The sequence below is a fragment of the Mycobacterium neglectum genome, from assembly GCF_002591975.1.
GTDB lineage: Bacteria > Actinomycetota > Actinomycetes > Mycobacteriales > Mycobacteriaceae > Mycobacterium > Mycobacterium neglectum.
The window spans coordinates 1-56,756 of sequence record NZ_NVQE01000033.1 but is presented as its reverse complement, the minus strand read 5'-3'; the positions used below and the strand labels follow the sequence as shown (position 1 = coordinate 56,756).

General features: G+C 66.1%; 53 protein-coding genes and 2 pseudogenes (1 of these 55 running past the window's edge). 33 read left to right on the top strand and 22 right to left on the bottom strand.

Annotated features, from left to right (window positions below; all coding sequences use genetic code 11):
• On the top strand, positions 1 to 889 hold the 3' portion of the coding sequence (locus CSQ99_RS22410; RefSeq protein ID WP_176561152.1) for an MFS transporter. 512 nt of this gene lie to the left of the window's left edge; 889 of the gene's 1,401 nt are visible here — the last part of the coding sequence; its start codon lies off the left edge, out of view; its stop codon occupies positions 887 to 889.
• Here the strand turns inward: CSQ99_RS22410 and CSQ99_RS22405 are convergent.
• Genes CSQ99_RS22405 through CSQ99_RS22395 form a run of 3 tightly spaced genes read right to left on the bottom strand, consistent with a single transcriptional unit; the run spans position 849 to position 3,040 of the window.
• Positions 849 to 1,568, bottom strand: a complete 720-nt coding sequence (locus CSQ99_RS22405; protein WP_099041215.1) for a hypothetical protein — start codon at positions 1,566 to 1,568, stop codon at positions 849 to 851. The genes CSQ99_RS22410 and CSQ99_RS22405 overlap by 41 nt on opposite strands.
• Before the next feature lie 5 nt (positions 1,569 to 1,573).
• Positions 1,574 to 2,290, bottom strand: coding sequence for a 5'-methylthioadenosine/adenosylhomocysteine nucleosidase (locus CSQ99_RS22400; protein ID WP_099041199.1), 717 nt, complete (start codon positions 2,288 to 2,290; stop codon positions 1,574 to 1,576).
• A gap of 18 nt (positions 2,291 to 2,308) precedes the next feature.
• Positions 2,309 to 3,040, bottom strand: coding sequence for an MgtC/SapB family protein (locus CSQ99_RS22395; protein ID WP_099041198.1), 732 nt, complete (start codon positions 3,038 to 3,040; stop codon positions 2,309 to 2,311).
• Positions 3,041 to 3,130: 90 nt separating this feature from the next.
• On the opposite strand from CSQ99_RS22395, the gene CSQ99_RS22390 reads away from it, so the two are divergent.
• Entirely contained in the window at positions 3,131 to 3,562 is a 432-nt protein-coding gene (locus CSQ99_RS22390; protein ID WP_099041197.1) for a type II toxin-antitoxin system Rv0910 family toxin, read from the top strand.
• A gap of 229 nt (positions 3,563 to 3,791) precedes the next feature.
• Complete coding sequence (locus tag CSQ99_RS22385; protein ID WP_245909040.1) at positions 3,792 to 4,055, top strand: hypothetical protein; 264 nt, start codon at positions 3,792 to 3,794, stop codon at positions 4,053 to 4,055.
• Here the strand turns inward: CSQ99_RS22385 and CSQ99_RS22380 are convergent.
• Together CSQ99_RS22380 and CSQ99_RS22375 are read right to left on the bottom strand one after the other, a co-directional pair.
• Positions 4,052 to 4,912, bottom strand: coding sequence for an alpha/beta fold hydrolase (locus tag CSQ99_RS22380; protein WP_099041195.1), 861 nt, complete (start codon positions 4,910 to 4,912; stop codon positions 4,052 to 4,054). The two genes, CSQ99_RS22385 and CSQ99_RS22380, sit on opposite strands and share 4 nt — an antisense overlap.
• Before the next feature lie 15 nt (positions 4,913 to 4,927).
• A complete protein-coding gene (locus tag CSQ99_RS22375) occupies positions 4,928 to 5,575 on the bottom strand; it encodes a UdgX family uracil-DNA binding protein (RefSeq protein ID WP_099041194.1) in 648 nt (215 codons plus the stop codon).
• A 229-nt stretch (positions 5,576 to 5,804) separates the two neighbouring features.
• On the opposite strand from CSQ99_RS22375, the gene CSQ99_RS31520 reads away from it, so the two are divergent.
• Complete coding sequence (locus CSQ99_RS31520; RefSeq protein WP_099041193.1) at positions 5,805 to 6,251, top strand: universal stress protein; 447 nt, start codon at positions 5,805 to 5,807, stop codon at positions 6,249 to 6,251.
• On the opposite strand, the pseudogene lnt reads toward CSQ99_RS31520, so the two are convergent.
• The 3 genes and pseudogenes from lnt to CSQ99_RS22355 form a co-directional block, all read right to left on the bottom strand.
• Positions 6,217 to 7,674: pseudogene (lnt, locus tag CSQ99_RS22365) on the bottom strand (apolipoprotein N-acyltransferase); the annotation flags it as partial. The gene CSQ99_RS31520 and the pseudogene lnt sit on opposite strands and share 35 nt — an antisense overlap.
• Complete coding sequence (locus CSQ99_RS22360; protein WP_099041192.1) at positions 7,652 to 8,536, bottom strand: fructose bisphosphate aldolase; 885 nt, start codon at positions 8,534 to 8,536, stop codon at positions 7,652 to 7,654. The pseudogene lnt and the gene CSQ99_RS22360, both read right to left, overlap by 23 nt.
• A 74-nt stretch (positions 8,537 to 8,610) precedes the next feature.
• Positions 8,611 to 9,282, bottom strand: a complete 672-nt coding sequence (locus CSQ99_RS22355; RefSeq protein ID WP_099041191.1) for an MBL fold metallo-hydrolase — start codon at positions 9,280 to 9,282, stop codon at positions 8,611 to 8,613.
• A 102-nt stretch (positions 9,283 to 9,384) separates the two neighbouring features.
• On the opposite strand from CSQ99_RS22355, the gene uvrA reads away from it, so the two are divergent.
• Together uvrA and CSQ99_RS22345 are read left to right on the top strand one after the other, a co-directional pair.
• Positions 9,385 to 12,288 carry an excinuclease ABC subunit UvrA gene (uvrA, locus tag CSQ99_RS22350; RefSeq protein WP_099041190.1) on the top strand — a complete coding sequence of 968 codons (2,904 nt, stop codon included), beginning with the start codon at positions 9,385 to 9,387 and terminating at the stop codon, positions 12,286 to 12,288.
• Between the two features lie 236 nt (positions 12,289 to 12,524).
• Positions 12,525 to 12,803, top strand: a complete 279-nt coding sequence (locus tag CSQ99_RS22345; protein ID WP_099041189.1) for a DUF7427 family protein — start codon at positions 12,525 to 12,527, stop codon at positions 12,801 to 12,803.
• Here the strand turns inward: CSQ99_RS22345 and CSQ99_RS22340 are convergent.
• Positions 12,786 to 13,952, bottom strand: coding sequence for a winged helix DNA-binding domain-containing protein (locus CSQ99_RS22340; RefSeq protein WP_099041188.1), 1,167 nt, complete (start codon positions 13,950 to 13,952; stop codon positions 12,786 to 12,788). The genes CSQ99_RS22345 and CSQ99_RS22340 overlap by 18 nt on opposite strands.
• A 116-nt stretch (positions 13,953 to 14,068) precedes the next feature.
• Here CSQ99_RS22340 and CSQ99_RS22335 point away from each other — a divergent pair, with 116 nt between their 5' ends.
• The 3 genes from CSQ99_RS22335 (at position 14,069) to CSQ99_RS22325 (ending at position 17,447) form a co-directional block, all read left to right on the top strand.
• Positions 14,069 to 14,542, top strand: a complete 474-nt coding sequence (locus CSQ99_RS22335) for a lipoprotein LpqH (protein WP_099041187.1) — start codon at positions 14,069 to 14,071, stop codon at positions 14,540 to 14,542.
• Between the two features lie 62 nt (positions 14,543 to 14,604).
• Positions 14,605 to 16,227 (top strand): hypothetical protein, encoded by a 1,623-nt coding sequence (locus tag CSQ99_RS22330; protein ID WP_099041186.1) that lies wholly within the window; start codon positions 14,605 to 14,607, stop codon positions 16,225 to 16,227.
• Complete coding sequence (locus tag CSQ99_RS22325) at positions 16,209 to 17,447, top strand: CHAT domain-containing protein (protein ID WP_099041185.1); 1,239 nt, start codon at positions 16,209 to 16,211, stop codon at positions 17,445 to 17,447. Before CSQ99_RS22330 ends, CSQ99_RS22325 begins: the two co-directional genes overlap by 19 nt.
• On the opposite strand, the gene CSQ99_RS22320 is transcribed toward CSQ99_RS22325, so the two are convergent.
• Entirely contained in the window at positions 17,448 to 17,921 is a 474-nt protein-coding gene (locus CSQ99_RS22320) for a hypothetical protein (protein WP_099041184.1), read from the bottom strand.
• Between the two features lie 73 nt (positions 17,922 to 17,994).
• On the opposite strand from CSQ99_RS22320, the gene CSQ99_RS22315 reads away from it, so the two are divergent.
• Both CSQ99_RS22315 and CSQ99_RS22310 read left to right on the top strand, forming a co-directional pair.
• Positions 17,995 to 19,305, top strand: a complete 1,311-nt coding sequence (locus CSQ99_RS22315; protein ID WP_099041183.1) for a hypothetical protein — start codon at positions 17,995 to 17,997, stop codon at positions 19,303 to 19,305.
• Positions 19,302 to 20,390, top strand: coding sequence for a hypothetical protein (locus CSQ99_RS22310; RefSeq protein WP_099041182.1), 1,089 nt, complete (start codon positions 19,302 to 19,304; stop codon positions 20,388 to 20,390). Before CSQ99_RS22315 ends, CSQ99_RS22310 begins: the two co-directional genes overlap by 4 nt.
• Here CSQ99_RS22310 and CSQ99_RS22305 read toward each other — a convergent pair.
• The 4 genes from CSQ99_RS22305 to CSQ99_RS22290 all read right to left on the bottom strand — a co-directional run bounded on the left by CSQ99_RS22305 (position 20,384) and on the right by CSQ99_RS22290 (position 25,857).
• Positions 20,384 to 20,701 (bottom strand): hypothetical protein, encoded by a 318-nt coding sequence (locus tag CSQ99_RS22305; protein ID WP_176561151.1) that lies wholly within the window; start codon positions 20,699 to 20,701, stop codon positions 20,384 to 20,386. The genes CSQ99_RS22310 and CSQ99_RS22305 overlap by 7 nt on opposite strands.
• A 17-nt stretch (positions 20,702 to 20,718) precedes the next feature.
• Positions 20,719 to 22,053, bottom strand: coding sequence for an alpha/beta hydrolase (locus tag CSQ99_RS22300; RefSeq protein ID WP_099041213.1), 1,335 nt, complete (start codon positions 22,051 to 22,053; stop codon positions 20,719 to 20,721).
• A gap of 63 nt (positions 22,054 to 22,116) precedes the next feature.
• Positions 22,117 to 25,449: a bifunctional lysylphosphatidylglycerol synthetase/lysine--tRNA ligase LysX gene (gene lysX / locus CSQ99_RS22295; RefSeq protein ID WP_099041181.1), complete on the bottom strand. Its 3,333-nt coding sequence runs from the start codon at positions 25,447 to 25,449 to the stop codon at positions 22,117 to 22,119.
• Between the two features lie 45 nt (positions 25,450 to 25,494).
• The gene (locus tag CSQ99_RS22290) at positions 25,495 to 25,857 is read right to left on the bottom strand and encodes a DUF1844 domain-containing protein (RefSeq protein WP_099041212.1); all 363 of its coding nucleotides are present in this window, start codon (positions 25,855 to 25,857) and stop codon (positions 25,495 to 25,497) included.
• A 214-nt stretch (positions 25,858 to 26,071) separates the two neighbouring features.
• Between CSQ99_RS22290 and infC the strand changes: the two genes are divergently transcribed.
• Genes infC through CSQ99_RS22270 form a run of 4 tightly spaced genes read left to right on the top strand, consistent with a single transcriptional unit; the run spans position 26,072 to position 28,098 of the window.
• Complete coding sequence (infC, locus tag CSQ99_RS22285) at positions 26,072 to 26,680, top strand: translation initiation factor IF-3 (RefSeq protein WP_176561154.1); 609 nt, start codon at positions 26,072 to 26,074, stop codon at positions 26,678 to 26,680.
• An 11-nt stretch (positions 26,681 to 26,691) separates the two neighbouring features.
• Positions 26,692 to 26,886: a 50S ribosomal protein L35 gene (gene rpmI, locus CSQ99_RS22280; RefSeq protein WP_099041179.1), complete on the top strand. Its 195-nt coding sequence runs from the start codon at positions 26,692 to 26,694 to the stop codon at positions 26,884 to 26,886.
• Positions 26,887 to 26,941: 55 nt separating this feature from the next.
• Positions 26,942 to 27,331 (top strand): 50S ribosomal protein L20, encoded by a 390-nt coding sequence (gene rplT / locus CSQ99_RS22275; protein ID WP_099041178.1) that lies wholly within the window; start codon positions 26,942 to 26,944, stop codon positions 27,329 to 27,331.
• A gap of 23 nt (positions 27,332 to 27,354) precedes the next feature.
• Positions 27,355 to 28,098, top strand: coding sequence for a TrmH family RNA methyltransferase (locus CSQ99_RS22270; RefSeq protein WP_099041177.1), 744 nt, complete (start codon positions 27,355 to 27,357; stop codon positions 28,096 to 28,098).
• On the opposite strand, the gene CSQ99_RS22265 is transcribed toward CSQ99_RS22270, so the two are convergent.
• On the bottom strand, positions 28,095 to 28,874 hold the full coding sequence (locus tag CSQ99_RS22265) for an SDR family NAD(P)-dependent oxidoreductase (protein ID WP_099041176.1): 780 nt from the start codon (positions 28,872 to 28,874) through the stop codon (positions 28,095 to 28,097). The two genes, CSQ99_RS22270 and CSQ99_RS22265, sit on opposite strands and share 4 nt — an antisense overlap.
• Positions 28,875 to 29,004: 130 nt before the next feature.
• On the opposite strand from CSQ99_RS22265, the gene CSQ99_RS22260 reads away from it, so the two are divergent.
• Positions 29,005 to 29,337 carry a hypothetical protein gene (locus CSQ99_RS22260; RefSeq protein ID WP_099041175.1) on the top strand — a complete coding sequence of 111 codons (333 nt, stop codon included), beginning with the start codon at positions 29,005 to 29,007 and terminating at the stop codon, positions 29,335 to 29,337.
• On the opposite strand, the gene CSQ99_RS22255 is transcribed toward CSQ99_RS22260, so the two are convergent.
• A complete protein-coding gene (locus CSQ99_RS22255; RefSeq protein WP_099041174.1) occupies positions 29,334 to 30,581 on the bottom strand; it encodes an acyl-CoA dehydrogenase family protein in 1,248 nt (415 codons plus the stop codon). The two genes, CSQ99_RS22260 and CSQ99_RS22255, sit on opposite strands and share 4 nt — an antisense overlap.
• Positions 30,582 to 30,586: 5 nt before the next feature.
• Positions 30,587 to 31,647: pseudogene (locus CSQ99_RS22250) on the bottom strand (oxygenase MpaB family protein).
• Between the two features lie 172 nt (positions 31,648 to 31,819).
• Between CSQ99_RS22250 and CSQ99_RS22245 the strand changes: the two are divergent.
• From CSQ99_RS22245 to CSQ99_RS22230, 4 genes are read left to right on the top strand one after another with little or no spacing between them, the layout of a single operon-like run.
• Positions 31,820 to 32,692 (top strand): adenylate/guanylate cyclase domain-containing protein, encoded by an 873-nt coding sequence (locus CSQ99_RS22245; RefSeq protein WP_099041173.1) that lies wholly within the window; start codon positions 31,820 to 31,822, stop codon positions 32,690 to 32,692.
• A gap of 27 nt (positions 32,693 to 32,719) precedes the next feature.
• Positions 32,720 to 33,793, top strand: coding sequence for a phenylalanine--tRNA ligase subunit alpha (gene pheS, locus CSQ99_RS22240; protein ID WP_099041172.1), 1,074 nt, complete (start codon positions 32,720 to 32,722; stop codon positions 33,791 to 33,793).
• Positions 33,793 to 36,279: a phenylalanine--tRNA ligase subunit beta gene (pheT, locus tag CSQ99_RS22235; protein ID WP_099041171.1), complete on the top strand. Its 2,487-nt coding sequence runs from the start codon at positions 33,793 to 33,795 to the stop codon at positions 36,277 to 36,279. Before pheS ends, pheT begins: the two co-directional genes overlap by 1 nt.
• Positions 36,276 to 37,169, top strand: a complete 894-nt coding sequence (locus CSQ99_RS22230; RefSeq protein WP_141562714.1) for a hypothetical protein — start codon at positions 36,276 to 36,278, stop codon at positions 37,167 to 37,169. The genes pheT and CSQ99_RS22230 overlap by 4 nt, the downstream gene beginning before the upstream one ends.
• A 36-nt stretch (positions 37,170 to 37,205) precedes the next feature.
• On the opposite strand, the gene CSQ99_RS22225 is transcribed toward CSQ99_RS22230, so the two are convergent.
• A complete protein-coding gene (locus CSQ99_RS22225; protein WP_099041169.1) occupies positions 37,206 to 37,772 on the bottom strand; it encodes a DUF6512 family protein in 567 nt (188 codons plus the stop codon).
• A 69-nt stretch (positions 37,773 to 37,841) separates the two neighbouring features.
• On the opposite strand from CSQ99_RS22225, the gene argC reads away from it, so the two are divergent.
• The 8 genes from argC (at position 37,842) to argH (ending at position 46,284) form a co-directional block, all read left to right on the top strand.
• Complete coding sequence (gene argC, locus CSQ99_RS22220) at positions 37,842 to 38,876, top strand: N-acetyl-gamma-glutamyl-phosphate reductase (protein ID WP_099041168.1); 1,035 nt, start codon at positions 37,842 to 37,844, stop codon at positions 38,874 to 38,876.
• The gene (gene argJ, locus CSQ99_RS22215) at positions 38,873 to 40,087 is read left to right on the top strand and encodes a bifunctional glutamate N-acetyltransferase/amino-acid acetyltransferase ArgJ (protein ID WP_099041167.1); all 1,215 of its coding nucleotides are present in this window, start codon (positions 38,873 to 38,875) and stop codon (positions 40,085 to 40,087) included. Before argC ends, argJ begins: the two co-directional genes overlap by 4 nt.
• Positions 40,084 to 40,956 (top strand): acetylglutamate kinase, encoded by an 873-nt coding sequence (argB, locus tag CSQ99_RS22210; protein ID WP_099041166.1) that lies wholly within the window; start codon positions 40,084 to 40,086, stop codon positions 40,954 to 40,956. Before argJ ends, argB begins: the two co-directional genes overlap by 4 nt.
• Positions 40,957 to 41,018: 62 nt before the next feature.
• Positions 41,019 to 42,218, top strand: a complete 1,200-nt coding sequence (locus CSQ99_RS22205; RefSeq protein ID WP_099041165.1) for an acetylornithine transaminase — start codon at positions 41,019 to 41,021, stop codon at positions 42,216 to 42,218.
• On the top strand, positions 42,215 to 43,141 hold the full coding sequence (gene argF, locus CSQ99_RS22200) for an ornithine carbamoyltransferase (protein ID WP_099041164.1): 927 nt from the start codon (positions 42,215 to 42,217) through the stop codon (positions 43,139 to 43,141). The genes CSQ99_RS22205 and argF overlap by 4 nt, the downstream gene beginning before the upstream one ends.
• Complete coding sequence (locus tag CSQ99_RS22195; protein ID WP_099041163.1) at positions 43,138 to 43,632, top strand: arginine repressor; 495 nt, start codon at positions 43,138 to 43,140, stop codon at positions 43,630 to 43,632. Before argF ends, CSQ99_RS22195 begins: the two co-directional genes overlap by 4 nt.
• The gene (locus tag CSQ99_RS22190) at positions 43,632 to 44,831 is read left to right on the top strand and encodes an argininosuccinate synthase (RefSeq protein ID WP_099041162.1); all 1,200 of its coding nucleotides are present in this window, start codon (positions 43,632 to 43,634) and stop codon (positions 44,829 to 44,831) included. The genes CSQ99_RS22195 and CSQ99_RS22190 overlap by 1 nt, the downstream gene beginning before the upstream one ends.
• A 40-nt stretch (positions 44,832 to 44,871) precedes the next feature.
• Positions 44,872 to 46,284 (top strand): argininosuccinate lyase, encoded by a 1,413-nt coding sequence (gene argH / locus CSQ99_RS22185; RefSeq protein ID WP_099041161.1) that lies wholly within the window; start codon positions 44,872 to 44,874, stop codon positions 46,282 to 46,284.
• A 68-nt stretch (positions 46,285 to 46,352) separates the two neighbouring features.
• On the opposite strand, the gene CSQ99_RS22180 is transcribed toward argH, so the two are convergent.
• Positions 46,353 to 48,104 carry an ABC-F family ATP-binding cassette domain-containing protein gene (locus CSQ99_RS22180; protein ID WP_099041160.1) on the bottom strand — a complete coding sequence of 584 codons (1,752 nt, stop codon included), beginning with the start codon at positions 48,102 to 48,104 and terminating at the stop codon, positions 46,353 to 46,355.
• Positions 48,105 to 48,239: 135 nt separating this feature from the next.
• On the opposite strand from CSQ99_RS22180, the gene CSQ99_RS22175 reads away from it, so the two are divergent.
• The 3 genes from CSQ99_RS22175 (at position 48,240) to CSQ99_RS22165 (ending at position 52,150) form a co-directional block, all read left to right on the top strand.
• The gene (locus CSQ99_RS22175; protein ID WP_176561150.1) at positions 48,240 to 51,203 is read left to right on the top strand and encodes an acyl-CoA synthetase; all 2,964 of its coding nucleotides are present in this window, start codon (positions 48,240 to 48,242) and stop codon (positions 51,201 to 51,203) included.
• Positions 51,204 to 51,305: 102 nt separating this feature from the next.
• A complete protein-coding gene (locus tag CSQ99_RS22170) occupies positions 51,306 to 51,920 on the top strand; it encodes a hypothetical protein (protein WP_099041158.1) in 615 nt (204 codons plus the stop codon).
• A 14-nt stretch (positions 51,921 to 51,934) separates the two neighbouring features.
• A complete protein-coding gene (locus tag CSQ99_RS22165) occupies positions 51,935 to 52,150 on the top strand; it encodes a Trm112 family protein (RefSeq protein ID WP_099041157.1) in 216 nt (71 codons plus the stop codon).
• Here the strand turns inward: CSQ99_RS22165 and CSQ99_RS22160 are convergent.
• Genes CSQ99_RS22160 through CSQ99_RS22150 form a run of 3 tightly spaced genes read right to left on the bottom strand, consistent with a single transcriptional unit; the run spans position 52,133 to position 54,278 of the window.
• On the bottom strand, positions 52,133 to 52,747 hold the full coding sequence (locus CSQ99_RS22160) for a TetR/AcrR family transcriptional regulator (protein ID WP_176561149.1): 615 nt from the start codon (positions 52,745 to 52,747) through the stop codon (positions 52,133 to 52,135). The genes CSQ99_RS22165 and CSQ99_RS22160 overlap by 18 nt on opposite strands.
• Before the next feature lie 5 nt (positions 52,748 to 52,752).
• Positions 52,753 to 53,580: an ABC transporter permease gene (locus tag CSQ99_RS22155; protein WP_245909037.1), complete on the bottom strand. Its 828-nt coding sequence runs from the start codon at positions 53,578 to 53,580 to the stop codon at positions 52,753 to 52,755.
• Positions 53,523 to 54,278, bottom strand: coding sequence for an ABC transporter ATP-binding protein (locus CSQ99_RS22150; protein ID WP_099041156.1), 756 nt, complete (start codon positions 54,276 to 54,278; stop codon positions 53,523 to 53,525). The genes CSQ99_RS22155 and CSQ99_RS22150 overlap by 58 nt, the downstream gene beginning before the upstream one ends.
• A gap of 10 nt (positions 54,279 to 54,288) precedes the next feature.
• Between CSQ99_RS22150 and CSQ99_RS22145 the strand changes: the two genes are divergently transcribed.
• A complete protein-coding gene (locus tag CSQ99_RS22145; protein WP_425437851.1) occupies positions 54,289 to 54,948 on the top strand; it encodes a DNA-3-methyladenine glycosylase in 660 nt (219 codons plus the stop codon).
• An 18-nt stretch (positions 54,949 to 54,966) separates the two neighbouring features.
• A complete protein-coding gene (tyrS, locus tag CSQ99_RS22140) occupies positions 54,967 to 56,250 on the top strand; it encodes a tyrosine--tRNA ligase (protein ID WP_099041155.1) in 1,284 nt (427 codons plus the stop codon).
• Positions 56,251 to 56,756: the final 506 nt, after the last annotated feature.

Below are 56,756 nucleotides of genomic sequence, written 5' to 3'. Positions count from 1 at the left end.
CGGTTCATGGCGGTGGGCATTCGGCGTGCTCGTCGTATTGGCCGCGGCAATCGCTGTGCTGGTGCCGTTCGCGCTACCCGGCAGGACAGATGTCCCACCGCGCGACCCGATCCCGGTGTGGTCGCTGCTGCTGCTCGGTGCGGCGGCGCTTTCGGTCAGCGTCGCGGGGGTTCCGCGAAACGTGGTGTGGACCATCGCTCTGGTCGCGGTGGGTGCGGTTCTGGTGGGTGTGTTCCTGATGGTCGATCGCCGTGCGAGCGCGGCGGTGTTGCCTGCGACGGCTTTTCGACCCGGCCCGCTCAAGTGGATCTATCTCACCCTCGGCATGCTGATGGCCGCGACGATGGTCGACCTGTACGTGCCGTTCTTCGGCCAGCGGCTCGCGCACCTCACACCCGTGGCGGCCGGCTTCCTCGGCGTGGCACTGGCGATCGGATGGACGATGAGCGAGATCGCGAGCGCATCGGTGACCAGGACCAAGGTGGTTGTCCGGATCGTCGCCGTTGCGCCGCTGGTGATCGCCGCAGGTCTGACGCTGGCGGCGGTCAGTCAGTTCGAGGATGCGTCGGGCCGGGTAATCGCGATCTGGGTGGCGGCGCTGGCACTGACGGGTGTGGGAGTCGGCATGGCGTGGCCACATCTGTCGGCGTGGGCGATGGGCTCGGTCGACGATGCGAGTGAGGGTGGCCGCGCGGCGGCCGCGATCAACACCGTGCAGCTGATCTTCGGAGCTTTCGGGGCCGGGCTGGCGGGCATCGTGGTCAACGCCACCGATCGCGGGGATGCGACGGCCGCGCGTGCGATGTTCGCAACGTTCGCCGTGCTGGCGGCGGTCGGCCTCGTTGCGTCTACGAGAAGTGGTAGTCGGACAAGTCGATCGACACCATGAGCTGGTCGAACATCGGTCGGCCGTCGCCACCGCACCGATAGGCCCGTCGTGTGGTCGGCATCATGATGCCGTCGGCTTCGACGTAGTCCGAAATATATTGAATTGCCGAGAAACTGCCCGCGATGTCCACGCGGTAGTCGTGGCGCGCGAGCAGCAGGTCGGGCCCGAAGTAGAACTCCTGCAGTGCGCTGTGGCTGAAGAAGCCGGCGGGAATCGTGAACTGCAGGCCGGTCAGTGTTCGTCCGTCGTCGTCAATCGGGTCGAGCTCGCGCACCACAAACCCCGGCAGCGACAACAGGAACGGGCTCGTCAGGTACGTCCATAGTGCGTAGCCGTTGAAGTAGGCCCGCTGCAACGGATTCCACGGAGTGTGCAGGTCGTCGCCTTCGAATGACGCCTCTGGGTCCATCAGCTCGGCGACCACCGCTCCGTCGAGCTTTTCGATCGCTATCCGGTCAGGTGTGAAATCGGTCTTCTGGTCGTCGGCGCCGAAGGGGCGTACCGAACCCCATTCACGTTGCAGCGTCACGGCCATCCGGCGAGGTGTCGGATCCTGCGGCTGGCCCTTCATCTCGAACATCAGTCCGCCGCTGACGATCGTCGCCTCGACGCGGGTGAATTGCCGCCAGTTGTCCAGTCCGCCATGCGCGTCGAGCACCCTGGCCAGCAGGTCCGCCATGTGCGTCACAGTACGGGCAGTAGCCGCCTCAGGATAGTGGCCGATGTGGCCGATGCCTGTTCGACGAACGCGGTGAAGTCGAAGAGCGCATTTCCGCCCGCGAGGTCGGACAGGGCGCGGATGACCAACCAGGGCAGGCCGAAGGCCTCGCAGACCTGTGCGACCGCACCGCCCTCCATCTCGATCGCCGTGCCGTCCAGTTCCGATAGCAGCCGCGCGCGGGTGGAGTCGCAGTTCAGGTACTGATCGCCGGTAAGGACTGTGCCATAGACGAGTTGACCCGGAAGGGGCATGCCTTCCAGTCGGTCCTTGACCCTGGCGAGCAGTTCGGGGTCAACCGGGTAACCGAGTCGATCGGTGGGGTTGATGATCGGCGCGTGGCCCGGCTGGTAGGTGCGTACCCTCTCGTTCTCGAGGACACCGGCGTCGTGCTGGACGATCCGGTCGGCCACAACGACGTCGCCGATCGACAGCGCCGGATCAAGTCCGCCCGCCACGCCGGAGAAAACGATTGTGCGGCAACCGAACCGATCAGCCAGCAGTGTCGCGACGATGGCGGCGTTGACCTTGCCCATCCCGGATCCGGCGAGCACCACGTCGTGGCCGTCGAGAACACCGGTGACGAATCGGGTATGCGCCACCGCATCGGTGTGAGTCTCGGCGAGGGCACTCTGCAGTGTGGCGAGCTCCTGCGGGATGGCGCAGATCAGTCCGATGGTCACAAGACATTATGCGGCGGTTCAGTCGGGGTCGTCGTCGAGCTGGTGGATTCCGATCACGCCGTCGATACCCGCCAGCACCATCGGTGCGTTCACGATCCCCTTGCCGCCGAGCGTCAACAACACACCGGCCTGTCCTGCGCCCGTGGCCAGTTCCGCGGTGTCGTTCGCGATATCGGTGAGTTGCCATTGGCGCCGTTCGCATGCCTGCAGAAGGCGTGTCATCACGCCCTGGCCTTGCAGGTAGCTGACGTGCATGGTGACCGATCCGCTCAACCGGGATGTGAGCCACCGTGCCAGCGGAATGAACCCAACGACGACGAGGAAGTGCATCGCCGTCACGGTGACGGCGAGCAGCAGCAGACCGGACCCCGCGGCCATGCCGATGGCCGCGGACTCCCACACCGCGGCCGCCGTGGTCAGTCCGTGGACCGAGCCGCGCCGGAAGATGATGATGCCCGCTCCGAGAAACCCGATACCCGTGACGATCTGAGCGGCGACCCGCGAGGGGTCGACGACGACGAGCCCATCCTGCAGGACGTCGTTGAAGCCGTACTTGCTGACCAGCAGGATCAGCGCCGCGGCGGTGCCGACGATCGTCTGGGTTCTTACCCCGGCGCTCTTACCCTGGAGCTCGCGCTCGAGGCCGATCAGCGCGGTGAGCCCGAACGCGACGAACAGCTCGATGATCTGGCGGGTGCCCTGTCCAGGTCCGCCGAAGAACGGCGGATCCGCAGCCAACAAGACGTCCATGCGGACAAATTAACCCTCGGACCAGCGCGCTGACGCTCGGCGCGCCGTCGTTCGCATCACTCGCGCGCATGCCCGCCTAGGATCTTGGGCGTGGCCAAACTGGAGCTGTCCCGCGACCTGTCGTTGAGCCCCGAGGATGCGTGGACACACGTTTCGGATCTGTCAACGCTCGGCGACTGGCTGCAGATGCACGAGGGCTGGCGCAGTGAGTTGCCGTCAGAACTGACGGTGGGAACGACGATCGTCGGCGTGGCCGGGGCGAAGGGGATGCGCAACCGCGTCACGTGGACCATCCGTGAGCTGGATCCGCCGCGGCTGATCGGCATCACCGGTGACGGTGTCGGCGGGACGAAGTACGCGCTGAAGATGACCGTGAAGCCGAAGAAGGAGGGATGCTCCTTCACGTTGAAACTCGAACTGGGCGGTGCGCCGCTGTTCGGGCCGATCGGGGCCGTCGCCGCACGGACGGTGAAGGGTGACATCGAACGCTCGATCCGCACGTTCGAGTCGTTGTACGCCTGAGCGTCCGGAACTTTGCGGTGGGCATGACGAGCTGACCTCACCCGCAAACCAATTGAGTCAATACTCCTGCAGCAGAACCCCGTTCAGCGCACTCGACGGCGCTCCACGGTTCGCTTTGCTGAATCTTTCGGCGGGTGCATACCGCGGGGCCGACCCCACGGCCGACTGATCATCGGGCTAAAGTTGGGTCGGGTCGGATAGCTGATTTTGCAGAGGTTTGATCGTGAATATGAAGAAGTTTGGCGCGGTTGTGGCGTTCGTGGGGGCACTGGGCTTCACGACCGCTGGGCTGAGCGCGGGTGTCGCCAGTGCCGAACCGGCAGTGGCGAATTCGCCGGGTGTGACGTGGAAGCTGGACAAGCCGCGCTGGCATGACCGGCATGATCACGACCGCGACTGGCGTGAAGCCAGGTGGGACGGACCGCGATACTACGGGCCATGCGGGTGGGTGCCACCGAACGTGTCCGGGTGGGTGCCGCCGGCCGTCTGCTAGCGGCGCAGCGCGTCGAAAATCTCGCGGTAGTGCAGATGCGCGACGAAGTGTCCGCCGTCGCGAATGTTCAACGTGGCATTCGGGATTCGTGACGCGAGCCGGTGCGGCCAGCTCGCGTCGACCAATTGGTCATCGGCGCCTGCCCAGACGTCGACGGGAACGTCGAGGTCTTCGGGGGCAAAGCCCCACGGACGCATCCACGCGCGGTACTCCTCGACGGCACCCGCCGGCTGGCGCATCGCTTCGCGGGACATCCGCGCGAACGTGCGGAATCCTTCGCCGCGGATCACGGCGGCATCGGCCGGCCCCAGGTCGCGGGCGGCGAGACGGCCGTACGTCACCGGGGCGAGTCGTGGCGCAAGTCCCATCATGTGGAACCACTGCTGCGCCAGCCACGGTGCACGCTCGGACATGCGGGTGAAGTACCGATCCATCGCGGGCAGCTGATCGAACACCCCGGATTCGGTCAGCGGAAGCGCCCCGGCGACGACCGCCACCCGTGTCACCCGGTGGCCAAGGGCGTGCCCCACCGCCGCCGCGTACTGTCCGCCCATCGACCAGCCCATCACGGCGAACCGCTCGACCCCGATCCGGTCGAGCAACTCCTCGACATCGTGGGCCCAGCGCAATGTCGTGCGCCCGGGATCGGGATCTGAGCGCCCGACGCCGGGCCGGTCGGGTGAGATCAGCCGAACGCCGGCCACGGCCGCGACCTCGTCGGCCGCTGCGACATCGAGACGACAGGCCAACCCACCGTGCGCGTTGACGATCACAAAGCCGTTCGGAGCTCCGTATTCGGCGTAGGCCATCGATCGGCCGTCCCGCAACCTGACGAGATGGTCAACCGTGACCTCCATGCACCCGATGATGTCCTACGAGGACAGCAGCCCGGCCGCTAATCGCAGATCCGAGACCAGCGCGTCGAAGGCCTCGTCGCGGTCCTCCGGGCGTCCGCGCAGCACGGATGAGGGGTGTGCGGTCACGACAATCTGTGGATCGAACGTGAGATCGTCGCACTCCGGCAGGTGCAGCACCTCGCCGCGATGAGCCGTGATCCGAAATGCGCTGCCCATCATCGACTTTGCCGCCGTGGCGCCGAGGAGCATCACCACATCCGGCTGTACGGCCATCAACTCGGCGAACAGCCATGGCAGACAGGCCACCACTTCGGTGCGACTGGGCGTCTTGTGGATGCGGCGCTTGCCGCGCTCCGGAAGTGTGAACTTGAAATGTTTCACCGCGTTGGTGACGTACACGCGGTCTCTGTCCACATGTGCCGCCAAGAGCGCTTTGTCGAGCAGCCTGCCTGCAGGCCCGACGAACGGTGCGCCCGCCTTGTCCTCGTGATCGCCGGGTTGTTCGCCGACCAACACGAGACCGGCTGTGGCCGAACCCGCGCCGAGCACCGCCTGAGTCGCGTCCAGGTACAGGTCGCAGCCCTTACAGCTGTGTGCGGCCGCCGCGAGTTCGTCGATATCCAGGGTGTCCGGGACGAATTCGGCCGCGGATTGCGCTGCCATGGCACGCGATTACCCGGCAACCGGTACCGCTACCCCAAACCTGTCCACCTGCGATTCCGACCAGGGCATGTAGGCGGGGTCACGTCGGAAGGACTTCAGTGATGTTGATAGAGCAAGAACGGCGAAAGACCAGGCTGATGCCATTCATGTGTGGTGATTCGCACCCATGTTCGCCGGAGAACGGGTTACTGTCTCGGGTGGCGCTGCAACCTACATTGGGAGGGCACGAATGAGCGGCTACACGACCATCTTGGTCGGCACGGACGGTTCGGATTCGTCGCTGCGCGCGGTGGAGAAAGCCGGCCAGATCGCCGCCGGGTCCGGCGCGACGGTGATCGTCGCGACGGCGTACTTCCCCCAGAGCGAAGATCAGCGCGCAGCCGACGTCCTCAAGGACGAGGGCTACAAGATGGCGGGCAACGCCCCTATCTACGCGATTCTGCGTGAGGCCAAGGAACGTGCGCAGCAGGCGGGCGCCAAGAAGGTTGAGGAGAAGGCGATCGTCGGCGCACCCGTCGACGCCCTGGTCGACCTCGCTGAGGAGGTCAAGGCGGACCTTCTCGTGGTCGGCAACGTAGGCCTGTCCACGATCGCGAGCCGCCTGCTCGGCTCCGTACCCGCCAACGTCGCGCGCCGGTCCAAGACCGACGTCCTGATTGTGCACACCACGCCGTAAGGACCAACAGCGACAACAGGATCGGCCAATCGCCGAGCCGGTCGTAGACGGTGACGCGAGACGCCAGCGGCACATCGATCACCAGCACACCTTCGTCCGACGCGGGCAGCCGGCCGAGTTCGCGACCGCGGGCGTCGAACGCCGAACTGACACCTGATGTCCCGGCGTGCACAGCGGGATGGCCGGTCTCGGCGGCGTGGACCGCGGCCATGCTCGCCAATTGTGGTTGCGCCCAGCTGCCTTGATAGCTCGACGTCGAACTCTGGTACGCCAGCATCTCGGCCCCAAGGCGCACCACGCGCCGCGGCAGATCCGAGAACGTGGTCTCGAAGCTGATCAGCGGTCCGATGGCCAGGGATCCCGTGTTCAGCACGACCGGTCCTTCCCCGCGTCGGCGGTCCTCGCCGGCCGCCTTGGTGTGACGCGTGGCCCAACCCAGCAGCGGCCGCAGCGGCACGTACTCGCCGAACGGCACCAGCCGCGTCTTCGCATACGAGCCGCGTGGCCCGTCGGCGCCGATGAGTACCGACGATTTGTAGATCCCGCCGTTGCGGGCCGGTGCGTCGACATTGACCAACACGTCCGCCCCGACCCGTCGGCGCAATTCGACCAGGCGAGCCAGCGCGTCCGGATGGTCCGCCAGATCGACGCCCACGCTGCTCTCACCCCACACCACGAGGTCGATCCCTTCGCCCGCCAAACCTTCGGTGAGAGATTCGCTGGCCCGCTGACGCGCCGCCGCGTCGTCGATGTCGCCGGGCTGAACCAGCGCCACGCGCACCGATGATCCCGGCACGGGTGCCGGACCCCACCAGAACCACACCGGACCGAGGACCGCGAGGACGACCGCCGGCGCCACCGCGCGCCACGAGCGCAACAGGATCGCCCCGACCAACGCAGTGTTGACGGCGACCACCAGGAAGCCGACGAGCCAGACGCCGCCCACCGAGGCGGGCGCAAGCGTCGCCGGCTGATTCCATTGCGAGCCGCCGAGCAGCGCCCACGGTCCGCCGAGGCGGTGCCACGAGCGCACGCCCTCGGCGAGCACCCAGGCCGAAGGGAGTACGGCGACCGCGATGAGGATCTGGCGGGCCGTCGGCTTGCCGGCGAGCAGTCGATGTGCCGCCCACCCCCATGGAAACCAGAGCACGCCGATGCCGACCGCGAACACGGCCAGCAGCGGTCCGCTACTCGGAAACAGCCAATATTGGTTCGCCAGCAGGAAACCGGCCATACCCATCCAGGCACGTCCGCCACCCTGCGCCGCGGTCGGCGCCGCGCGGACCACGAACAGCAGTGGAATGAGCCCGACCCACGCCAGCCACCACCACGAGGGAGCGGGAAAGGCCAGAGCAGGCAGGGCGCCGGCGACCAGTGCCGCCGCGGCCCCGCGAATCAGCTCAGCTGGCTGAGGCCTTGGCAATGCTTGCGATCGCTTGATCCAACGTGGCGTTGAATTCCTCGTCGCTCTGCTGTGCCGTCAGCCCCTCGGTCAGCGCACGCGAGAAGCTCGCGATGACGCCGGTGTTGCGGGCCAGTTTCTCGCAGGCCTCGTCGCGGGCGTAACCGCCGGACAGGGCCACCACCCGCAGCACCTTCGGGTGATCGACGAGTTCTTTGTAAAGGTTGTCGGTGTCGGGCAGTGTCAGCTTGAGCATGACCTTCTGGTCGTCGCCGAGCGCGTTGACCCCGGCCAGCAACGCGGCGTTGAGCTGGTCCTCGGCCTCCGCCTTCTTGGGGCTCTTGATGTCGACTTCGGGCTCGATGATCGGCACCAGACCCTTCGCGAGGACCTGCTGACCCACCTCGAACTGCTGGGCGACGACGGCGTCGAGGCCCGAACCCGGCAACTTGATGACCGAGCGCTCTTTGGTGCCGAAGACGCCGTTGGCCACTGCCCGGTCGAGGAGATCGTCGAGCCCCGGCATCGGCTTCATGGTCTGCGAGCCGTCCTGTTCGTCGTTCAGACCCTTGTCGATCTTGAGGAACGGAACGATGTTCTTGACGTTCCACAGGTAGTCGGCGGTCGGGCGGCCCTCGACCTGGCGGTCCATCGTCATCTCGAACAGGATCGCGCCCATGATGCGGTCGCCGTTGAAGGCCGGGCTGGTGATGATGCGGGTCCGCATCTCGTGCACCAGGTCGAACATCTGCTCGTCGCCGGAGTAGGCGTCCTCGGAAATGCCGTAGAGCTTCAGCGCCTTGGGAGTGCTGCCGCCGCTCTGGTCAAGTGCGGCGATGAAACCGGCACCGCTTTGAGCCTTCTTCAACTGATCCTGGTTCACCCGATCTCCTGCAGTCTCCTCGACGAGTTCTGCGCATCAGCGTAGGACAGCGGATTCACAGCGTGGCCGGGCCCTCACCAACCGCGTTGCTTCCACTCGCCGAGGTGTGGGCGCTCGGTGCCAAGCGTCGTGTCATCGCCGTGGCCCGGGTAGACGACCGTCGAGTCGCCGTAGACGTCGAAGACCTTGCTGGTCACGTCGGTGAGCAGCTTCTCGAAGTCGCCCTCCTGCCACGTCTTGCCGACGCCGCCGGGAAACAGGCAGTCGCCGGTGAACAGGTGGGTTTTGTCGTCGGCGCCGACGAGCGCCAGCGCCACCGATCCGGGGGTGTGACCCTGAAGGTGGATGACGTCGAAGGTCAGGTCACCGATCTTCACGGTGTCGCCCTGAGCGAGGATCCGATCTGGCGTGACCGGCAGTGCCTCGGCGTCGAGTTGATGCGCCGCTGTCGGTGCGCCGGTGGACTTGGCGACCTGTTCGAGGGCCTGCACGTGATCGAAGTGCTGGTGGCTGGTGACGATCAGCGACAATTTCGGCGCGAAGCGCTCGATCAGTTCGAGCAGAATCTCGGGGTCGTTGGCCGCGTCGATGAGTAGCGCCTCGCCGGTCTGGGAACACGTCACCAGGTACGCGTTGTTATCCATCGGGCCCACTGAAACCTTGACGATCGACGCACCAGGAAGGGTGCGGCGGGCGGCGGTCTGCGCTTCGGTGTGGCCGGTGTAGTTGTCGTCGACGACGGTCATGTCCTCACGGTATCTGGCTTGCCTGGGGAGTTGTCGGTGGCGGCACATAGCATGGGTTTCAACTATGTCTTCGGAGGTCTTCGTCGTTGAAAGAGAGCGCGTGTGGCTGATCGCCTGATTGTCAAGGGTGCGCGCGAACACAACCTGCAAAGCGTCGATCTCGACCTGCCTCGCGACGCCCTGATCGTCTTCACCGGCCTGTCCGGTTCGGGCAAGTCGTCGCTGGCCTTCGACACGATTTTCGCGGAGGGCCAGCGCCGCTACGTCGAGTCGCTGTCCGCGTACGCGCGCCAGTTCCTCGGCCAGATGGACAAGCCCGACGTCGACTTCATCGAGGGCCTTTCGCCTGCGGTGTCCATCGACCAGAAGTCGACCAACCGCAACCCTCGGTCGACTGTGGGCACCATCACCGAGGTGTACGACTACCTGCGTCTGCTCTACGCCCGCGCCGGAACCCCGCACTGCCCGGTGTGCGGTGAGCGCATCGCTCGCCAGACGCCGCAGCAGATCGTCGACCAGGTCCTCGCGATGGACGAGGGTCTGCGCTTCCAGGTGCTCGCACCGGTGGTGCGCACCCGCAAGGGCGAGTTCGTCGACCTGTTCGACAAGCTGAACACGCAGGGCTACAGCCGGGTGCGCGTCGACGGCGTGGTGTATCCGCTGACCGAGCCGCCCACGCTGAAGAAGCAGGAGAAACACGACATCGAGGTCGTCGTCGACCGGTTGACGGTCAAGTCCACCGCCAAGCAGCGGCTGACCGACTCGGTGGAGACGGCCCTGAATCTGGCCGACGGCATCGTCGTGCTGGAGTTCGTCGACCGCGAGGACGACCACCCGCACCGCGAGCAGCGGTTCTCCGAGAAGCTGGCATGCCCCAACGGGCACCCGCTCGCCGTCGACGACCTCGAGCCGCGGTCGTTCTCCTTCAACTCGCCATACGGTGCCTGCCCGGAATGCGTCGGCCTGGGCATTCGCAAGGAGGTCGACCCCGAACTCGTCATCCCGGACCCGGACCTGACGCTCGCCGAAGGCGCCATCGCGCCGTGGTCCATGGGGCAGACCGCCGAGTACTTCACCCGGATGTTGTCGGGGCTCGGCGACGCGCTCGGGTTCGACGTGGACACACCGTGGAAGAAGTTGCCCGCGAAGGCGCGCAAGGCCATTCTCGAAGGCTGCGACGAGCAGGTGCACGTGCGGTACAAGAACCGCTACGGCCGAACCCGTTCGTACTACGCCGATTTCGAGGGCGTGATGGCGTTCCTGCAGCGTCGCATGGAGCAGACCGACTCCGAGCAGATGAAAGAGCGCTACGAGGGATTCATGCGTGACGTGCCGTGCCCCGAGTGCGAGGGCACCAGGCTCAAGCCCGAGATCCTGGCGGTGACGATGACGGCGGGGGAGTACGGCGCCAAGTCGATCGCCGAGGTGGCCGAACTGTCGATCGCCGATTGCTCGCAGTTCCTCAACGCGTTGACCCTCGGATCGCGCGAACAGGCCATCGCCGGCCAGGTGCTCAAGGAGATCCAGTCGCGGCTCGGGTTCCTGCTCGACGTCGGACTCGACTATCTGTCGTTGTCGCGGGCGGCAGGCACGCTGTCCGGCGGTGAGGCGCAACGCATTCGGTTGGCCACCCAGATCGGCTCCGGGCTCGTCGGGGTGCTCTACGTACTCGACGAACCATCGATCGGACTACATCAGCGCGACAACAGGCGGCTCATCGAAACGCTGATCCGGTTGCGGGACCTCGGCAATACGCTGATCGTCGTCGAGCACGACCTCGACACCATCGCCCACGCCGACTGGGTTGTCGACATCGGGCCTGCGGCAGGCGAGCACGGCGGTCAGATCGTCCACAGCGGTACGTACGAAGACCTGCTGACCAACACGAATTCGATTACCGGCGCCTATCTTTCGGGCAAAGAGGAGATCGAGGTCCCCGCCATCCGGCGGCCGACCGACCGCAAGCGGCAGTTGACCGTGGTCGGCGCGCGCGAGCACAACCTGCGCGAGATCGACGTGGCGTTCCCGCTCGGCGTGCTGACGTCGGTCACCGGCGTCTCCGGCTCGGGCAAGTCGACGCTGGTCAACGACATCCTGGCGTCGGTGCTGGCCAACAAGCTCAACGGCGCCCGACAGGTGCCTGGCCGGCACACCCGCGTGACGGGTCTGGACAAGCTGGACAAGCTCGTCCGCGTCGACCAGTCGCCGATCGGCCGGACGCCGCGGTCCAACCCGGCCACCTATACCGGCGTCTTCGACAAGATCCGCACGCTGTTCGCGGCCACGACGGAGGCGAAAGTCCGCGGCTACCAGCCGGGCCGGTTCTCGTTCAACGTCAAAGGTGGCCGCTGCGAAGCCTGCTCGGGTGACGGCACCATCAAGATCGAGATGAATTTCCTGCCGGACGTGTACGTGCCGTGTGAGGTGTGCCAGGGCGCCCGCTACAACCGCGAGACCCTCGAGGTGCATTACAAGGGCAAGACCATCGCCGAGGTTCTCGACATGTCGATCGAGGAAGCGGCGGAGTTCTTCAAGCCGATCACGTCGATCCATCGTTACCTGGCGACGCTGGTCGATGTCGGACTCGGCTACGTCCGGCTCGGGCAGCCGGCGCCGACGCTCTCCGGCGGCGAGGCGCAGCGCGTCAAGCTCGCGTCCGAACTGCAGAAGCGGTCGACCGGCCGCACCATCTACATCCTCGACGAGCCGACCACGGGGCTGCATTTCGAAGACATTCGCAAGCTGCTCGCCGTCATCAATGGCCTTGTCGACAAAGGCAATACGGTCATCGTGATCGAGCACAACCTCGATGTGATCAAGACCTCCGACTGGATCGTCGACATGGGCCCCGAGGGCGGAGCGGGCGGCGGCGCGGTGGTCGCGGCGGGCACCCCCGAGGACGTCGCCGTCAACACCGACAGCTACACGGGCCACTTCCTGGCCGAGTCGCTGGGTGTCTCGCGGCCGAAGCCGAAGGTGCGCAAGCGCCGCAAGGTCAGCGCCTGATACCTGCTGGCAGGTATTGAGAATTCCGGTTTTACGCCCCGCTTCTGGACCTAGCTGTGGAGACATCGCGCGGCGTTCTGGGTGACCCTTGTCACATAGATAACCGAGGCCAGCCGTCAAGGAGTCCTCATGACTTTCATCATCGCGACATGTGCAGCAGTCGTCACCGCGTTCGTCGTCGACTGGGGTCAACGTCAGTGCGAGATCTGGGCGTTGACACGAGATAAGGACCTGTGATGGTCCTCGACGTAAACGCCAAGCGGGCCTGGGGAGTGATCGCCGCGAGCGTGCTCGCCTACGAACTCGCATGCAAGGAGGGCGAACTCCTCAGTGAGGGCGTCGACGACTGGGTTGCGGCGAAGCCGATCCTGACCAGGACTGTGATTGCCGCGCTGGCTGTGCACCTCGGCAATGCCGTCCCGCCACGCTTCGACCCGGTATCGCTCGGGTTTCACGGGATTCGTAAGGGCTCGAGGTATCTGGCCGCGCGGCCGCACTCAGTTCTGGGCGCGTGACAGCGGCGACGGGAATCGCGGGCTGACCCGAACGCCTGCCAGCCATTCGGTCAGCTCGTCGGCGCGCCGTTGCAGGGCCTTCTCTATTGTGCGGCCGACGTCCTCGAGCAATCGCAGTTCGACCCGGCCGTCGGCATCCTGGCCCCACGCGCCGACGATGCGACCGTCACACCACGCGGTCGGGCCGCCGTTGCCGTTCGTGTCGAACACTTGACTGCGGTGCCCGCCGAGATACCAGTCGCGGTCGAACCATCCCATCGTCGTGACGTCGAGGCCGGGCAGCAACGCACACCACGGTTCGGCGTCGGGTTCGACCTCCAAATCGTCGGGCAGCACGAAACCCGGTGTGCCATCGAGATCCACCTCGACGGCTTCGAGGTCGACCAGCGCCTGACGCGCCCACGTCAGTGTGTTGCCGAACCACCACTTGATGTCGGTGACTGTCGCCGGCCCGAAGGCACGCAGCCACCGTCGCACCAATGCGGTGCGCGCAAGCTCTGCGGGTACGGCGTCGGGGGTCGACGGGAGCCAGTCCACCATCGACGTCCACCGCGGCCGCGAGACGGTCCAGCCTCCGTCGTTGGGCCCCCGGACGATGTCGCCGCGGACCGAAAGCACGGTCAGAATTCTTGGTGCCAGCGGTGTTTCGCCGCCCCACCGCTTGCCCGGCGCTGGGTCATGCTGTCCAGCCAGCTCCGGGAGCGCCGCCCGCAAGTCCCTGGCGGTGGTCGGACCGTGCTTGCCGAGATGGGTGAGTACTGCGGCCGATGCGGTATCCAGCCACGCATCGCCGTCGACGCAGACGCCGGACTTCTGGGCATCGGCGACGACCTTTCGGCGCTCGTTGCCCGCCACCCTGTCGCTGGCGCCGGCTTGTACAGCCGCCAGGTCCTCGGCGCGGATCACCCACAGCGTCCGCCTCATTGCCAAGTGCTTCACCAGCGTCCGGCGTTGGTACAACGCGGTGTCCAGATCGGTGAGGGTGAAGCCGGGCACCCGCGCCCACAGCGATAGATACGGCGTGGCCGGGTCGGTGGCGTGCAGACCGACGACATCGCCTGCAACGTCGGCCGCGGAATGCGCGTTGGCGTTGAGAAAGTGCCGGCGAGCGAGCCTGGCCCGCCGCTCGGCAACCGTGAATGACCGCATCACCTGCGAACGCTACCTGCGGATACCGACAGAGTTTGGGATCGGTAGCCGCACCCGCCGCCTTGACTGACATCACGACGACGCCAGTGGGGCGGCGTAAAACGAAGGGAAGATCGATGAATCGAGTTGTCACGGGTGTGGTCGGGCTGGCTCTCGGCGCGGCTGTGCTGGTGGGCTGTTCCGACGACAAGAAGTCAGAGGCCGCGCCAAGCCAGCCTCAGGCGAGCACGGGTGGTTCAACCGAGGTCAAGGTCGCCGGCAGTGACCTGTCCGGTCTGGATCTCAACTCGGTGACCTGCGTCAAGCAGGGCGGCAAGATCAACGTCGCCAGCGCGGCCATCAACGGCCAGGCCGGGCTCGCCGTCGTCATGACCGACGAGGCCACCCCGACCGTCGAGTCGCTCGGCATGTCGGTGGACGGCAGCGCGCTCGCCGTCACCAACATGATGGGCGCCAAGACCGGCTCTGCAGAGGTGAAGGTCGACGGAAGCAGCTACACCATCACCGGTGAGGCTGTCGGCGCCGACATGGCGAATCCGATGGCGGGCATGATCACCAAGCCGTTCACGATCAAGGTGAACTGCACCTGATCGGCCGCATACCGGAAGCGGTGGACGTACCCTCCACGTCCGCCGCTTCCTATGATTCAGAAATGACCATCCTGGCCGACCTCGAGCGGGCACGCCATCTGGTGTTCGCCGCCAACGAGGACGCGGCCAAGGATCTGCTGCTCTCGCTCGTTCCCGCAATCGAGACAGCCGACCGCGACGACTGGCTCTTGGAGGTTTACGCCCAACTGGGCCAGCTTTACCTCGTTCGCACCGCCTATGACGGTACCGACGAGTCCGTCCGCCGGATCCGCGAATGCCTGGCCACCTACGGCGAGATCCGGGCGGGTAGGCGGCCCGATCTGGCGCCGCAGGTGACGATGTCCGACGCCGAGGTCGACCACATGATCTGCCGGTACTCCCGTCGGGCACAGTTCCTCCAGACGGGCCTGGCTGCGGCGCACGGCGAACACGAAGCGGCCGAGGCCGCGCTGCTGGTGCTGATGGATGACACCACCGACTACCCGGATCTCGCGGACGAGCACGGGCGTTTCATCACCTTCGCGCGCATTCTGTGCGCCAATGCCCTGTGCGACGACGATCTGCATGTGCAGTCGGTTCACTTGTGGGAGAACGTGATCGATACGATCGACGGAACGCGCGGCGGCGATGAGTTCGACGACTACCTACTCGTGTTCGGTGCGACGTCCTACGGCCGGTTCTGTATCGAAACGGGACGGCTGCCTCAGGCCGAACCTTGGCTGCGACGGGCGGGTGCCCGCGCCGAAGCCCGCGGCTGGGCGTTGGGCACGGCGAGAACGAAATTCGAACGTGCGACGGCAGCCTGGGCGGTGGGCGACCGGGCGCAGGCACAAGATCTTGCGCATGAGTCCTATCCGGCGATCGCCGAGGGCATGCGGGCGCACGACGTGTCGCGATGCTGGCTGTACTTCGGCCTGATCGCCCTCTCGATCGACAAGCTCGACGACGCCGACGAGCGTTTCGGCCACGCTGAGCGGCACTGGCGTGAAATCGAGAAGCCGCTCCATATCCATCGCATCCTGTTGCAGCGCAGCTGGGTTGACATCTTTCGGGGCGACTTCGACGCCGCGCGTCGGCGCACGGAAGAGGCGCAGGAGCTCCTCGATTCGTGGCCGCGACACAGCTGGCTGCAATACGCCCGCCTGCATGACCACATCGGCAGCATCTGGCGCGCCGACGCATTGGCCGACCCGCAGAACGCGGCGGTCAAACTCGAGAAGGCCGCCGAATTGAAGGTGCCCGCTGCACTTGCCGTCGACTCGGTACGGCATGCGATCGCCGATGCCGACGCCAGAATGCGCTGGGCCACCCATGTGTCCGCCCGCATGTTGGCGGGCGCGTTTGCCGTCGCCTGGGAATCGGGAAACACCGAACTCGTCAGCGAACTGGTCGAGTACCACAGTGCGCGCGGCACATTCAGTGCGGAGCCGGACTCCGAGACCGTCGAGCTGACGGGCACCGCCACTGCCACGGTGCCGCTGGAGACCACCGACGAGTACGCGTTGGTCGCGGCGGGTGAGTCGTCGTCGAATGGAAGTGCGGGGCTGACGCGGCTTGGTCCGTTGCCGCCGCTGCAGATGGACCCGAACTCGGCTCCCATCCTGACGCGCTATCGCACCCTGGCGGCGGAACGGTACGGCCGCGACGTGACCGCACGTGGCCCCACATGGGCGACGTGGCCGTGACGGACGCCGAATCCGAGGCCGAAACAGCCACCCTGGTACTGCGATTCGCCGATGTCGGCATCGCCACGTACGTCAGCCTGCGCCTGGTCGGGGAGCCAGCCAAGACCGTGACGTGGGTGATCGAGGAGGCGGCGCTGCGCGCTGCGCTGGACGAGTTGACCGGAGCGCTGCCTGATCCGATTGACGGCGAGAATCGGCGTGACGCGCTCGAGCGTGCGATCACCAAGGGCGCGTTCGCCTCACCGGCAACGGAATTGGCGATTGCGCGCACTCTCGGAACGCACCTGATCGCACCCGACGCCTGGCATTTGCTTGTCGACTCGGCCTCTTCGCCGAGGGCAGCGTTGTTCGTATCGCCGAGCGCGCGGCTGGCGCGGGTGCCGTGGGGCCTCATTGCGATGCCCGGCGACGATGGCCACCGACTCATCGAGCTGGTCGACGTACTGATGGCGGCTCCACCGAACATCGTCCATTCACCGCGCGAACCCGCCGGCTGGGGCGGTCGGCGGGCCAGGCCGCCGCTGCTGGTTCTTGATCCCCGGGTGCCGGGTCAGCGGCCGGACTCAGCGCTCGGGTCCGTGCTCGGACGCCCGTCGTCGGATACGCCGTTGGCCAAGCACTTCGGCGAACTGATGGGTGTCCGGGACGTGCTACCCGACGTCGCGACTTCCGTCGACCTGTTCCGGCGCGCCGACGCCGATCGGGCCTGGCTGAAAGAGCTGCTGGCGCAGGCTCCAAGCCGTCTGCTCTACGTCGGCCACGCCACCGCAGCGGACGGCGACGTCGGCCATGCCGACCGGGCCGCACTGCACCTGGCTGACGACCGACCGCTCACCGCATCGGATCTGATGTCACTGAGGCTGCCGTTGCCTCCCCGGGTCGGCCTGCTGGCCTGTGCATCCGGTGGCGACTACCGATTCGACGAAGCGACCGGACTGGTGGCCGCGATGATTCTCGGGGGTGCTGAGTTGGTGACGGCCACCCTGTGGTCGCTTCCCACCGCTGCCGGCTATCGCTTGTTCGCGTCGACGAACGCGGACGTCGATCCGATGGCAGACGCGATCCGTGCCGTGGACCGCGCACACGAAGCCGGCGATGCCGGACGCGCGGTGAACGGCTGGCAGCGGGAACAGATGCGACGGTTCAGCGACGGCGATCTCACCGCAAGCCCGCTCTATTGGGCCGCGCTGGCGACCTTCGCCGTCGACGGTGCCCGGTGATCAGCGTGGCGACACACAGACGGCGACCGCGGACTCGTCGCTGGATCGGTAATACGTGTCGATGATGCTGCCGGGGGTCACCTTCGTGATCGCCGACTCGGGGATCAGGGCCTTCTCATGAGCCGCGAACTGTCCGCCGCACGGCCGATGCACCATCACGTCGAGTTCGACCTCGCGAAAATCCTCACGGAAATGCCCGGTGGTTCGCATGCCGGTGACCACGGCGCGGGATTTGGTGCCATGCCGGATCAGGTCAATCTGACTATCGGTGACCAGGCCTTTCCCGACCAGCATCCGGTCGAACTCGGCCCGGATGGTCACCATGTCGTCGTCGGTGGCGAGCCGCTCATCGGCTTCGTCGGCGTCAGCGTCGGTAGGGGCGGCAACAGTGCTGTCGCGGTCGGGAATCAGGTAGGCAAAGGACGTGGCGACGAGTAGAAACATGACGAAAGCGATCGAATACGCGCTGGACATGTCACCAGGGTCGGACGCCCCGTCGGCTACCGAACCCAACTTTTCCCCGATGCCCGCCTCCTATCCTGTTCCTATGAGCACCGCCGAGACGGCCGTCGCCGTCGCACATCCGCGCCGGGCGGTGATCGACCGCGCTTGGCGGGCAATCGGGCCAGGAGTCGAGGTGCTCAGCGGTGACGACGGTGGCCCACTGCGGCGCACCGTGAAGCGGATCCTCGACCCGTTGGTGCTGCGCTTGCGCTCTAACACGCAGTTCTCGGCACCGTTTGTGGCGGCCGAAGTGGCCGAAGCCATGCATGAGGTGATCGTCGGCCGAGCCGCCGAGTTACGCTCGGCGGCAGCGTGGTTCGAGCTGCTCAAACGTGAGCGTCGCCGGCTCCGGATCACCAGCGGGAACGCCCAGGAGCTGTACTTTCCGGTCTGTTTCGAGCTTGCCGTCACGAAAGGTCCACCGGCCCAGCCCGATTCCGGTGCGGCCGAATCGGTCCTGCGTGATATCCACGCCGACCGTGACCGTACCGCGATCGAGGCGCTGAACACTTATTCGTCCGACCACGTCGTCATCGCGGAACTGTCGGAGCAGCTTCGGTCCAGCTGGAGCGATGTTCGGGCCGGAACCGAGATCACCCGCCCGTTCCTATCGGGGCTGACCACCGTGCTCGGCCCGGCCGACTCGCACAGCCAAGCCGCGGCGCGACAGCGGGTGTGGCATGCGCTGATCGCCGATGTGACGCCGTACAACCTCGGGGCCGCGGCGCATCATGACGGCACGCAGCTGCCGTGGTCGATCGTGCGCCTGGGGCTCAGTTCCGCTGAACCGCAGAATCCGCCGGCGGTCATTGGCGGCACCGACAACGAGCGACCGCTCAATCGATCGGTGATCGACCGAGTGCGCGCGACACTGCGCCGCGCGATGGATCGCGAAGAACTGCCCGATGTCCCGATGCTGTGCGAGGAAGAGGTCGACCGGTGCTGCGCACCGTGGGGGCTGATGGCCGAGGACAAACAGGCGACTCTCGTCGCCGGGATCGAGGTCGCCGTCGACCTGGCTCCGCTATCCGCTACCGCGACGACCCGCTACGACTTGGCCCGTCAGATCCAGGCGCGGCTGCGCAAGGAGGCGTATGTGCTGCACGCGCGTCGCTACCTCGCCGATGGCGGCCCCGTCCATCCTCGTCAGCAGCAGGTGATCGACGATCTTGCGGCTTTCGCCCGGCCGTATCTGAGCCGCCTGTGGGCGCGTCTGCACGGGCGCGACGTATGGCAGGAACCGTGCTCCGATGTGGATGACGTCCGCGCGCTGCTAGAGGGCGTCGCGCGCTCGGTGAGCCTCGATCACCGGCAGCGCATCAAGACGATGCTGGAACTGCAGGTAGCGGGATGAAGTTGAGGTCAGATTCCGGGCTATGGAGTACGGGCCCCTTCGTTGCGCCCTCGCCGCTGCTGGCCGTGCTCGAGATCAGCGGTGCGGTGCTGTCGTGGACCATCGACGATCGTGGTGCCGATCCCCAGATCACGTTCACCGATCCGTCCAGGGCGGACTGGCTCTGGCGGGTGCTCGGCGAGGCCGGACACCGTGCGGTCGCGTCCACGGTCGATCATGCTCCACCTGATGAGGCTCACGCCGTCGACCTGACCGGCGTCGATGTGCTTCCCGGATCGCTGGACGGGTTGCGACGGTTGGCCTTCGGGCATTGGCTCCGGCGGTGGTGGCCGGCGAGTGACCGAGACGGGATCGCGACGCTCGACGCGGCATTGTTGGATGCGGAGATCGCGATCCTCACCGCCGCTGCCGAGGACTTCTTCACCGACGACACCTTCGACTCCGACGCGGCCGAAGTGCTGAGGCCGCATGTCGCCGCACTCAACGCCCATGTCCAAGAGGGTGATCCGCGCATCATCGAGCTTGTCGAGAAATGTACCGATCTTGCTGACGAGGTGGGCATCGTCTTCGACACGCCGGCACAAGCGGTCCGCCGCGACGACTTCGCGCTGGCCGCGGGTGGCGATATCGGTCGAACCACCGCGACGACTGTTGCGACGGGTGTCGGTTCGATCCAGTGGTCGGCCGTTCCTTCCGGAATCTTCGATGCCGCAGAGGACACCGTCGACTGGAGGGTCGAGTCCGTCGACGAGGCGGTGACAGCGATTGTGCGAGTCGCATTGTCGGGGATGGGTTCACCCAACGGCATCTCCGTTCGGCTGCGCTCGGGTCCGTTCAGGGGCGAGGGCGTGCTCGGTGCCGACGGGCGAGCGACTTTCCCCGTCGTCGATGCCGATCAGCAACCCATATCGGAATCGACTGCGTGGGGACATGATTGGCGCACATCCACGCTGACTATCGGCGCGGAGGCCGGTGAGTCTGCGCAGATTCGTGATCGCATCCGGGATTTCGCGCGATCGCGGCTGGCCTCGCCGCCGGCCGACGCCTATCTGGCCGAGGTCCTGGCCGCCGAATCCGACTACTGAGACTCGGGCTTGCGCATCGACTCGCGAATCTGCGCCAGCCGTTCGGCGGCGGCACGCTGCCGGGCTTCGTACTGCTCCTCGACTGTGCGGCCTTCCGGCGTTTCGGCATCGAGTTCCGCAGCGCCGATCGCCGTGCCGTAGCGGGTTTCGATCTTCTCGCGCACCGAATCGAACGTCGGGACACCGCCCGCGGTGTAGCCCGTGTCGGCCGGTTCGGGTGGCGCCGCCGTCGGCGTAGGATCCTCAACCAATTCCGCTTCGACGACAGGTTCGACGGTTGCTTCCGGCTCCTTGGCGGGTTCGTCCGGCATGTCGTCCACGCTACCCGCTACTTCGCGGCCACCTGAACGATCGGCGGTGGCGGCGGTGGTGTGGGCAACGGCGTCGGCGGAACCCGCGGTGTACGGAGTCGACCTGCCATCCAGGGCAGCGCGGACGCGAAGGACTGTGACGCGAAAGTCCAGTCATGCATACCTGGTGCAGTGACGACGGCACAGCTGATCCCGTTCGCGTTGCCGAGGCCGCACAGTGAGTTCGCGGCCGAACTCTGCTCCGGAGACGCTGCGCTGTTGACGGCGAACCAGCCGGCGACACCGCTGTAGGCGCCGTGGCGGGTGATGACGTTGGTGGGATCGAACGACGCATAGGCCGCGACATTGCCGCCGAACAGCCGTGAGATGGTCTCGTCCTTCGTGCCCGAGTTAGGGGCGCTGTCACCCGCGATGTCCTCGAAGGCGCTGAACATATCGGGATGCATCACAGCGAGGTCGACGGCGCAGGTACCACCCATCGAGAAGCCCACGACACCCCAGTTCTCTCGGTGTGCACTCACTCCGAACTTCGAAACCATGAACGGCACAACATCTTTGGTGAGGTGATCGGCGCTGTTGCCGCGACTGCCGTTGACGCATTCGGTGTCGTTGTTGAACGTGCCACCCGCGTCGACGAATACGAGCACCGGCGCATTGCCGCCATGGGCGGCCGCGAAGTTGTCCGCGATGGCGACCGCGTTGCCGATCCGGACCCAGTCGGCGGGCGTGTTGAACTCCCCACCGACCATCATGATCGTCGGCATCGGCGGCGGTGGGTCGGTCGCATACCAGGCGGGTGGCAGGTAGACGAGTTCCTCGCGATGTTTGAAGCCCGAGGCCGAGTCGCCGATCTGCACGGGCACCACCGTGCCTTTCGCGGGAACCTGGTGGCGGTGCTGCAACGCCAACACCGTCACCTGATCTGTCTGATCGGGCAGCGGGCCTGCGGTGAACTGATTCCACGCGGTCTGGACGCTTGGGAAGTAGCCGGTCCACAGGTTCAGCGCCAAACCGGCAGACAACAGGCACAGTGGCACCGCCGAGGCCGCCAGCAGCCGCCGCGGCCATGTCGACCCACGCCAGCCGGCGACCAGCACGCCCGCTGCGGTGCCCGTCAGCCCGATCCAGACCCAGAGCCCGTGGGGCGCCGGGTTTCCCGCGAGACCTTCCGATTCGACGTACCAGTACGCCGCGGCGGTCAGCGCGATTCCGCACAGCGCGGCCCACGGCACCCAGACGTATCGCCAGCGCTGGATGCCCCAGCAGACCGCCGCCACCAGCGCGATGCCGGCCAGGATCTGGACCGTGATGGGAATCCAGCCGTGCAGCAGGGACAGGTGATGGCGCAGCATCTCGCGAAGCGTCACGGCCACAAGAGTGACCGCGGATGCTTGGGGCACGCTGTGAAGAAGCTGCTAACGCGGTTTGGCCAGGGGGAAGGGCAGCGTCTCGCGGATGCTGCGGCCGGTGATCAGCATGACGACGCGGTCAACGCCCATGCCGAGGCCACCCGTCGGGGGCATCGCGTACTCCATGGCCTGCAGGAAGTCCTCGTCGAGTTCCATGGCTTCCGGATCGCCGCCCGCCGCAAGCATCGACTGTTCCTGCAGCCGCCGGCGCTGCTCGACGGGATCGGTCAATTCGCTGTAGGCCGTCCCCAGTTCGACGCCCCACGCAACCAGGTCCCAGCGCTCGGCGATACCCGGGATGCTGCGGTGCGGTCTCGTCAGCGGTGACACCGACGTGGGGAAGTCCTTGTAGAACGTCGGCGCCTCGGTGCGGTCCTCGACCAGATGCTCGTACAGTTCGAGCACCACCGCACCGGTGTCCCAGTGCGTGAGGTAAGGAATCTTCGCCCCGTCACACAGCCGCCGCAGCGTCGTCAGGTCCGTCTCGGGACCGATCTCTTCGCCCAGCGCCTCCGACACCGCCTGGTGCACGGTCTTGACCGTCCACGCGCCCGAGATGTCGACGGGCTCCAGCGTGCCGTCGTCGCGGGGACGCATGAACACGTGCTCCCCGTTGGCGGCTTGCGCGGCGTTCTGGATCAGCTCCCGGCAGCCGTCGATCCACACGTTGTAGTCCGCATGGGCCTGATAGGCCTCCAGCAGCGTGAACTCGGGGTTGTGGCTGAAGTCGACGCCCTCGTTGCGAAATGCCCTGCCCAGCTCGAAGACCCGCTCGACACCGCCGACGCACAGGCGCTTGAGGTACAGCTCCGGCGCGATCCGCAGGTACAGGTCGAGGTCATAGGCGTTGATGTGGGTCAGGAACGGCCTGGCGTTGGCGCCGCCGTGGATCTGCTGCAGAATCGGCGTCTCGACCTCCAGAAATCCTTTGTGGAACAGGGTTTCGCGGATCGCATGCAGAACACCGCTGCGGGCCCGGATCAGATCGCGGGCCTCGGAGTTGATCGCCAGGTCGACATATCGGGCGCGTACCCGCGCCTCCTGATCGGTCAGTCCCTTCCACTTGTCCGGCAGCGGGCGCAGGCATTTGCCGATCATCCGCCAGCTGAGCACGATCAGCGACCGGGTGCCCTTCTTGCTGAATCCCATGGTCCCGGACACTGCGATCAGGTCGCCCAGATCGATAGCATGCGTGAAATCCACCGTCGTGCCCTCTTCGAGCAGCGAATTGTCCAGCAGCAGTTGAACTTCCCCGGACCAGTCGCGCAGCTGCGCGAACAGCACGCCACCGTAATCGCGGATGCGCAGTACCCGCCCGGCCACGGTCACCGTGCCCGCGCCCTCCGATTCGACCGCGGCAAGGATGGTGTGGCTGGGTTCTTCGCCGACGGGGTAGGCGTCGATTCCGCTGTCCTGCAACGTCTTGAGCTTGGCCATTCGGACCCGGACCTGTTCGGGTAGCCGAGAACGTTCCTCCTCGTCCAGCCCCACCGCAAGTTCGTCGACATCAGGGGCGGTGCCGTCTGGGTGCAACAGGCCGCGATCGACGATGCTCTGCGGCACCGCGGTGTGATGTCCGGTGTGCGGCTGGGAGTGCCTGCGGGAGAACGGCAGCACCAGGAAGCCTTCTGCGATCACCGACGCCACCCCGACGCGGGGGACCAGGCGGGCGTCCTCGTAGCACGCGTAGCGCGGGACCCACTCGGGCTGGTACTTCATGTTCGAGCGGTACAGCGTCTCCAGCTGCCACCAGCGGGAGAAGAACACCAGAAGGGCGCGCCACAGCCGCGCGACCGGACCGGCGCCGAGCTGAGCCCCTTGTTCGAACGCGGAGCGAAACATCGCGAAGTTCAGCGAAACACGGCTCACGCCAATGCCTTCGGCCTGCAGGCACAGCTCGCTGACCATCAGCTCGATGGTGCCGTTGGGGGATTGCGGGGAGCGGCGCATCAGATCCAGCGACGCTCCGTTGGCACCCCACGGCACCAGAGAGAGCATCGCGACGACCTGGTCGCCGCCGGCACCGGGCTGAATGGCTTCGACCAGCAGGCAGTCGCCGTCGGCCGGGTCGCCCAGTCGGCCCAGTGCCATGGAGAAGCCGCGCTCGTCGTCGGTGTCGCGCCAGGTATCGGCTCGTTCGACCACCTTGGCCATCTCGTCAGGGTCGAGATCGCGGTGCCTGCGGATCCGCACCACGGCACCCGCGCGTCGCGCCCGGGTCACCGCCTGCCGCACTGCGCGCATGTCCGGGCCCGATAATCGGAAATTGTCGGGGTACAGGATCGCCTCGTCGCCGAGCTGCAAGGCGTTGAGGCCGGCCGCGCGGAATGCCTCGGCCGCAGTCGAACTCGCGCCCATCACCCCTGGCGCCCAGCCGTAGGCCTGGCATAGCAACAGCCACGCTTCGATGGCTTGCGGCCAGGCCTTGGGATCACCGACCGGATCGCCGCTGGCGAGGCAGACACCGACCTCGACGCGGTAGGTGATGGCGGCGCGGCCGGTCGGCGCGAACACCACCGACTTGTCGCGACGCGTCGCGAAGTAGCCCAACGAGTCGTTTTTGCCGTACAACTCGAGCAGCCCCCGGATCGCCGACTCGTCTTCACCGGTGAGCGCATTCTCCGCGCGTTGGGACTGGAACAACACGATCGCCGCCACCATCAGTGCCAGCGCGCCGAAGAGGCCGAGCAGCGCATTGATGAACACGTGGGGGTGACCGGTGAACGAGTCGGCGCTGGCGCCCGCAAAAGCGCCCACCCGGTTCAGTGCGTAGAAGAAGCGGTCCTCGCGGGCCAAGCTCCCCGGGAAGAGCTCGATCAGGCCCCATCCGATCAGGGTGCCGACGAACAGCCCGGCGACAAGGGTTGCCGCCGCTTTGATCAGCGCGCCGCGGCGTACTTTGGCCCAGAACTCCTTGCGCGCCAACATCAGGAATGCGATGGCGGCGACGTGGAAGGCCAGGCCGATGATCTCGCCGCTTTCGCGCAGCCACGATTCCTCACCGGAGACGATGTCCCCGACGTTCCAGCCGGCCGCCGCGACCATGTATCCGACGAGGATCCACCACGCGATGCTCTTACGCGCTGCCAGCGCGGCGGCCAGCAGTACCAGCACAAACGCCCACGCGAAGCTGGTGTCGGGGAAGTTGAAGATGTAGTCGTTGACGAACTCGCGGGGCACCTTGATCAGCGATCGGAACAACGGCGAGACGCTCGCAACGAGCGACAGCGTGGCGATGATGCCGACCGTCCAGCCGGCCGCGGCAGGCACCCACCTGAACGCGGAGTTGCGGCGGGCGTTGGCGATGTTCGCTGAGCCGGCCGGGCTAGTGATGGTCATAAGGCGCGAGGATATTCGCTCGGCCGGTCAAATTGGTGTGAGTAGCTACCAGACAGGGCCGGTGTATTTCTCCCCGGGACCGTGACCCGGTTCCTCCGGTGCGGCGCTGGCCTCGCGGAATGCGAGCTGCAGGCTCTTCAACCCATCGCGGACCGGTCCGGCGTGCGGTCCGAGGTACTCGGCGGAGGCCGTAACCAAACCCGCGAGCGCCGTGATCAGCCGGCGCGCCTCGTCGAGATCGCGGTGCGGGCTGTCGTCGGGATCCTCAGCCGACAGCCCGAGCTTCTCGGCCGCGGCACTCATCAACATGACCGCCGACCTGGTGATCACCTCGACGGCGGGGATATCGGCCAGCTCGCGGGTCGGCAGCTCGGCCGCCGGTTCGGGCGATGCGGGATCCTGGGTCATCCCTGATAGGATGGCATGCGCGACCGTCCCGGCGTACGCCAGGGACAGCAAGTGGAGTCCCACTCCCACCGCTGACCATACCGGTCCAGCGGTCCGGTCACAGGCATCCGATGCCTGTCCTGGTCGGCTATGGGCCCTGCTTTGAGCAGGGCTTTTCTGTTCCTTGAACAGAGGCTGATGGGTGGGGTTCCTAGACGACAACATAGGAGGCCCCATCAGCACTGAGACCCGCGTCAACGAGCGCATTCGCGTACCTGAAGTCCGTCTGATCGGACCGGGCGGCGAGCAAGTAGGCATTGTGCGCATCGAAGACGCTCTCCGCGTCGCCGCGGATGCCGATCTCGACCTTGTCGAAGTAGCCCCAGACGCCAAACCCCCGGTTTGCAAGATCATGGACTACGGCAAGTTCAAATACGAGACGGCGCAGAAGGCGCGCGAGTCTCGCAAGAACCAGCAGCAGACCGTCGTCAAGGAACAGAAGCTCCGACCCAAGATCGACCCGCACGACTACGAGACCAAAAAGGGCCACGTCGTCCGCTTCCTGCAAGCAGGGTCGAAGGTCAAGGTGACCATCATGTTCCGCGGACGCGAGCAGTCGAGGCCCGAGCTGGGCTATCGACTCCTGCAGCGGCTGGGCGCCGACGTCGCCGATTACGGCTTCGTCGAGACGTCGGCCAAGCAGGACGGTCGCAACATGACGATGGTGCTGGCACCGCACCGCGGCGCGAAGACTCGTGCCAAGGCGGCGCACGATGCCGACGCTCCGGCCGCGCAACGCGCGCAGCCCGCCGAGAGCGCACCGACCGAAACACCACAGAACTGAACTGAGGACACATGCCAAAGGCGAAGACCCATAGCGGCGCTTCCAAGCGGTTCCGGGCCACCGGGACCGGAAAGATCGTGCGCCAGAAGGCCAACAAGCGGCACTTGCTCGAGCACAAGCCGAGCAAGCGCACCCGTCGGCTGGACGGCCGCACCGAGGTGGCGGCCAACGACGTCAAGCGCGTCAAGAAACTGCTGAACGGCTGACAGCCCCAGACCCCGGTCCGGACCTGAACGGACCTGAACGAAGAGGAATACCCCCATGGCACGCGTGAAGCGCGCAGTGAATGCGCAAAAGAAGCGGCGCACAGTACTCAAAGCATCCAAGGGCTACCGCGGTCAGCGGTCGCGGCTGTATCGCAAAGCCAAAGAGCAGCAGCTGCATTCGTTGACCTATGCCTACCGCGATCGCAAGGCTCGTAAGGGCGATTTCCGCAAGCTGTGGATCTCGCGGATCAATGCGGCTGGCCGCGCCAACGGCATCACCTACAACCGCCTTATCCAGGGTCTCAAGCTGGCCGGTGTCGAGGTGGATCGCAAGAACCTCGCCGAGATCGCCGTCAGTGACCCCGCCGCGTTCACCGCGTTGGTCGAGGTTGCCAAGGGCGCGTTGCCCAGTGATGTGAACGCACCGTCGGGCGAGGCTGCCTGACGCTCACCGAACGCGCAGACCGGGTGGCAGCAGCGATCAAGCTGCACCGCCACGTCGGACGACGCCGCGCCGCACGCTTTCTCGCCGAGGGGCCCAACCTCGTCGAGGCCGCGTTGCGGCGCGGACTCGTTTCCGAGGTCTTCGTCACCGAAGCCGCGCAGGACCGATTCGGTTCGCTGCTGGCCGGTACACAGGTGCACCTGGTGACTGAGCGTGCCGCAAAGGCATTGTCGGAGACGGTGACTCCGGTTGGCCTGATCGCGGTGTGCTCGGTGCCCGAGACCTCGCTTGACGACGTGCTCGCCGATTCGCCACGGCTGCTTGCGGTCGCGGCGGAGATCTCCGAGCCCGGCAACGCCGGAACCCTGATACGTGTCGCCGATGCGATGGGCGCCGACGCCGTTGTGCTCGTCGGCCACAGTGTCGATCCGTACAACGGCAAGTGCCTGCGCGCCTCGGCGGGAAGCATCTTCTCGATCCCCGTCGTTTCCGAGGTGGATGCCGCTGCGGCGGTTTCGGCGATCAGCGCGGCCGGTCTCGCGGTTCTGGCCACCGCCGTCGACGGCGAAATAATGCTGGACGAAACGGATTTGGCCGTCCCGACGGCATGGCTGTTCGGACCGGAGGCGCACGGCTTGGCGGCCGAACTGGCAGCCGCCGCGACCCATCGGGTGCGGATTCCGATGCCGGGCAACGCCGAAAGCCTCAACGTGGCATCGGCGGCGGCGATTTGCCTATATCAAAGCGCCATGGCGCACCGCGGCTAGTTGGCTTTTAGCAGCTGCTCGGAGATCTGAACCATCAGCTTGCGCGGAGTGATGCGGTATCCGGTGGCAAGCAGAGCGTTCCGCCAACCCGAGACGACGGTCGGAGTGGACTTGTCCAGTGCCGCCAGCGCGGTATCGACCACTTGTTTGGGCGTCTGCCTGCCGTCGGTGAGGAACTCTTCCCCGGTTCGTGAGAAGAACTCCGTCTCGGTGGCGCCCGGGCACAGCGCGAGCACCCGCACCCCCGTCCCCTTGCACTCCTGCCAGAGCGCCTCGGTGAACGACAGCACGAATGCCTTCGTGGCGCCGTAGACCGCCATGCCGGGTGTCGGCTGAAATGCCGCGGTCGACGCGACGTTGATGACCACGCCGCGACCGGCCGCCGTCATGGCGGGCAGATAGCACGCCGTCAGGTCGACCAGGGTGCCGCAGTTCAGCTGGATCTGGGCGGAATTCGCGGCCGCGTCCTGCCCAACGAACTTGCCGTGCAGGCCGACGCCGGCGTTGTTCACGAGAATGTCGATCGTCCTGCCGAGGTCACTGACTTTCGACGCCAGGTCGGGGCCGGACCCCGGTTCGGCGAGATCGGCGGCGATCACGTCGACCGTGAGGTCGGGATGCCGCTCGGTCAGCGTTTTGCGCAGCTCAGCGAGTTTCTCGGCGCGACGTGCGACCAGCACGAGGTTCACCCCGCGCTTCGCGAATTGAACGGCGAACTCCTCGCCGATTCCTCCGCTGGCTCCGGTGATCAGTGCTGTCTGGTTCTTCAGGTCCACGCGATCAGGCTAGTCGGCATACTGACATCCGCCGAGTGGCCAGTTATCTGACGGATCCCGCCCGGAATCGTCGACTAACTGGCCACTCGACGAAAGCTGACATGTCGTACCTCCGTGCCATTCTCTGCCCATGACCGACTCGCTCGAGGTGAGGGGTTCCGACCTTCGGTACCTGCTCACCGCGTACCTGTTCGACCACGGGCCTTCCACCATCGCCGAACTGATCGACGCGCTGACGTACCACGGCTTTCACACCGCGGGAGGTACGTCCAAGGCGGTGTCGGACGCGCTTCGCTGGGAGATCGGCCGCGGTCGGGTGCTCCGGCTTCGGCGCGGCCGTTACTGCCCCGCATCGATGCCGCGCGCGACCGAGCACCGTATCCACCTGCGCGTGCTTGCTCTACACGACCAAGTCGCTGAGATATCCCGCAGAGCCGGGCAACCGGGTGAGCCGGCCGCCTAGTTGCCGTTGAGCAGACCCGCAGCGACGTGGGTGATCTGAATCTCGTTGCTGCCGGCGTAGATCATCAACGACTTGGCGTCGCGGGCCAACTGCTCGACGCGATACTCGGTCATGTATCCGTTGCCGCCGAACACCTGCACGGCCTCCATCGCGACATCGGTGGCGGCCTGCGAGCAATACCATTTGATCGCCGATGCCTCAGACAGCGAGATCGTCTTACCCTTCTCGGCGGACTCGATCACGCGAAACAGGATGTTGCGCACATTCATCCGGGCGACTTCCATGTTCGCCAGCTTCAGCTGGATCAGCTGGAACTGACCGATCTCCTTACCCCACAGCTTTCGGGTCTTCGCATATTCGACGCACAGCCGCAGGCATTCCTCGATGACGCCCAGCGACATTGCCGCAACGCCGATGCGTTCTGCCGAGAAGTTGGACCGCGCGCTGGCGCGCCCGTCGGATGCCGAGTCGGTGGGGTCTCCTTCGGTCTCGCCGAGCAGCCGGTCACGCCCGAGTCGAACGTTGTTGAAGAACAGTTCGCCGGTACGAGAGCTGTGAATTCCCATCTTGCGGAATGGTTTTGACTGAACGAAACCGTCCATGCCGCGATCGAGCACAAACGTCAGCACCTTGCGGTCACGCTTGTCGGCGCCATCGCGTTCGTCGAGCTTGGCGTATACCACCACGACGTCGGCATCGGGGCCGTTGGTGATGAACGTCTTCTGGCCGTTGAGGATGTAGTCGTCACCGTCGCGCACGACATAGGACTTCATGCCGCCGAAAGCATCCGAGCCCGAATCGGGTTCGGTGATCGCCCACGCGCCGATCTTGTCGTAGGTGACCAGATCCGGCAGCCAGCGCTCCTGTTGGGCGAGCGTGCCGCGGCCCATGATGGTCGGCACCGTCAGCCCGAGGCTGACGCCCATGCCTGCGACGATCCCCATATTGACTCGGCACAACTCGCTGACCACGACGTATCCCATGCTGCCCGAACCGCCGAAGCCGCCGCCGGATGGTTCATCCTCGGAGGACGAGGCGCGACCATCGCGCAGGCGGGCGAGCCGCTTGTTGAGGGATTCGCGGGACATCTCGGCGATACCGAACGTCGTGAACAGCTTGCGGATGATGGGGTAGGGCTCCATCTCGCCGCTTTCGAGATCGTCGACATGGGGCCGAATCTCTTTGTCCACGAACTCTCGTACGGCATCGCGCACGGCAAGATCAACGTCTGTCCATTCCAACATGCGCTCTAGGCTGCCTTACCCGGCTTTCCCCCACGACCCCGGGCCGGTCGACGCAACCCCGTCAACGAGAACGTGGTGTGCACCAAAGACCCGGCTCGGTCGAGCAGTGACTTGCGCGGCGGCACATAGTGCATCGGCATGTCGTGGCGATCACGCGGCGGCGCCATGAACGCGGGCGCCTCGACCAACGGCCCGTCCTCGGGGAGCCTGCCCTGTGCCCGGCGGTAGGCGGAAAGCGCACGCGGATGCAGCCTGATCTCTTCGGGCACCGCCACGAATGCCAACTCGACGAGCTTTCCGAAGACCCGCAGTAGAACCTCGTCGCCCGGCGTCCACCGCATTCCGGCCTTCTCGCGCACCGCCGGGTCGAACAAGCCCGCGGCTATCCATCGCTGCGCGCCGACCATCGGCTTGAAGAGCTGATCCCAGATCGGCGTCGGCATCAGCACGAACCACGGCTTGGGGATGCGGATCGTGAAGATGTCGAGCGTCGCGCGGTTGATCTCCAACTCGTCGCGGCACTTCGCGTCCCAGTACTCGCAGAACTCTTCCCAGGTTTCCGGAACCGGACGCATGCTCATGCCGTACATCCGGTACCACTGCACGTGCTCGTCGAACAGTTGGCGCTTCTCGGCATCGGTGAGGCCGCCGCAGAAGTATTCGGCGGTCTTGATGATCAACATGAAGAACGTTGCGTGCGCCCAGTAGAACGTCTCGGGATTCAGTGCGTGGTAGCGCCGGCCTTCGGCGTCAACGCCCTTGATCGTGTTGTGGTAGCTCTTGATCTGCTGACCGGTGTGCGCGGCGCGGTCACCGTCGTAGACGACACCCATGATGGGGTAGACCGAACGCGCGACGCGCTGCAGCGGCTCGCGCAACAGGATCGAGTGATCTTCGACGCCGGCGCCGAGTTCGGGATACATGTTCTGGATCGCCCCGATCCAGACACCGAGCATGCCGGTCGCAGGTCGCCGAAGTACTTCCACGTCAGGGAATCGGGGCCCAGCGGATCGGCGTCCTGGTCGATACGCCGTTTCGCATCGTTCGATGTCGATCTCAGGGTCATTGGTTCCTCGCTCAACCCGCAGTCAGACCATCACGATAGTGTTGACAACGCGCGTTGTCTACGATTTGCCGGGGCGTGGCGGCACAGTGTTATTCAGCCTCCACATGCCCTCCACTCGGCTGTGACCAGCCGGTTTGTCGGCCAGATCAACGCTCAAACTAGGCTTGCGCCTGTGGATGAGGTCGAGTCGATCGACGAACGATCCGGCAGACAGTCATCCGGGCCCGTGTCATGGCTGAAGAGCACTAATCACAGCCCGTCGGTCATCTCTTTCTTGCGCCGCGCACGACGCGCGCTCCCCGGTGATCCCGAGTTCGGCGATCCGCTGTCGGCGTCGGGGGTCGGAGGCCCCAGCGCGGCCGCACGCGCCGCCGATCGACTGCTGGAACGCGAAGCCGCCTCGCGCGAAGTCAGCCTCGGAGCTCTGCAGGTATGGCAGGCGCTGACCGAGCGGGTGTCCGGCAAGCCCGCATACCGGGAGGCGACGATCGTGTTCACCGACCTGGTCGGCTTCTCGTCGTGGTCGCTGAGTGCAGGCGACGATGCCACCCTCAAACTTCTTCGCCGCGTCTCCCAAGTTGTCGAGCCGCCGCTGTTGGAGGCGGGCGGCCAGATCGTCAAGCGCATGGGTGACGGCATCATGGCGGTGTTCTCCCAGCCGACGACGGCGGTGGCGGCCGCGATCAAGGCGCGGGAAGCGGTGAAATCCCTTGACGTGGATGGCTACACGCCGCGCATGCGGGTCGGTATCCACACCGGCAGGCCCCAGCGGATTGGTTCGGACTGGCTGGGCATCGATGTGAATATCGCGGCGCGCGTGATGGGCCGGGCGACCAGGGGCGAGCTGGTGGTGTCCGAGGCGACGTTGGACGGTATCGCCGAAGAAGACTTCGAATTGCTCGGCGTGGAGGCCAAACGGCTTCGCAAGCAGGTCTTTGCCACCAAGCAGGACGGCGTGCCAGCCGATTTCGTGATGTACCGGTTGAAATCTCGCAGGCCGCCGCCGGGTGACGCCGACACCGACGGCCACCCGTCGGGGGAGTAGGCCCGAGCCACGCTTTATGATCGCCGGGTGGCTGATCAGCCAATTGACCTATCCGAAGAAGCGCTGACCGAGGCTGTCAGCGCGGCTCGGCGTGCCTTCGACGCGGCAGATGACCTCGAGTCACTGGCCCGCGCCAAGACCGAGCACCTCGGCGATCGCTCGCCCATCGCGCTCGCTCGACAGGCGCTCGGGTCACTGCCCAAGAGCGATCGCGCCGACGCGGGCAAGCGGGTCAACGTGGTACGCGCCGCGGCGCAGCAGGCCTACGACGAGCGGCTCGCGGTACTGCGCGCCGAACGCGACGCCGAAGTGCTGATCGCCGAGCGAATCGACGTGACGCTGCCGTCGACCCGTCAGCCCGTCGGCGCCCGCCATCCGATCACGATCCTGGCCGAGCATGTCGCCGACACGTTCGTCGCGATGGGCTGGGAGCTCGCCGAGGGACCCGAGGTCGAGACCGAGCAGTTCAACTTCGACGCACTGAACTTCCCGCCGGACCATCCGGCGCGCAGTGAGCAGGACACCTTCTACGTCGCCCCTATGCCGTCTCCCGACGCTTCGCTCGCCCAGGAAGGGTCCCGGCAGGTGTTGCGCACCCACACCTCGCCGGTGCAGATCCGTGCGCTGCTGGAGCGCGACCTCCCCGTCTACATCATTTCGATCGGCCGCACCTTCCGCACCGACGAACTGGACTCCACCCACACCCCGGTCTTCCATCAGGTGGAGGGGCTGGCCGTCGACAAGGGCCTGACCATGGCCCACCTGCGCGGAACTCTGGACGCGTTCGCCCGCTCCGAATTCGGGCCGGCGGGTCGCACCCGATTCCGTCCGCACTTTTTCCCGTTCACCGAACCCTCGGCCGAGGTCGATATCTGGTTCGAGAACAAGAAGGGCGGCCCGGGCTGGGTCGAATGGGGTGGCTGCGGAATGGTGAACCCGAATGTGTTGCGCGCGTGCGGTATCGATCCCGAGGTGTACTCCGGGTTTGCGTTTGGAATGGGATTGGAGCGCACTCTGCAGTTCCGCAACGGCATTCCCGACATGCGCGACATGGTCGAGGGCGATGTCCGGTTCTCGCTGCCGTTCGGGGTGGGAGCCTGATGCGCCTGCCCTACAGCTGGCTGCGCGAAGTCGTTCAGGCCGGTGCTCCGGGCTGGGAACCCTCAGCCGATGAACTCGAGCAGACCCTGATCCGCATCGGTCACGAGGTCGAAGAAGTCATCCCCGTCGGACCCGTCACCGGCCCCCTGAGCGTCGGCCGGGTTGCCGAGATCGAGGAGCTGACCGAGTTCAAGAAGCCCATCCGCGCGGTCAAGGTCGATGTCGGGGAACCCGAGCTCCGTGACATCGTCTGCGGAGCAACCAACTTCGCTGTCGGTGACCTTGTCGTGGTGGCGCTGCCCGGTTCGGTGCTGCCGGGCGACTTCGCCATCGCCACGCGCAAGACATATGGCCGCACCAGCGACGGCATGATCTGTTCGACCGCGGAACTCAACCTCGGCACCGACCATTCCGGCATCCTGGTGCTGCCGCCGGGGACCGCGGAACCGGGTACGCCTGCCGCCGAGTTGCTCGGCCTCGACGACATCGTGTTCAACCTGGCGATCACGCCGGACCGCGGCTACTGCCTCTCGGTGCGCGGCATGGCCCGCGAGATCGCCAACGCGTATGACCTCGACTACGTCGACCCCGCCGACGTCGCGCCCTTGCCCGCCGAGGGCGAGGCACTCCCGGTGGCGATCGATCCCGGCACCGGGGTCCTGCGCTTCGGGCTGCGTCCCGTCACCGGCATCGATCCAAAAGCGGTGTCGCCGTGGTGGTTGCAACGCCGGTTGCTGCTGTCGGGCATCCGGGCCATCTCACCGGCCGTCGACGTGACCAACTACGTGATGCTGGAGATCGGGCATCCGATGCACGCACACGATCGCAGCCTGATCACCGGCGGCTTCCGGGTGCGGTTCGCCGAACCAGGGGAGACCGTGGTCACCCTCGACGACATCGAGCGCCGCCTCGATCCAGCCGATGTCCTCATTGTCGACGACGTCGCCACCGCGGCGATCGGTGGTGTGATGGGCGCGGGCACCACCGAGGTTCGCGACAGTACCACCGATGTGTTGCTCGAGGCCGCGGTCTGGGATCCCGCTGCCGTATCGCGCACGCAGCGGCGCCTGCATCTGGCCAGCGAGGCGGGCCGCCGCTACGAACGTACCGTCGATCCGGCGATATCCGTCGCGGCGCTCGATCGCTGCAGCGCGCTCTTGGCTGAGATTGCCGGCGGTACAGTAGAACCCACGCTGACGGACTGGCGCGGCGATCCGCCCCGCGATGACTGGTCGCACGCACCGGTCAGCATGGCGATCGATCTGCCCGATCGGACGGCAGGCGTCGACTACGCGAAGGGCACCACCGAGAAACGCCTCACCCAGATCGGCGCCGACGTCGTCGTGACCGACGGTCAGGTGAGCGCGACGCCGCCGAGTTGGCGCCCCGACCTTCGTCAACCCGCGGATCTCGTCGAAGAGGTATTGCGACTCGAAGGTCTCGAGGTCATCCCATCGGTACTGCCGCTCGCCCCTCCAGGCCGCGGCCTGAGCCCGACGCAGAAGCGGCGGCGCGCGGTCGGAAAGTCCCTGGCGCTCAACGGCTACGTGGAGATCCTGCCAACGCCGTTCCTGCCCGCGGGGGTCTTCGACCAGTGGGGGCTGCCGGCCGACGACGAGCGGCGATCCACGACGACCGTGATGAATCCGTTGGAGGCCGACCGGCCCCAACTGGCCACCACGCTGCTGCCGGGACTGCTGGAAGCCTTGGGGCGCAACGTGTCCCGCGGAGCCGTCGACACCGCGTTGTTCGCGATCGCCCAAGTGGTCGAGCCGACGACGGAAACCCGCGCGGTGGAACGCATTCCGACCGACCGGCGGCCCACCACAGATGAGATCGCGACGCTCGATGCGTCGCTGCCGCATCAGCCGCAGCATGTCGGCGCGGTACTGACCGGTCTGGCGGAACCCGCGGGCCCGTGGGGTAGGGGCAGGCCCGTCCAAGCGAGCGACGCATTCGAGGCGGTCCGCGTCATCGGCCGCGCCACAGGTGTTGAGCTGACGCTGCGGCCCGCACAGCACCTGCCGTGGCATCCCGGCCGGTGCGCCGAGGTGGCTGTCGGCGACACCGTCGTCGGACATGCGGGCCAGCTGCACCCCGCCGTCGTCGAGCGCTCCGGTCTGCCCCCGGGCACGTGCGCCGTCGAACTGAACCTCGACGCCATCCCGCTCACCGAGGCGTTTCCCGCGCCCGCGGTGTCGCCTTTCCCCGCGGTGTTCCAGGACATCGCGCTGATCGTCGGCGATGACGTCGCAGCGCAGGACGTGGTCGACGCGGTCCGTGAGGGCGCGGGCGATCTGCTCGAGGACGTGCGGTTGTTCGACGTCTACACCGGGCCGCAGATCGGCGAGGGGCGTAAATCGCTGGCGCTGGCGCTGCGGTTCCGGGCCACCGACCGCACGCTCACCGAGGATGAGGCCAGTGCCGCCCGAGACGCGGCCGTTCAGGCGGCGGCCGATCGCGTTGGGGCCGAGCAGCGGCGTTGACCACTTCGTCCGAGCGGGGAATGACGCCGGCCGACTGGCCTGCCATCCTCGCGGTGTTCGCGATGGTGATCGCCTTCACCTACACCGACGATCTGGTCGAATTTGTCCTGGCGGTCACCGATATAGGCATCGACACAGGCCAGTTGATCGTGGCCGGGCTGGACCTCGTGCTGGTCGCCGCTACCGCGCGGCTCAAATGGCGCATCGCGGCGCGCCGCGACGGTCAACTGTCGTTGCGCAATTTCCTGTCCCAGTTGCTGCGCAGTTGGTGGTTGGTTGGCGCGACGCTCGTGGTCGTACTGCACATGTTCGTGATCGGCCTGTCCGACAATCTCGGCCAGGGGGGCTGGCTTTGGACGAGCCTGCCTGTCTCGCTGTTGTTCGTGGTCGCGATGGGTCTGGTACTCGTATCGACGCTCGACTCCGGTCCGACCTTCGGCGCTGGTGCATGGTCACGGAACGGCTGGATCCTTCCGTTGATCATCGGCACATTCGTCGTGCAGATTGCCTCGGCACTCTGGTACCCGGCTATCTACGCCATCAATTCATGCGACAACCAGATCTCCACCGACTTCTTCGCCCAGATGGTCCAGGTCATCCCAATGCTGCTGATCACACTCGGCATCGAGCTGAGTTTTGTCCGGCGGGCCGGGTCGGTCCGCGACCTCGGCCAACGGGCCGCGCCGATCCTTACCGTGGTAATGCTTTGTGTTGCAGAAGGATTGGCCTTCTCGATGCTTGTCAAGGCTGACGTGACACACTGCAGTCTTGCGTCGGTCTGGCATGAGTACATCGCCTTCGTCGTTGCGGTCCAGGCGACTGCAATCGCGCTCGCAACCCTTGTCTGGTTGCTCTTGACTGAAGCGAAGGAATCCGACGGAGGGGTGTGACCTGCCTGCCGGTGTCGTCGGCCGCCGACCGCACGCTCACCGAGAATGAGGCGAGCGGCGCCCGGAGTCGGACGGCGGCACACCGTAGGTCCCATTGAGCTGGTCCTGAAACAGCGGCAGTCGAGGTGGTGCGAAGGTCAAGAAGGCCAGCGCGATGCCCGGTGCCAACAGCAACACCAGTCCGATTGTGGTGTCGAGGTTGATGCGCCCCACCAGGACGTAACTCAGCAGTTGACCGGCCGCGACTGCGATGACAAAGATGATTCCGTCGGCGACGAGACGACCCGTGTTCGCCGGGTCCGGGGCCGCCCGAACCGTCAGGTAGAAGAGTCCAAACATCAGCGCGGCCGTGACGAGGAAACCCGCAGCGGTGGCCGAAAGCAGGCTCGCAGGCGGATCGAGCAAAGTGAACGCCACCCAGATGTAGAGCATCAACGGCCAATAGGCCATTTTCAGGTGCTCCCAGACACTCTCATTCACCGGCGTGAACACCGCCAAGATCCGACGCCGCCCCGACCAGCCATAGGCGAAGTGCAGAAATGTGCCGGCCAGCACGATGGCTGGAATACTGACCAGCGTCCAGGGGAGCAAGTTGGCGTGCACTCCGCCAAGCGTAGAAGTCGACCGATAATGAGTTTGCAACTGAATGCATAACCATGCAGAATCGCCTGCATGACTTCTGTGGCAGTGGCCGGTGCCAGCGGATACGCCGGCGGAGAGATTCTGCGGTTGCTGCTGGGCCACCCCGCATATACCGACGGACGGCTGACGATCGGCGCGCTCACCGCGGCCGCCAGTGCGGGCACGCTGCTGGGTGAACACCATCCCCATCTGCTGCCGCTGGCCAACCGGGCGCTGGCTGCCACCGATGTCGACACTCTGCAGGGCCACGACGTGGTCTTTCTGGCCCTTCCGCACGGTCATTCCGCGGCCCTCGCCGATCAACTGGGCGCAGACACCGTCATCGTCGACTGCGGTGCCGACTTCCGCCTCACCGACTCGGGCGCATGGGAACGCTTCTACGGGTCGTCACACGCGGGCAGTTGGCCGTACGGGCTGCCCGAGCTGCCGGGTGCGCGCGACCGGCTGCGTGGTGCCACCCGCATCGCCGTCCCCGGCTGCTATCCGACCGCGGCCCTGTTGGCGCTGTGGCCCGCGATCGCCGAAGAGCTCATCGAGCCTGCAGTCACCGTCGTCGCGGTCAGTGGGACGTCTGGCGCCGGACGCGCTGCGAAGACCGACCTGCTCGGCTCGGAGGTCATCGGGTCGGCGCGGGCGTACAACGTCGGCGGCAAGCACCGGCATACTCCTGAGATCGCGCAGGGCTTGAAGGCCGTCACCGACAAGGACGTCACCGTGTCGTTCACCCCGGTGCTGATCCCGACGTCCCGCGGCATCCTGGCCACCTGCACCGCGAGGACCACCGCGCCGCTGTCGCAGATCCGTGCCGTCTACGAGAAGGCCTATGACGCCGAACCTTTCATTTTTCTGCTACCCGAAGACCAGCTCCCCAAGACCGGCGCGGTGATCGGAAGCAACGCCGCTCAACTCGCGGTCGCCGTCGACGAGGATGCTTCAACCTTCATCGGAATCGCCGCGATCGACAATCTCGTCAAGGGCACCGGCGGGGCAGCGGTGCAGTCGATGAATCTCGCGCTGGGCTGGCCGGAGACCGAAGGGCTCTCGATCGTGGGGGTGGCACCGTGACCGAATCCCATGTCGCCACACGGCTGATCCGCACCCAGGGTGTCACCGCGCCCGCCGGGTTCCGGGCCACCGGAATCGCTGCGGGCATCAAGGCTTCCGGCGCACTCGACCTCGCGCTGGTGTTCAACGAGGGTCCCGACCACGCCGCCGCGGCCGTGTTCACCCGCAACAAGATCAAGGCCGCGCCGGTGTTGTGGTCGCAGCAGGTGCTCACCACCGGACGTCTACGCGCGGTCGTGCTCAACTCCGGCGGTGCCAACGCCTGCACCGGGCCGTTGGGCTTTCAGGACACGCACGCCACCGCAGAGGCCGTCGCCGCGGCGCTGTCCGACTGGGGCACCGAGACCGGGGCGATCGAGGTCGCCGTGTGCTCCACCGGGCTCATCGGTGACCGACTGCCGATGGACAAGGTGCGCTCAGGTGTCACCGAGATCGTCCACGAGATGGCCGGTGGGCTGAGCGGTGGCGAAGAGGCAGCACGGGCCATCATGACCACCGACACCGTGCCGAAACAGGTTGCGCTGCATCACAGTGACAACTGGACGGTGGGTGGCATGGCCAAGGGTGCGGGGATGCTGGCGCCGTCGCTGGCGACCATGTTGTGCGTCATCACCACCGATGCCGTCGCCAGTTCGGATGCCCTGGACCAGGCGCTGCGCAAGGCAGCCGCGATGACATTCGACCGGCTCGATGTCGACGGTAGCTGTTCCACCAACGACACCGTGTTACTGATGGCGTCGGGTGCGAGCGAGATCGCACCGAGCCAAAGCGATCTCGACGATGCGGTGCTGCAGGTCTGCGACGACCTGTGCGCGCAGCTGCAGGCCGACGCCGAGGGCGTCACCAAACGTGTCGTCGTCACGGTGACGGGAGCCGCATCCGAGGAGGACGCGCTCACCGCGGCCCGGGTCGTGGCCCGCGACAGCCTCGTCAAGACCGCGCTGTTCGGCTCCGATCCCAACTGGGGACGCGTGCTGGCCGCGGTGGGTATGGCACCGATCGCGTTGGAACCCGACCGAATCAGCGTGTTGTTCAACGGATCTGCAGTGTTCGTGGACGGCGCCGGCGCATCAGGTGCCCGAGACGTGGATCTGTCCGGCGAGGATATCGACGTCACCATCGACCTGGGTATCGGCAACGACCAGGCGTCGATCCGGACGACCGACCTTTCCCACGCCTACGTCGAAGAGAACTCGGCGTACAGCTCATGACACTCGTGACGCCGCTCAAGGCGCAGGTACTCGCCGCGGCCCTGCCGTGGCTGAAACAGCTGCACGACAAGATCGTGGTGGTGAAGTACGGCGGCAACGCGATGTCCGACGACACCCTCAAGGCCGCGTTCGCCGCCGACATGGTGTTCCTGCGCAACTGCGGTATCCACCCCGTCGTCGTGCACGGCGGCGGCCCGCAGATCAGTGCGATGCTCAAAAGACTCGGCATCGCAGGCGATTTCAAGGGCGGCTTCCGCGTCACGACGCCCGAGGTACTCGACGTGGCCCGGATGGTGCTTTTCGGACAGGTCGGCCGCGAACTGGTCAACCTGATCAACGCGCACGGCCCGTACGCCGTCGGCGTCACGGGAGAGGACGCGCACCTGTTCACCGCCATCCGACGCGACGTGACCGTCGACGGGGTCGCGACCGATATCGGCCTGGTCGGTGACGTCGAGCGCGTGGACGCGGATTCGCTGCTCGATCTCATTGATGCCGGCCGTATCCCGGTGGTATCGACCATCGCACCCGACGTCGACGGTGTGGTGCACAACATCAACGCCGACACCGCGGCGGCCGCGCTGGCGGAGGCGCTGGGCGCTGAGAAGCTGGTGATGCTCACCGATGTGGAAGGTCTCTACACCGATTGGCCGGACCGCAGTTCGTTGGTCAGCGAGATCGACGCCGCCGCACTGACTCAGCTGCTGCCCAAGCTGGAAACCGGCATGGTGCCCAAGATCGAGGCCTGCCTGCGCGCGGTGTCGGGAGGTGTGCCGAGCGCACATGTCATCGACGGACGCGTCGAACACTGTGTATTGGCCGAATTGTTCACTGACGAGGGGACGGGGACGAAGGTGGTCAGCGCATGAGTTCCGGCGGGCAGGAGCGATGGGGGCACCTCCCGCGCGAAGCGCAGGGGGACGACCGGGGAATGACCTTGGCGCAGCGTTGGGAAGCCGTGATGATGGACAACTACGGCACCCCGCCACTCGCACTGGTCAGCGGTGACGGTGCCGTGGTGACCGACGTCGACGGCAAGTCGTATGTCGATCTGGTGGGCGGTATCGCGGTCAACGTCCTCGGCCATCGTCACCCCGCTGTCATCGAAGCCGTCACCCGCCAGCTCAACACGCTTGGCCATACGTCGAACCTGTACGCCACGGAGCCGGGCATCGCACTGGCCGAGGCACTGGTCGGTCTGCTCGGCGTCGATGGTGCGCGAGTGTTCTTCTGCAACTCGGGTGCGGAAGCAAACGAGGTCGCGTTCAAAATCACGCGGCTGACCGGGCGCACGAAACTCGTTGCGGCCCAGAATGCATTCCACGGTCGCACGATGGGATCGCTGGCCTTGACCGGTCAGCCGTCGAAGCAGGAGCCGTTCGCCCCACTGCCCGGCGACGTCACGCATGTCCCGTACGGCGACGTCGAGGCGCTGAAAGCCGCGGTCGATGACCAGACCGCGGCGGTGTTCCTGGAGCCGATCATGGGGGAGGGCGGTGTGGTGACGCCGCCCGCGGGCTACCTGGTGGCGGCCCGCGAGATCACCGCGGAGCGCGGCGCACTGCTGGTGCTCGACGAGGTGCAGACCGGAATGGGCCGCACCGGAGCGTTTTTCGCCCATCAGCACGACGGCATCACGCCCGACGTCGTCACCCTGGCCAAAGGACTCGGCGGCGGGCTGCCCATCGGTGCCTGCATCGCGACCGGTGAAGCGGCCGGCCTGTTGACTCCCGGCCTGCACGGCAGCACCTTCGGCGGCAATCCCGTCTGCACGGCCGCGGCGCTCGCGGTGTTGCGGGTGCTGGCCGACGACGGCCTCGTCGGCCATGCCGGCGTTCTCGGCAAGACGCTGCACCACGGCATCGAGTCACTGGGGCATCCGCTTGTCTCTCACGTCCGCGGTCGCGGACTCATGCTCGGCGTCGTCCTCACCTCCGATGTGGCCAAGTCGGTCGAGCTCGCCGCACGCGACGCCGGGTTCCTCGTCAACGCCCCGGCTCCGAACGTGATTCGCCTTGTCCCGCCGTTGATCCTCACCGACGGGCAGGTCGACGACTTCCTCGGTGCGCTTCCCGGCGTGCTCGACACTGCTGCCGGAGGCGGCGATTCAACAGGAGGGGCCGACTCATGACACGTCACTTCCTGCGCGACGATGACCTCACCCCGGATGAGCAGGCCGAGGTGCTGGCGTTGGCCGCGGAGCTGAAGAAGGCACCGTTCAGCCGCCGTCCACTCGACGGTCCACGTGGCGTCGCGGTGATCTTCGACAAGAACTCGACGCGCACGCGGTTCTCGTTCGAGATGGGCATCGCCCAACTCGGTGGGCACGCGGTCGTGGTCGACGGGCGCAGCACGCAGCTCGGTCGCGACGAAACGCTGGAGGACACCGGGCGGGTCCTGTCGCGGTACGTCGAGGCGATCGTCTGGCGGACGTTCGGGCAGGATCGGTTGACCGCCATGGCTTCCGGGGCGACCGTGCCGATCGTCAACGCACTTTCCGACGAGTTCCACCCCTGCCAGGTGCTGGCCGATCTGCAAACGCTCGACGAGCGCGTCGGCACCTTGAACGGCCTCCGGCTGACGTACCTCGGCGACGGCGCCAACAACATGGCGCACTCGTTGATGTTGGGCGGGGTCACCGCAGGCGTCCATGTCACGGTCGCCGCCCCTGCCGGTTTCGAGCCCGACCCGCGGTTTGTAACGGCCGCTGAACAACGTGCCTCCGACACCGGCGCGACGGTGACGGTGACGACCGACGCGCAGGCTGCCGTTGACGGCGCCGACGTGCTCGTCACCGACACGTGGACGTCGATGGGTCAGGAGAATGACGGGCTGGACCGGGTGGGACCCTTCAAACCGTTCCAGATCAACACGAGCCTCGTTGATCGCGCGCAGCCGAATGTTATTGTTCTGCACTGTCTTCCGGCGCACCGAGGAGATGAGATCACCGATGACGTGATCGACGGGGTACACAGCGCGGTGTGGGACGAGGCCGAGAATCGGCTGCACGCGCAGAAGGCGCTGCTGGTGTGGTTGTTGGAGCGATCGGCATGACAAGCGCCGCTACGCGCGCGGGTCGGCAGGCGCGCATCGTGTCGATCCTGTCGTCGCAATCGATCCACAGCCAGGGCGAGCTGGCCACGATGCTCGCCGACGAGGGCATCGACGTCACCCAGGCGACGCTGTCGCGCGACCTCGAGGAACTCGGCGCGGTCAAGCTGCGCGGCGCCGACGGCGGCGTCGGCGTGTACGTCGTCCCCGAAGACGGCAGCCCGGTACGTGGCGTCTCCGGTGGCACCGAGCGGATGTCGCGGCTACTGGCCGAACTTCTGGTCTCGACCGACGCCAGCGCCAACCTCGCGGTATTGCGGACACCGCCGGGAGCCGCGCATTACCTTGCCAGCGCGATGGACCGCGCTGCACTGCCGTATGTGGTCGGCACGGTCGCCGGCGACGACACCATCCTGGTGATCGCCCGCGAGCCGATGACAGGTGCCGAACTGGCGGCGAAACTCGAAAGCATCCAACAAAAGGAGATTGAGTAATGTCCGAGCGCGTCATTTTGGCGTATTCCGGCGGTCTGGACACCTCGGTAGCCATCAGCTGGATCGGCAAGGAGACCGGCCAAGAGGTGGTCGCGGTCGCCATCGATCTCGGGCAGGGTGGCGAGGACATGGAGGTCGTCCGCCAGCGGGCCATCGACTGCGGTGCGGTCGAGGCGGTCGTCGTCGACGCCAAGGATGAGTTCGCCGAGCAGTACTGCCTTCCCGCCATTCAGTCCAATGCGCTGTACATGGATCGCTACCCGCTGGTGTCGGCACTGAGCCGGCCCCTCATCGTCAAGCATCTGGTGTCGGCCGCGCGGGAGCACGGTGGCGGCATCGTCGCGCACGGCTGCACCGGCAAGGGCAACGACCAGGTGCGTTTCGAGGTGGGATTCGCCTCGCTGGCACCGGATCTCGAGGTGCTCGCGCCGGTCCGCGACTACGCCTGGACGCGAGAGAAGGCCATCGCGTTCGCCGAGGAGAATTCGATCCCGATCAACGTCACGAAACGGTCCCCGTTCTCCATCGACCAGAACGTGTGGGGCCGCGCGGTCGAGACCGGGTTCCTCGAGCACCTGTGGAATGCGCCGACCAAGGACGTCTACGACTACACCGAGGATCCGACCGTCAACTGGAATACGCCCGACGAGGTCATCGTCGGATTCGAACGCGGCGTTCCGGTATCGATAGATGGACGCTCGACGTCCGTTTTGGAGGCCATCGAGGAACTCAACCGTCGCGCCGGCGAACAGGGCGTCGGCCGCCTCGACGTCGTCGAGGACCGGCTCGTCGGAATCAAGAGTCGCGAGATCTACGAAGCTCCGGGCGCCATGGTGCTCATCACCGCGCACACCGAACTCGAACATGTGACGCTGGAGCGCGAACTCGGACGGTTCAAGCGTGGCACCGACCAGAAGTGGGGCGAGCTGGTGTACGACGGCCTCTGGTACTCGCCGTTGAAGGCGGCCCTGGAGTCGTTCGTCGCCAAGACTCAGGAGCATGTGTCGGGCGAGATCCGAATGGTGCTGCACGGCGGGCACATTGCGGTCAACGGCCGACGCAGTGCCGAGTCGCTGTACGACTTCAACCTGGCGACCTACGACGAGGGCGACACCTTCGACCAGTCGTCGGCGAAGGGGTTCGTGCACGTGCATGGCCTTTCGTCGAAGATCTCCGCGCAGCGGGACCTCGCCAAATGACCGACCACTGCACCGCTCGCGGGAAAGTGAAAGTGCCCCAGTGAGCACCAACGAAGGCTCGCTGTGGGGCGGCCGGTTCGCCGACGGCCCGTCGGATGCGCTTGCCGCGCTGAGCAAGTCGACCCACTTCGACTGGGTGCTCGCACCATATGACGTCGCCGCGTCAAAGGCGCACGCACGAGTGCTCTTTCGGGCGGGGCTGCTCACCGATGAGCAGCGTGATGGTCTTCTGGTCGGCCTGGACAACCTGGCCTCCGATGTCGCCGACGGCAGTTTTGCACCGCTGGTGACTGACGAGGACGTCCACGGTGCGCTGGAGCGTGGCCTGATCGACCGCGTGGGGGAGGATCTCGGTGGTCGGCTGCGGGCGGGTCGGTCTCGAAATGATCAGGTGGCCACCCAGTTCCGGATGTGGCTGCGTGACGCGATCAGGCGGGTCGCCGACGGAGCACTCGAGGTGGTGTCCGCGCTGGCAACGCAGGCCGCGGCTCATCCGACGGCGATCATGCCCGGCAAGACGCATCTTCAGTCGGCACAGCCGATTCTGCTGGCGCATCACCTGCTCGCCCACGCGCATCCGCTGCTCCGTGATGTCGAGCGATTTGCTGACTTCGACAAGCGAGCCGCGTTGTCGCCGTATGGTTCCGGGGCACTGGCAGGGTCGTCACTTGGGCTCGATCCCGAGGCGATCGCCGAGGAACTCGGTTTCGACGCGGCAGCCGATAACTCCGTCGATGCCACCGCCTCGCGTGACTTCGCCGCCGAGGCGGCGTTCATTTTCTCCATGATCGGCGTCGACCTGTCGCGACTAGCTGAGGACATCATTCTTTGGAGCACAACCGAATTCGGATATGTGACTCTGCACGACTCCTGGTCGACCGGCAGCTCGATCATGCCGCAGAAGAAGAACCCCGACATCGCCGAGTTGGCGCGCGGCAAGTCGGGCCGGCTGATCGGCAATCTCACCGGACTGCTTGCCACGCTCAAGGCGCAGCCGCTGGCGTACAACCGGGATCTGCAGGAGGACAAGGAGCCGGTATTCGACTCTGTTCTTCAGCTGGAACTACTGCTGCCCGCGATGGCGGGTCTGGTCGCGACGTTGCGTTTTGACGTCGACCGGATGGCTGAACTGGCCCCGCTGGGCTACACATTGGCCACCGACGTTGCCGAGTGGCTGGTCCGAAGGGGCGTGCCTTTCCGGGTGGCGCACGAAGCCGCGGGCGCCGCAGTGCGTGCTGCGGAGGCCCGCGGCGTCGGCCTCGAAGACCTCGAGGACGCCGAGCTGGCGACAATTCACCCGGAGCTGACGCCTCAGGTGCGCGACGTACTCACTATCGATGGATCGGTGAACTCTCGCGATGCCAGGGGAGGGACCGCGCCGATCCAGGTGGCCAAACAGCTCGGCGTCGTCCGCGACACGGCCGATCGGCTGAGGCTGCGTCTGCGGCGATAGCGTCGACTCCCCGGGTGATTTGTGTGCGATCACGCGCGCTCAGCGCACGAAAGCGCAGACAAATCACACTAATCCTCAGCGGCGGCTAGCCATGCCTCTTCGAGAGATTCCTTGCGCGTCAGCATTTCCTGCAATTCGGCGTTGAGCTCGCCCGCGCGCACATGATCGGCGGCCGCGTCGGCCATCGAGTCGTGCAGCACGGCGATCTGCTTGTCCAGCTTGGCGAGTTGACCCTCGATACGCGCCATCTCCTTGCCCGCCCGCCGTTCCCGCGCAGAGGCCGACTCACCGCGCTGCGGTTCGATCCGCGCCGGTTCGGGTGCGGCTGCTGCCGCCCGGTCCGACAGGTACTGCTCGACACCGCCCGGCAGCATGTCGCATCGCCCACCGCCGGTGAGCGCGTAGGTGACATCGGAGACCCGCTCCAGGAAATACCTGTCGTGGGTGACGACGATCAGCGTGCCCGGCCAGCCGTCGAGGTAATCCTCGATCACCGTGAGGGTGTCGATGTCCAGATCGTTGGTCGGCTCGTCGAGCAGCAGCACATTGGGCTCGTCGAGTAGCAGTCGCAGGAACTGGAATCGCCGTCGCTCACCGCCGGACAGGTCCGCCAGCCGCGTCGTCAACTTGTCTCCGGTGAACCCGAAGTCCTCGAGCAGAGTCGACGTGCTGACCTCTCGGCCACCCGCCAACTCCGTGATCCGACGCGCCCTCTCGACGGCATCGAGGACGCGGTCGGTGGGGTCCAGCTCGACCAGCGCCTGACTCAGGTGGCCGATCTTCAGCGTCTTTCCCTGTTTGAACGTTCCGGCGACGGGTTTCAGCTCGCCGGCCAGCAGCTTCAGAACGCTCGTCTTGCCGGTGCCGTTGACGCCGACGAGGCCGATGCGATCACCGGGGCCGATCGACCAGTCCAGCTTGTCGAGAATGACTTTCTCGCCGGCTTCAAGGCGCAGGCGATGGAGATCGAAGACGTCCTTGCCCAGCCTTGCCGTCGCGAAGCGTTGGAGGGCAAGGGAATCCCGCGGTTCGGGCTCGTTGGCGATCAGGTCGTTGGCGGCCTGGATCCGGAACTTCGGCTTCGATGTCCGCGCCGGCGGTCCCCGTCGCAGCCATGCCAGTTCCTTGCGCATCAGATTGCGCCTGCGAGCCTCGGTTCCTGCGGCTACCCGCATCCGTTCCGCGCGGGCCAGGACATACGCCGCGTATCCACCGTCGTAGGCGTCGACGGCGCCGTCGTGTACTTCCCATGTCTTGGTGCCGACCGCGTCGAGGAACCAGCGATCGTGGCTGACGACCACGAGCGCCTTGGCCCGCTGCTGTGCTAGGTGGCGGGCCAACCAGCCGATCACCTCGACGTCGAGATGGTTGGTCGGCTCGTCGAGCACCAGCGCGTCGTGACCGGCGAGCAGCACCGCAGCGAGCGCGACGCGACGCCGCTCACCGCCGCTCAGGTTGCTCACCTCACGATCAAGCGAAACCTCGGTCAGCAGGTTCTCCACTACGGACCGCGTGTCTGCCTCCGCTGCCCAGATGTGGTCGGCACGGCCTCCGACGATCACGTCACGCACCGTGGCGTCCGCGGCGAAGTCATCGGCCTGGTGCAGATAACCCACCGACAGCCCCGAGGTGTGGGTCACCCGGCCGGAGTCCGGCGCGCGGGTGCCGGTCAGCATTTGCAGCAGAGTGGTTTTGCCGTCGCCGTTGCGCCCGACGACCCCGATCGCGTCGCCCTCGTCGACCCCGAGGCTGACGGCGTCGAGCAGTGTGCGGGTGCCGTATGCGACGCTCGCGCGCTCCACATTGATCAGATTCGCCATCGCGCCTGATGATAGGTGGCTCGCCACGCGCCCAGCGGTCGCGCCAGTGCACCCCGGCGATCGTGGCGGTCGGCAAGCAGAGCTATGCCATGATCAAGACAGCAATCGGGGGATTGGCAGCTAGGGGAGTGTGCGTTGGTGGACCTATCGGGACTGACCAGGCCAATGGAGCGGTTGGTGGCCACCGCGCAGAACGGCCTGGAAGTGCTGCGCTACGGCGGCCTGGAGACCGGTGCCGTACCGTCACCGTTCCAGCTCATCCAGAGCGTGCCGATGTACCGACTGCGGCGTTATTTCCCGCCTGATGCCAGGCCGGGAGCAAAGCAGCCCGGGCCGCCGGTGCTGATGGTGCATCCCATGATGATGTCGGCCGATATGTGGGACGTCACCCGAGACGAAGGCGCCGTCGGCATCCTGCACAAGGCCGGAATCGACCCGTGGGTCATCGACTTCGGCTCACCCGACAAGGTCGAGGGCGGCATGGACCGCAACCTCGCCGACCACGTCGTTGCGCTGAGTGAAGCGATCGACACCGTGAAAGAGGTCACCGGCCGCGACGTCCATCTGACCGGTTACTCCCAGGGCGGCATGTTCGCCTATCAGACCGCGGCATACCGGCGATCCAAGGACCTGGCGAGCATCGTCGCGTTCGGCTCACCCGTCGACACCCTGGCCGCGCTGCCGATGAACCTGCCGGCCAGCCTTGCGCCCGCCGCCGCGGACTTCATGGCCGATCACGTGTTCAGTCGCATGGACATTCCGGGCTGGTTGGCGCGCACCGGTTTCCAGATGCTCGACCCGATCAAGACCGCACAGTCACGCTTTGACTTCTTGCGGCAGCTACACGACCGGGAGGCGCTGCTGCCCCGCGAACAGCAGCGGCGGTTCCTGCAATCCGAAGGCTGGATCGCGTGGTCGGGTCCTGCGATCGCCGAACTGCTCAAGCAGTTCATCGCGCACAACCGCATGATGAGCGGTGGGTTCTCCATCCACGGCGACCTCGTGACGCTGTCCGACATCGACTGCCCGGTGCTGGCCGTCATCGGTGAGGTGGACGACATCGGTCAGCCGGCGTCGGTCCGAGGCATCAAACGCGCGGCACCGAAGGCCGATGTCTACGAATTCCTGATCCGTGCAGGGCATTTCGGCCTGGTGGTGGGATCCAAGGCATCGACGCAGACCTGGCCGGCCGTCGCACAGTGGGTCAAGTGGATCGACAGCACCGGCGATATGCCCGACGGTGTGTCGCCGATGCCGCTCCAGCCAGAGGAAGCCAGCGAGACCGGTGTTTCGCTCAGTTCGCGCGTGGCCCACAGCACCACCGCCGCCACCGAGATGGTGTTCAGCCTGGCCCGGTCGGCCGGAGACGCGCTCGTCGCGGCCAACAAATCTGCCCGCGCGTTGGTTGTCGAGACGTATCGCACCCTGCCCCGCCTTGCCCGGCTCGGTCAGATCAACGACCACACCCGGATCTCGCTCGGCCGGCTCATGTCAGAACAGGCCCGCGATCTCCCCAACGGTGAGGCCCTGCTGTTCGACGGTCGCGTCCACACCTACGAGGCGGTGGATCGCCGCGTCAACAATGTCGTCCGCGGCCTGATCGAGGTCGGCGTTCGCCAAGGCGCGCACGTCGGGGTGCTGATGGAGACCCGCCCCAGCGCGCTCGTCGCGATCGCCGCGCTGTCGCGTCTCGGCGCGGTGGCGGTGCTGATGCCGCCGGACGCGGACCTGGTAGCCGCAGCCCGGCTGGGAGCGGTGTCCGAAATCATCGCCGATCCGAGCCACCTCGATGCGGCGCGCAAGCTGGAAATGCGCGTTCTGGTGCTCGGCGGCGGTGAGTCGCGCGACCTGGACCTGCCCCAACACGGTCAAGTCATCGACATGGAGAAGATCGACCCCGACGTCGTCGATCTTCCCGGCTGGTACCGAGCCAACCCGGGACTCGCCCGCGACCTGGCATTCATCGGCTTCACCTCGATCGGTGGGGACCTTGTCGCCCGGCAGATCACCAACCATCGCTGGGCGTTGTCGGCGTTCGGCACCGCATCGGCCGCCAACCTGGGGCGCGGCGACACGGTGTACTGCCTGACCCCGCTGCACCACCAATCCGGACTCCTGGTTGCACTGGGCGGCGCGGTGGTCGGCGGGTCTCGCATCGCGCTGTCTCGGGGCCTGCGGCCGGACCGGTTCCTGCAGGAAATCCGCCAGTACGGCGTGACCGTCGTCTCGTACACATGGGCGATGCTGCGTGACGTCATCGACGACCCGTCGTTCTCGCTCACGGGCGGTCACCCGGTCCGGCTGTTCATCGGCTCCGGCATGCCGACCGGCCTGTGGAAACGCGTCGTCGAGGTGTTCGCACCCGCCAACGTTGTCGAATTCTTCGCGACGACCGACGGGCAGGCGGTGCTGGCGAACGTGTCGGGGGCCAAGGTCGGCAGCAAGGGCAGGCCACTGCCGGGCAGCGGCGAGATCGCGTTGGCGGCCTACGACCCCGAGGACGACCTGATTCTCGAGGATGAACGTGGTTTCGTGCGCCGCGCCGAGGCCAATGAAGTGGGGGTATTGCTCGCCCATCCACGCGGGCCGGTCGACCCGACGGCGTCGGTCAAGCGCGGCGTCTTCGCGCCCGCGGATACCTGGGTGTCCAGCGAATACCTCTTCCGGCGCGACGACGACGGCGACTTCTGGCTGGTGGACAACCGCGGGGGGCTCATCCACTCGCCGGGCGGCATCGTCTACTCCTCGACGGTGAACGACGCCGTCAGCCACCTCGACGCGGTGGATCTCGCGGTCACCTACGGGGTGGATGTCGACGGCCAGCGCCTGGCCGTGACGGCGCTCGCGTTGCGGCCCGGCGGCACCATCGCGTCGGCGGATCTGTCCGAAGCGCTGGCCGATCTGCCGGTGGGCAGTCCGCCCGACATCGTGCATGTGGTGCCCGAGATGGCCCTCAGTGCGTCGTTCCGGCCCAACGTCGGTCTGCTTCGCGACGCCGGGGTGCCCAAACCGTCGCGTAACGCCTGGTACCTCGATGCCGATACGAATCGGTACAAGCGTTTGACCGTCGCGGTTCGCGCCGAGATCGCTGGTGGGTGAAGTGACGACCGTGCCACGCGGTCGCCGCGCTGTTAGGCTCCCGCTGGCGGCTAGTCGCCGTCAGAGTCGGGGCATTCAATGGTTTATCGCGCTGGAGGGTTCATGACATCGCAGACCGGTAAAACTCGCGTTGACGTGCGTCGCGCCTTGATCGGCGGGGTGCTCGCCGTCGGCCTCATGTCCGGATTCGGCGCGTCGACCGCGTTTGCCCAGCCCGCAGAACCGACGGCCCCGACAACCTCCGACGGCAGCTGCACCGGCGCCGATTGCTCCAGACAGGCTGAAGCGGCCGCTGCCGCAGCGGCGGGTTGCGCGCCGGACGATACGAAGTGCGCCGCCGCGGCGAACGCCCCGAAAAGGGTGAACGCCGACCAGGTCCTCTCGGCAATCCACCAGCAGTACAACCAGGGTGACGGTGGCGGCCAGATCTCGGTGCTGATCGATGACGTGATGAAACTGCGTCAGCAGGGCTTCCGTCCGTCCAGCGGGAACGCCGAGGCACTACTCGTTGCTATGGATCGGCGCCCCAATCAGACTCCGCTGGTCGATGCACTGCGCTCGACCCTCGCCTACCAGCGCAAATTGCAGTCGCAGACGGCGATGTCCGGAGGCGGTACCGGTGGCTCAACGCCACAGGCGCCGTCGTGGGCGCCGGTACCGGGTCAGGACAACAGCCAATTCCTCCCCCCGCAGTGGGACATAAACCCGTACGACTAGGGCTCTGACACCTGATGCTGGACGAAAAACTGCTGTCCATCCTGGTCTGCCCCCAGGACCGCGGACCGCTTCTCCTGGTGGACGACGAACTCCTGTACAACCCGCGCCTCCGCCGTGCATATCGCATCGAGGACGGTGTTCCGGTCCTGCTGATCGATGAAGCCGTCACCGTGACCGACGACGCCGAACACCATCGGTTGATCAAGCGAGCATCAGGGGAATCCGGGTAGCTCGCCGGTGAGATAGCGCTGCAGGTTCGGGGCGATCGTCTCGGCGATCTGCTCGACCGGTAACGATTTGAACGGATCCAACTCGAGGATGTACCGCGCCATCACGACGCCGACCAATTGAGAGGCGACGAACTGCACGCGGATGGGTCCGCTGCCGGGCGGATCGTCCACGCGAGAGCCGACTTCCTTGGCGATGATCTCCTGCAGGAACGAGCGAACCAGCGAGATGTCATTGCCGGCCAGAATCGATCGCAAAGTGGCGATGAACCCCTTGCCCATCTCGGAATCCCACAGCGGCAGCAGAAGCAACGGAAGCGTACGACCGATTTCCTCGACGGGAATCTGTTGCAGCGGAACGATGATCTGCATCGGGTCGATCGGGATGTGGATGGCCGCAGCGAACAGTTGGGTCTTGGTGCCGTAATAGTGGTGGACCAACGCGGGATCCACGTCGGCGTCCGCGGCGATCGCGCGGATCGAGGTCTTGTCAATCCCATTGCGGGCGAACAACTCCCGCGCACTGATCAAAATGCGCTCACGGGTGTCAGACGTCCCAGCCGGTCGCCCGGGACGCTTGCGTTCTGCGTTGGTGGTCAAAGCCGTTACGGTGTCCTTCGTCGTAATGTTGCCGCGGCCAGGCAGAGCGCCACGATGGCGAACCCGATGACCACGGCGATGTCTCGCACCGCGATGAACGTCGGTTCCGCGTACGCGCCAACCTGTTGCAGCGCTTCCAGAGCGTAGCTGGCGGGCAGGATGTTGCTGATCCATTGCAGCCAATCAGGCAACACGTCGCGGGGCACGATGATGCCGCACAGCAGCAGTTGCGGAGCGATCACCAGCGGCATGAACTGCACCGCCTGAAACTCGGTGCGGGCGAATGCACTACACAACAAGCCGAGTCCGACACCGAGGACGGCGTTAATGATCGCGATGGCGAACACCAGAATCGGGCTGCCTGCGGTGTCGAGGCCGAGGAACCAGAACGACACGATGCAGGCCAGCGTCGCCTGCGCGGCGGCGGCGATCGAGAATGCGGTGCCGTAGGCGGCAAGCAGGTCCAGGCGGCGCAGGGGAGTCGTCAGAATCCGTTCCAGTGTCCCCGAAACCCGTTCCCGCTGCATGGTGATCGACGTGATCAGGAACATCACGATGAGCGGGAAGACGCCGAGCATGATCAGACATGCGTTGTTGAAAGGCGATGGAGCTCCCGGAGGGTGTGGCGCGTTTTGAAACATGAAGTACATCAGGGTGATGATGAGGCTCGGAACGACCAGGATCATCGCCACGCTGCGGTGGTCGGCGGCAAGCTGACGCAGGATTCGCGTCGTCGTGGCCAGGTAGGCCTGCGGACTCAGCGGGCTTCGGTTTTTCAGGCTGCGGTGCTGTGCCGGATGACGGACAGGAACGCTTCCTCCAGTGACTGACATCCGGTGTCCTCTCGTAGCTTCGTGGGTGTGGTGTGCGCGAGGAGGTGGCCCTCGCGCATCAGCAGCAGGTCGCCGCAGTTATCGGCTTCGTCCATGACGTGGCTCGACACCAGCAGCGTCGTCCCGCGTGCGGCCAATTGATGAAACTTTTCCCAAAGATCTACGCGCAGTAAGGGATCGAGGCCGACCGTCGGCTCGTCGAGCACCAGCACGTCGGGATGCGACACCAGCGCGCAGGCCAGTGAGGCGCGAGTGCGTTGGCCGCCGGAAAGATTGCCGCACAACGCCGTTTGGTGGTCGTCGAGGCCGACGGTGGCGACCGCTTCGTTGGCGTCCGCGGCGTCTGCGCCGGTCAATGCCGCAAAGTACCGGACGTTGTCGATGACCCTGAGGTCGTCGTAGATCGTCGGATTCTGGGTGACGTAGCCGACCCGGTGTCGTAGGTCGGCCGAGCCCGCCGGGTGTCCCAGCACCATCACGGTCCCCTCCGCGATGATCTGCGTCCCGACGACGCTGCGCATCAGGGTGGTCTTGCCGCATCCGGACGGGCCGAGCAGTCCGGTGATCGTGCCCCGCGCAATCTGCACCGAGATGCCGTCCAGGGCGACTCGGTTGCCCCGGACAACCCGAAGATTGTCGACGTCGATCGCGACGTCGGCGGCATTGCCCAGTAATTCATCGTGTGATGAACTCATCATGCGATGAATAATGCTCCCCGCTGGTGGCGGTGTCAAGGAGGCGGGCAGAATCGCTGCGGTGAGTGCGCGCCGGTTGTCCGTGGATCCGCTGAGCGCAGCGTGGCGACTCCTGGGAGCGACGCTGGTCGGTCGCGGTGTGAGCGCGATGATCGTGGAGGTCGAGGCATACGGCGGGCCGGAGGGCCAACCCTGGCCCGACGCGGCGGCGCATTCGTATCGCGGCATCGGAGGGCGCAACGCTGTGATGTTCGGTCCGGCCGGACGGCTCTACACGTACCGCAGCCACGGAATACACGTCTGCGCGAACGTCGTGTGCGCCACCGACGATGTGGCGGGTGCCGTATTGCTGCGGGCGGTGGCCATCGAATCCGGGCTGGATGTCGCCCAGGGTCGCCGCGGCGACGCGGTCCGGGCTGCGGCGCTGGGCCGGGGCCCCGGTAATCTGTGCTCAGCCATGGGAATCACCATGGAGGACAATGGGATTGATCTGTTCGATGCGAAGAGTCCAATCCAGGTGCTGCTTGGAGAGAAGCACGAGGGCGTCGCCGGTCCACGGGTCGGCGTCAGCAAGGCGGCCGATCGCCCCTGGCGGATGTGGCTGGCCGGGCGTCCCGAGGTGTCGCTCTATCGCCGCAGCCCACGGGCACCGGCTCCGGGCGAAAGCGACTAGTGCGAGAAGATCGGTGCTGTGACTTCTACGGGCGCATCCATCCTCGATGAGCTGGAGTGGCGGGGACTGATCGCGCAGTCCACCGACCGCGACGCACTGGCGGCGGCCTTGGTCGCGGGCCCCACCACCGTCTACTCGGGGTTCGACCCGACGGCGCCGAGCCTTCATGCCGGTCACCTCATCCCGCTTCTGACGTTGACACGGTTTCAGCGGGCCGGCCATCGGCCGATCGTGTTGGCGGGCGGAGCGACCGGCATGATCGGCGATCCGCGCGACGTCGGCGAGCGCACGCTGAACAACGCCGACACCGTCGCCGAGTGGGCCGACCGGATCCGTGGCCAGCTGGAGCGATTCGTCGAGTTCGACGAATCGCCCGCCGGAGCCGTGGTGGAGAACAACCTGACCTGGACCTCGGAGATGCGCGCAATCGAATTCCTTCGCGATGTCGGAAAGCACTTCTCGGTCAATGTGATGCTCGACCGGGACACCGTGCGGCGTCGCCTCGAGGGTGACGGCATCTCCTACACCGAATTCAGCTACATGCTGTTGCAGGCCAACGATTACGTGGAGCTGCATCAGCGCTACGGATGTGGACTGCAGATCGGCGGGTCCGACCAGTGGGGGAACATCATCGCCGGCGTCCGGCTGGTCCGGCAGAAGACGGGTGCGACGGTGCACGCACTGACGACTCCGCTGGTCACGGATTCCGAAGGTCAGAAGTTCGGTAAGTCGACCGGGGGCGGCAGCCTCTGGCTCGACCCCGACATGACGAGTCCGTACGCCTGGTACCAGTACTTCGTGAACACCGCCGACGCCGACGTGGTCCGCTATCTGCGATGGTTCACGTTCCTTTCACCGGACGAGTTGGCGGAGTTGGAAGACGCGACCGCGAATCGTCCGCACGAACGCGCAGGTCAGCGCCGACTGGCACGCGAACTCACCAATCTCGTACATGGGGAGGCGGCGACGCAGTCGGTCGAGCACGCCAGTCAGGCGCTGTTCGGCCGCGGCGAGCTCAACCAGCTGGATGAGCGGACGTTGGCCGCCGCGCTCGGTGAGGCGTCGGTCACTGACCTCACGCCCGGCGGACCCGATGCGATCACCGATTTGCTGGTGGCCAGCGGCTTGTCGGCGAGCAAGGGCGCGGCCCGCCGGACGATCGGCGAAGGCGGTGCGTACGTGAACAATGTCCGCATCGAAAGCGAGGACTGGGTGCCTGGGCCCTCGGACTTCCTGCATGGTCGCTGGTTGGTGCTGCGCAGGGGCAAGCGGAATATCGCGGGGGTCCAACGAGTTGGATAATCCGTCGGGCCGTCACGGCCTGGCCAGAAACTGACGTCGCAACCCGGGAACAAAGTCTGCGGGTGGCGCGTTGGACCCCAGGAAAGACGAGTCGACGCACTGCTGTGCGCACGATGGACGCGGACTCGAAGACACGCCCCATCAGCCCATTTGACTCCTAGTTTTCCCTCTTGTAACTTGTTGATTCGTCGCTGCGACGCGGGCCAAGCCCGGTGAGCGCGGCGGCTCCCAGAGGGAAGTCCCACTTCGGTGGGTTCCTGAACGTCCGCACTACGAGTACGCGGCTTTTCGCCGCGGGCTGGTTGCGCGGTCGTGCGGGTGTGTTGTTTGAGAACTCAATAGTGTGTTTGGTGGTTTTTGTTTGTTGTTTTTTTGTCTGCCTCTTTTTCCCGTTTAGGGGTGGATGTTTTTTGATGCCAGTTTTTGGTGTCTTTTGTTGGATTGGATTTTTCTGATTCGAATTCCACCTGGCTTTTGGGTTGGGTTGTTTTTGTTTGGAGAGTTTG

Coding starts and splice junctions, on each gene's coding strand:
- pheT (WP_099041171.1), top strand. CDS start 33,793: ATGCGCCTGCCCTACAGCTGGCTGCGCGAAGTCGTTCAGGCCGGTGCT.
- argB (WP_099041166.1), top strand. CDS start 40,084: ATGACACTCGTGACGCCGCTCAAGGCGCAGGTACTCGCCGCGGCCCTG.
- CSQ99_RS31520 (WP_099041193.1), top strand. CDS start 5,805: ATGAGCGGCTACACGACCATCTTGGTCGGCACGGACGGTTCGGATTCG.
- CSQ99_RS22385 (WP_245909040.1), top strand. CDS start 3,792: ATGAAGAAGTTTGGCGCGGTTGTGGCGTTCGTGGGGGCACTGGGCTTC.
- CSQ99_RS22165 (WP_099041157.1), top strand. CDS start 51,935: ATGCTGGACGAAAAACTGCTGTCCATCCTGGTCTGCCCCCAGGACCGC.
- CSQ99_RS22330 (WP_099041186.1), top strand. CDS start 14,605: ATGACCATCCTGGCCGACCTCGAGCGGGCACGCCATCTGGTGTTCGCC.
- CSQ99_RS22375 (WP_099041194.1), bottom strand. CDS start 5,575: ATGGCAGCGCAATCCGCGGCCGAATTCGTCCCGGACACCCTGGATATC.
- argF (WP_099041164.1), top strand. CDS start 42,215: ATGACACGTCACTTCCTGCGCGACGATGACCTCACCCCGGATGAGCAG.
- CSQ99_RS22345 (WP_099041189.1), top strand. CDS start 12,525: ATGGTCCTCGACGTAAACGCCAAGCGGGCCTGGGGAGTGATCGCCGCG.
- CSQ99_RS22145 (WP_425437851.1), top strand. CDS start 54,289: ATGCTCCCCGCTGGTGGCGGTGTCAAGGAGGCGGGCAGAATCGCTGCG.
- CSQ99_RS22190 (WP_099041162.1), top strand. CDS start 43,632: ATGTCCGAGCGCGTCATTTTGGCGTATTCCGGCGGTCTGGACACCTCG.
- CSQ99_RS22300 (WP_099041213.1), bottom strand. CDS start 22,053: ATGCTGCGCCATCACCTGTCCCTGCTGCACGGCTGGATTCCCATCACG.
- CSQ99_RS22260 (WP_099041175.1), top strand. CDS start 29,005: ATGACCGACTCGCTCGAGGTGAGGGGTTCCGACCTTCGGTACCTGCTC.
- rpmI (WP_099041179.1), top strand. CDS start 26,692: ATGCCAAAGGCGAAGACCCATAGCGGCGCTTCCAAGCGGTTCCGGGCC.
- CSQ99_RS22340 (WP_099041188.1), bottom strand. CDS start 13,952: ATGCGGTCATTCACGGTTGCCGAGCGGCGGGCCAGGCTCGCTCGCCGG.
- lysX (WP_099041181.1), bottom strand. CDS start 25,449: ATGACCATCACTAGCCCGGCCGGCTCAGCGAACATCGCCAACGCCCGC.
- CSQ99_RS22150 (WP_099041156.1), bottom strand. CDS start 54,278: ATGATGAGTTCATCACACGATGAATTACTGGGCAATGCCGCCGACGTC.
- CSQ99_RS22335 (WP_099041187.1), top strand. CDS start 14,069: ATGAATCGAGTTGTCACGGGTGTGGTCGGGCTGGCTCTCGGCGCGGCT.
- CSQ99_RS22305 (WP_176561151.1), bottom strand. CDS start 20,701: ATGCCGGACGAACCCGCCAAGGAGCCGGAAGCAACCGTCGAACCTGTC.
- CSQ99_RS22155 (WP_245909037.1), bottom strand. CDS start 53,580: ATGTCAGTCACTGGAGGAAGCGTTCCTGTCCGTCATCCGGCACAGCAC.
- rplT (WP_099041178.1), top strand. CDS start 26,942: ATGGCACGCGTGAAGCGCGCAGTGAATGCGCAAAAGAAGCGGCGCACA.
- CSQ99_RS22315 (WP_099041183.1), top strand. CDS start 17,995: ATGAGCACCGCCGAGACGGCCGTCGCCGTCGCACATCCGCGCCGGGCG.
- argC (WP_099041168.1), top strand. CDS start 37,842: ATGACTTCTGTGGCAGTGGCCGGTGCCAGCGGATACGCCGGCGGAGAG.
- CSQ99_RS22395 (WP_099041198.1), bottom strand. CDS start 3,040: ATGGACGTCTTGTTGGCTGCGGATCCGCCGTTCTTCGGCGGACCTGGA.
- CSQ99_RS22205 (WP_099041165.1), top strand. CDS start 41,019: ATGACCTTGGCGCAGCGTTGGGAAGCCGTGATGATGGACAACTACGGC.
- CSQ99_RS22290 (WP_099041212.1), bottom strand. CDS start 25,857: ATGACCCAGGATCCCGCATCGCCCGAACCGGCGGCCGAGCTGCCGACC.
- CSQ99_RS22310 (WP_099041182.1), top strand. CDS start 19,302: ATGAAGTTGAGGTCAGATTCCGGGCTATGGAGTACGGGCCCCTTCGTT.
- CSQ99_RS22325 (WP_099041185.1), top strand. CDS start 16,209: ATGGGCGACGTGGCCGTGACGGACGCCGAATCCGAGGCCGAAACAGCC.
- CSQ99_RS22355 (WP_099041191.1), bottom strand. CDS start 9,282: ATGACCGTCGTCGACGACAACTACACCGGCCACACCGAAGCGCAGACC.
- CSQ99_RS22195 (WP_099041163.1), top strand. CDS start 43,138: ATGACAAGCGCCGCTACGCGCGCGGGTCGGCAGGCGCGCATCGTGTCG.
- CSQ99_RS22405 (WP_099041215.1), bottom strand. CDS start 1,568: ATGGCGGACCTGCTGGCCAGGGTGCTCGACGCGCATGGCGGACTGGAC.
- CSQ99_RS22380 (WP_099041195.1), bottom strand. CDS start 4,912: ATGGAGGTCACGGTTGACCATCTCGTCAGGTTGCGGGACGGCCGATCG.
- CSQ99_RS22170 (WP_099041158.1), top strand. CDS start 51,306: ATGACATCGCAGACCGGTAAAACTCGCGTTGACGTGCGTCGCGCCTTG.
- CSQ99_RS22180 (WP_099041160.1), bottom strand. CDS start 48,104: ATGGCGAATCTGATCAATGTGGAGCGCGCGAGCGTCGCATACGGCACC.
- CSQ99_RS22320 (WP_099041184.1), bottom strand. CDS start 17,921: ATGTCCAGCGCGTATTCGATCGCTTTCGTCATGTTTCTACTCGTCGCC.
- CSQ99_RS22255 (WP_099041174.1), bottom strand. CDS start 30,581: ATGTTGGAATGGACAGACGTTGATCTTGCCGTGCGCGATGCCGTACGA.